Origin of the sequence: Neisseria flavescens, assembly GCF_005221285.1 — a bacterium.
Lineage (GTDB): Bacteria > Pseudomonadota > Gammaproteobacteria > Burkholderiales > Neisseriaceae > Neisseria > Neisseria flavescens.
This window is the reverse complement of the sequence record NZ_CP039886.1, coordinates 744121-801791: the sequence shown is the minus strand read 5'-3', so window position 1 is coordinate 801791 and position 57671 is coordinate 744121. Positions and strand designations below refer to the sequence as shown.

The following is a 57671-nucleotide window of genomic DNA, read 5'->3' as shown; positions in this document are numbered from 1 at the left end:
GTCCACCAATATTGGTGTCAGCCCATGTTATTGAAAATCCGATTACTTCATCTAAATTACTTTTTATTCTTAAAAAATCTAAAATTTCTTTTTCTGACATAGAAGCTGAATTCCAATCATAGTCTTCATCACCAAGTGGTAAGTAAACAAAATTTCCATCATCTAGAAAACTCCAACCTCCATACAATAAGCATTCTAGTATTTCATAACGAGAAAATTTTTTATTATTCATGGATAAATCAATATCTAAACTTACACTTCTTGACATTTTTAAATCTCCTATAACTTTCAATATTCAAAATATTTAATACCTTTTTTGTTTAAAAATTCTTTAACATCTTTGGGGATTGGTGTATTTGAATGTAATTCATATGTTGCTCCATTTTTTGTTGCAATTTTTAATCTATCACCCATATCTGATTTAAATTTTGCGAATTTTTGAGGTGTAGAAGTGTGATCTCTCCAGAAATTACCAGATTTGGCTTCATACCAACGATTGATTGTAATAGCACCATCAAACTCTCTCCCTCCCATTTTAAAGCTTCCATTTCCTCCATGAAATTTAACTAACCAATCTTCAAATTCTTTTCCGATTAGGCCCAGATGGACCTCTGCTTAATTTCTTAATTTCTTTTTCTATTTGATCATGTTGGTTAAAGTTGCTGTTTTTATTTCCGTTCCTTATTTCCTGAGCATTTTTCTCCACCTGCTCACGAATTGTCAATTTATTAAGCTTCCTATCAACCTCCCATCTCGGTTTCGCATCAAACACAGGCTTAGGCTTAGCCTTAGGCATGCCGGCCCCCGATTTACCCGCACTGAACAAATCTATAGAGAACTGAACATATTCCGCAGCCTGCTCCGACAGCCCCAACTGCTTCAAGGCCTGAACCGTAATCGTCGGTCGTTGCTCGCTGGCTTTTTTTCCGAAGTTTTTCGTCCCAGTAATGACATGATCGTAGGAAGACGTTACACCAACCAAAGCGGCGGCACAGCCTAAACCGAAAGTCTCGGCACAAGATCCGCCTCCGGCTACTCCTGAAAGAACAACCCCCAAACTACCCGAAACGATTTCAGCCCCAGGTGAGATGTAGCGGTGCAGAATACTTTTGTCTTCCCTATCCAGCTTTTCGTATTCAGCCTTAAGATAAGAGGCTACTAAATCAGGATGTTGATTTAGGTAATATAAGGATTCTTTTTTTAAGTCCTTAAACCTACTGTCAAAGCGTTTGTCTTGGGTAAACTCGATAATGCGTCCTATATTTTGACGACATTCGGTAATTCTTCCTTTGGAACTGCAGTCATGTTTGACTTGCTCTTTTATGACAGAATAAATTTTACGGGCTGTCTGTTCGTCCTTCTTTAAGGCTTCCGATGTCAGATAGAGGTTGTTTTCCACCGCATTCTGCCCAACCGTCCCTCCGGTTTGCGCGTCTACCGGCGTGCCTCCCATGGCAGCTCCCGTCAGCGATGCAATCACCCCGCTCTTCGATTAAAAATCGAACGATATAAAAAGGCCGTCTGAAACGTGAACTGGCCCCCAAATCTTGGACACTCATAAAAGCCTATTCAGGCACTCTGTGTAAGCCGGGTTCTGTATGCGACAGGACTCAGCTTTTTCAATTTCAAACTGCAACGCTCGCGGTTGTAGTAATCCATATAGTCATCTATCTGTTTCATCAATTCATCCACCGTCAATTCCCCTGCACGGTAGAAACACTCCGTCTTCAGCACCGCAAAGAAGCTTTCCATCGGTGCATTGTCCCAACAATTCGCCTTTCGCGACATGCTTTGAACCATGAAATACTCCGCAAGCAATTCCCTATACCCCGCCGTACGGTACAGCACACCTTGGTCGGAATGAAGCATCGTTCCTTTATCAGTCAGCCGGGGTGCCGCTTTTTCGAGCATTTCCTTCACCATTTCACTGTCGGCTCTGCGGCTCATGGCGTAGGCGATGATTTCGCGGTTGAACAGGTCCAAGATCGGCGAGAGGTACAGTTTGCCGTCCTTTCCTTTGAGTTCGGTCACGTCGGTCAGCCATTTTTCGTTGGGCTTTCGGGCTTTGAACCGGCGTTTGAGGAGGTGTTCCGATATTTCGCCCATGGCGGGATGGCGGTAGGCTTTTTTTGCCCGTATGAGGGCTTTCAGTCCTAGCTGCCTCATCAGCCGCGCCACTTTTTTGCGGTTCCAACCTAATGCTGCTGCAATGCGCCTTTGCCCGTAGCGTCCTTTATGCCGTTCGTAGATTTCGGCGATAAGGGCTTTGTCGGCTTCATTGGGGTCGGGTCGGTCCTGATGATGGTAGTAAAAGCTGCTTTTGGGCAGGTTTGCGATGTGCAGCAGGTATTTGAGCGGGTGTTGCGCCCTCAGTGTTTGGACGGTTTGGCTTTGTCCTTTTCGGTCTGTTTTTTGCTGAGGGCTTTTAACTCCTTTAGGTAGGCAACCTTTGCGCGCATATAGCACAACTCTTCGATAAGCTCTGCCTGTGTTTTTTCGTGGTCGGGTTTGTCGGCGATGAAGGGGTTTTTGCGGTGTTGGGGCATGGTTTTGGATTGGGGATGTTCGAGTGCGCCGATGCCGCCTTCTTGATAGGCGCGTATCCATCGTCGCAGGTTGGTTCGGGAAATGCCGTAGTGGTCTGCGGTACGCTGTTGACTGCGTATGTGCAGGTAGTGGAGTACGGCTTGGTATTTGAAGTGTAATGTATATTTGCTCATAAAAAAACTGCACCTTGTGAGTTGGAGGGGGGGGTGTCCAACTTTTGGGGTGCAGTTCAAAGCCGTATTGGGTTTTCAGACGGCCTGAGTCAGAACGCTATTATGACGCTTTAGGCTTGTTGCCGTCGATGATTTTCAAACCTGCGGAGACCAAGCTGCCGATGTCGGCAACATTGGCAGGCATAATCAGCGTGTTGCTTTCTTTAGCCAAATTGCTGAAGGCGGCAACGTATTGCTCGGCAACTTTCAGGTTAACGGCTTCTGCACCGCCCTCGGAGCGGACAGCCTCGGCGATTTTGCGGATGGCGTCGGCGTTGGCTTCGGCAACCAAGCGCAGGGCTTCGGCTTCACCTTGTGCGCGGTTGATGCGGGCGATTTTTTCACCGTTTGACGCGTTGATGGCGGCTTGCGCTTCACCTTCGGATTGTTGGATTTCTGCTTCGCGCTGACCGCTGGCAAGGTTGATCTGCTCGATTTTACGGCCTTCGGATTCGGCAATGCGCGCGCGTTTTTCACGTTCGGCGGTAATTTGCGCCTGCATTGAGCGGAGGATTTCTTGCGGCGGAACCAAGTCTTTGATTTCGTAACGCAATACTTTCACACCCCAAGCGCCTGCCGCTTCGTCCAAAGCAGCAACGACAATGCTGTTGATTTCGTCGCGTTCTTCAAAGGTTTTATCCAATTCCATGCGGCCGATGACAGAGCGCAAAGTTGTCTGCGCAAGCTGGGTAATCGCCATGATGTAGTTGCTGGAACCATATGAAGCGAGTTTAGGATCGGTAACTTGGAAGTAGATGATGCCATCCACGGTCAGCTGAGTGTTGTCGCGGGTAATACAGACTTGGCTGGGAACATCCAAAGGAACTTCTTTCAGCGAGTGACGATAGGCGACACGGTCGATAAATGGGATAAGGATGTTCAGACCTGCAGTCAGCGCTTTGTGAAAACGGCCCAATCGTTCGACCACATAAACTTCCTGCTGTGGTACAACGATAAAGGATTTGAAACCAAAAACAACAACGACGATGAGGATGAGGACGGGGAGGCTGAGCAGAAATTCCATAATGTTTCCTTATGATGATGGTTGGGAGAGTGTGCGGATAATCAGCAGATTGCCGTTTTTGGCAGTAATGACTGCGCTTGAGGCCGTCTGAAAAGTATCTTGAGGCCGTTCGGCTTGTGCCTGCCAGTGTGTACCGCGGTAGGCGACTTCGTAAATATTGTCATGCAGGTGGCGTAGGATGCGGACGTTTTGCCCAATATCCAAATCATCGTTGAGTGCTTGGGGAGCCAACCGGTTTTTCAGACGGCCGTGTACCAGCCAGATACCGAGTGCGCTGATGATGGCGGCGGTCAAAACGGCGGCAGAAAAGTGTCCGCTTAATCCGTACATGATGCCGGCGGCGGCCAGCGCTACGCTGACCACCAAAAGATAAACCGTTCCGATAAACAATTCGACAATCAGAACAACGGCGGCGGCAACAAACCATATCGTCATGCGGTATATCCTTTTAATAATCTTTTGATAATCCTTATCATAATGGCAATGGCTTAAAATGAAAAGGCTAAGGCTGAAAATTATTTCAGTTATAATTAAGCCCATTCAAATACGGAGCGGTAAATAATGCAGACTTGGCACGAGGCAATTGGTGCGGAAAAAGAAAAGGCGTATTTTCAAACGATTTTGGAGAAGGTACGCCATGAAAGGCAGGCGGGGATAACCGTTTATCCGCCTGAGCGCGATGTATTCAATGCCTTTCGGACGACTGAATTCGGAAATGTAAAAGTAGTGATATTGGGGCAAGACCCGTATCACGGTGCGGGTCAGGCGCATGGTTTGGCGTTTTCCGTCCAGCCTGAAATTGCGGTGCCGCCGTCGCTGGTCAATATTTATAAAGAGTTGGCGACGGATATTGAGGGCTTTCAGATTCCGCAACACGGCTATTTGCAGCATTGGGCGGAACAGGGCGTGTTGCTGTTGAACACGGTGTTGACTGTCCGTGCCGGTTTGGCGCATTCCCATGCAACTTTTGGTTGGGAGGCGTTTACCGATGAAGTCATCCGACAATTGGATAAGGAACGCGAGCATTTAGTCTTTATGCTGTGGGGCAGCCATGCGCAGAAGAAAGGTGCGTTTATCGACCGCAGCCGTCATTTGGTGCTGACCGCGCCGCATCCTTCGCCCTTGTCGGCATATCGAGGCTTTTTCGGCTGCAAACATTTTTCGCAGGCAAACGCTTATTTGCAGGCGCATGGTTTAGAACCGATTGATTGGCAGGTTTGAATAAGATGAAAGGCCGTCTGAAAGCAGATTTTCAGACGGCCTTATGATTTAGTCTCAAATCGAATATTCAATCAGTTCGTTTTGAGAAAAGACATAAACCTGTTTCGGAATCAGATTCAATTCTTTGCCTTCGGCAATTTGGTAACGCGCAGCATCGCTGCCTGCCAGCGTGATATGCACGTCCTGTTTGTCGTGTTTGACCAAAATATGCGTCAATGCGCCGACGGCGTGGATTTTTTCGATTTTGGCACGAATCATCGGGGTTTCGTTTTCAGCGGCAAGTTGCCATTCGTGTGGGCGGATATAGCCGATAGCGGTTTGCTCCTGCCATTTGTAGTGCGCGTCCAATTTCCACGCGAAGCCGTTGTAGTGCCAGATGCCTTTTTCGATGCGACCTTCAAAAGCGTCGGTTTCGCCTAAGAACTCGGTAACGAAGGCGTTTTCGGGTTTGCGGTAAATGGCTTCGGCGCTGCCGGTTTGTTCGATTTTGCCGTGGTTCATGACGACGATTTCGTCGGAAACTTCGAGGGCCTCTTCTTGGTCGTGTGTCACCAAAATGCTGGTTACGCCTAGGTTGTGATGGATGTCGCGCAACCAGGTGCGTAATTCTTTGCGCACTTTGGCATCCAGTGCGCCGAAGGGTTCGTCCAGAAGCAGGAGTTTCGGTTCGACCGCAAGCGCACGGGCAAGGGCGATGCGTTGGCGTTGGCCGCCGGAGAGTTGGTGCGGATAGGATTTGGCGAGGTGGGAGAGCTGCACGAGCTTGAGTAATTCTTCGACTTTGGCGCAGATTTGTCCTTTGGACGGGCGTTCGGACTTGGGCAATACGGTCAAACCGAAAGCGACGTTGTCAAACACGTTCATATGGCGGAAAAGGGCGTAGTGTTGGAACACGAAGCCGACTTTGCGCTCGCGGACGTGCTTGGCGGTTACGTCTTGTCCGTCAAACAGGATATTGCCGCTGTCGGCGTTTTCCAGTCCGGCGATAATGCGTAAAAGTGTGGTTTTACCGCAGCCGGACGGGCCGAGCAGGGAAACGAGTTTGCCGGTGGGGACGTTGAGGTTGATGTTTTTCAGCGCGTGAAAATTGCCGAAGTGTTTGTTTAAGTTTTGGATGGTGATACTCATACTGCGTTCCTTTCGGCGGCGGCGAGTTTTTTGTCTTGTAATTTGGTGATGATGTTCTGCACCGTCAGCGTCGCCAGTGCTAAAAGTGCCAATACGCCGGAGAGGGCGAATGCGCCGGTAAAGTTGTATTCGTTGTAGAAGATTTCGACCAAAAGCGGGACGGTGTTGGTTTCGCCGCGTATGTGTCCCGATACCACGCTGACCGCACCGAACTCGCCCATCGCGCGGGCGTTGGTAAGAATGATGCCGTAGAGTAACGCCCATTTGATGTTGGGCAGGGTAACGCGCCAAAACATCTGCCAGCCGCTTGCGCCGAGTATCAGCGCGGCCTGTTCTTCGCTGTCGCCCTGCGCCTGCATTAAAGGAATGATTTCGCGCGCGACAAAGGGGAAGGTAACGAACAGCGTCGCCAAAATAATGCCCGGGATGGCGAAGATAATCTGTATGCCTTGCGCTTCCAGCCAGCCGCCCAATGCCGTGTGCGCACTGAACAATAAGACGAACATCAAACCGGCGACCACGGGCGATACGGAAAACGGCAAATCGAGCAGGGTGGTCAGCAACTGCTTGCCGCGGAAGTCGAAACGGGTCAACAGCCACGCCATCGCCACGCCCAAGACGGCATTGACGGGGACGACAATCAGCGCGGTAATCAGCGTCAATTTGATGGCAGACCACGCTTCGGAATCGCTTAAGGATTTCAGGTACAAATCCCAACCGCCTTTTAAGGCCTCGTAGAATACGGCAACCAAAGGCACAACCAACATCAGCAACAGAAAGCCCAAGGCGGTAGCAGTCAGCAATACGCGCAGCCAACGCGGTTCGGTCAGGTTGGGATTGGCGGAATGGGTTTTCATGTTAGTGAAGTCTCTATTTATTCTTGTATCCGTTTGGGCCGTCTGAAAAATGTTTGCTTGATGTTTCAGACGGCCTGTTGTTTGTTAAACCTTCGCTTCGGCGCGGCGGCTCAAAGTCCATTGCATAATGTTCAAAATCAGCAGGATGACAAACGAAATCATCAGCATAAACAGAGCAACGGCTGATGCACCCTGAGCATCGTATTGCTCCAGTTTGCCGGTAATAATCAAGGGCAGGATTTCAGACACCATCGGAATATTGCCCGCGATAAAAATGACCGAGCCGTATTCGCCGGTAGAGCGGGCAAACATCATGCCTGCGCCGGTCAACAGTGCCGGTGTAATTTCAGGCAAGAGGACGCGGCGGAACGTAGTCCAGCGGCTTGCGCCCAAAGTCGCCGCCGCTTCTTCATATTCGCCCGACAATTCTTCCAATACCGGCTGCACGGCGCGGATGATAAAGGGCAGGCTGACGACAATCAGCGCAATCCAAATGCCGATGGGCGTAAAGGCGATTTTGATGCCCAAAGGCTCGAAAAAACGGCCTATCCAACCATTGGGCGCATACAGGGTTGCCAACGCAATGCCTGTTACCGCCGTCGGCAGCGCAAACGGCAAATCGACCAAAGCGTTTACCAACCCTTTGCCCGGAAATTCATAGCGCACCAATACCCAAGCGACCAACGTGCCGAACACGATATTGGTCAACATCGCATAAAACGACATCCGCAAACTCAGCCAGACGGCTGCCAAGACATTGGGTTCGGTAATCGTGTTCCAAAATCCGCTCCAGCCGATTTCCGCCGCTTTGACCGCCATCATTGCAAACGGCAAAACCACCAAAAGCGACAGGCACAAAACCGTCAAACCCAGGCTGAGCTTGAAACCCGGCAATACAGAAGGCGTTTTGAGTAACAACATAATGGCAATCGTCAGAATTTAATACATGCTTACTTTAACAAGGCCGTCTGAAAACTGGAAAGAATACTTTGTTTGGTATAAAGACGATTTTGTTATATTGAAAAGATGAAAAGGCCGTCTGAATATCAAATTTCAGACGGCCTTGCTGGTGTGGTAAGGATTAATAGGCAACAGGATCTTGAGATGCAGGCTGGTGTTGCGCCGCGTCATAGTTTTCCTGAGCCGAGTGGACAGCTTTTTCCAAACCCTTGATCCGTTCGAGATAGCGGGCATAGTTGCGTTCATTACCATAACGCACTTTTTTGCCTTCTTCCAAATTTTTCTTGGCAGTATCTAAAGCACGCTTGGCCGCGCCGACATCAGTCGGATTGATCGGGGCGACAGCTTCTTCCGTCTGCTCGGCTTTGCTTGGGGAAGTCGGCGTTGTCGCAGTTGAAACAGGCGCAGAAGTATATACGGACGGTTTGCCGATATTGCTGGCTTTGCAGTTTTTGCCGCCGGCTTGGGTATAGACTTTGCGGCCGGCAGAATCGGTACATTCAAAAATGGGCGCGGCGGAAACCGCAGTTGTCAAAGCGAGCAGTAATGTGCTGATCCAGATTTTGTTCATTTTTTATTTTTTCCTTAAAACCATTTCCACCAGACAAACAAAGCCGCAATCATGATGATGTTGGCGAAGAGGATGGGTTTCCACTGTCTGGGTGCGCGTCGCAATTCCGCGCCAGATCGCGTGCGGCGGATATAGAAAAACGGGCTGAGCAGCATGGAGGCGGCACATACCAAGATAATCACGGCGTAATAGATTTTGTGCGTTTCCATATCGTTTCTCCGTTTCAGACGGCCTGAAATGCTGCCTACAACGCATTTTTGCGTGAAGCGCTGCCTGTTTTCATCTTGTATCGAAATTGGGCGCATTTGCCATGGCCTCAATCCTGAGGTCTTTGCAAAAATATGCTACAATCGCGTCCGATTATAACATTCTATTTATAAAGGTTTTACGAATAATGATTTCTACCAACGGCATCACCATGCAGTTCGGCGCAAAGCCGCTGTTTGAAAACGTATCCGTCAAATTCGGCGAAGGCAACCGCTACGGTCTGATCGGCGCCAACGGCTCAGGCAAATCCACCTTCATGAAAATCCTCGGCGGCGATTTGGAACAGACTGCCGGCGAAGTCGCGATTGAAAACGGCGTGCGTTTGGGTAAATTGCGCCAAGACCAGTTTGCCTACGAAGACATGCGCGTGCTGGACGTGGTGATGATGGGTCACACTGAAATGTGGGCGGCGATGACCGAGCGTGATGCGATTTACGCCAATCCCGAAGCCACCGAAGACGACTACATGAAAGCCGCCGAACTGGAAGCCAAGTTCGCCGAATACGACGGCTACACCGCCGAAGCGCGTGCTGCCGAATTGTTGAGCGGCGTGGGCATTTCCGAAGATTTGCACAATGCGACCATGGCAGAAGTCGCCCCGGGCTTCAAACTGCGCGTATTGCTGGCGCAAGCCCTGTTCTCCAAACCAGACGTATTGCTTTTGGACGAACCGACCAATAACTTGGACATTAATACCATCCGCTGGTTGGAAGGCGTGTTGAACCAATACGACTCCACGATGATTATCATCTCGCACGACCGCCACTTCTTGAACGAAGTCTGCACCCACATGGCGGATTTGGACTACAACACCATCACCATCTATCCGGGCAACTACGACGACTATATGCTTGCTTCCGCCCAATCGCGTGAGCGCGCCCTGAAAGACAACGCCAAAGCCAAAGAGAAACTGCAAGAGCTGCAAGAGTTCGTCGCACGCTTCTCCGCCAACAAATCCAAAGCCCGTCAGGCAACCAGCCGTCTGAAACAGGCCGACAAAATCAAATCGGAGATGGTCGAGGTCAAACCGTCTACCCGTCAAAACCCGTATATCCGTTTTGAAGCCGACGAAAAAGCCAAGCTGCACCGTCAGGCTGTGGAAGTTGAAAAACTGGCGAAACGTTTTGAAACCCAGTTGTTTAAAAACCTGAACTTCATCCTCGAAGCGGGACAACGCCTCGCCATCATCGGTCCGAACGGCGCAGGCAAATCCACCCTACTGAAACTCCTCGCCGGCGCGTACAACCCCGAATATTCAGACGGCCTGCTGCCGGACGAAGGCAGCATCAAATGGGCGGAAAAAGCCAGCGTCGGCTACTATCCGCAAGACCATGAAAACGACTTCGACGTCGATATGGATCTGAGCGAATGGATGCGTCAATGGGGCCAGGAAGGCGATGACGAACAAGTCATCCGCGGCACTTTGGGCCGCTTGCTCTTCGGCAGCAACGATGTCGTGAAAAAAGTGAAGGTTCTCTCCGGCGGAGAAAAAGGCCGTATGCTTTACGGCAAACTGTTGCTGTTGAAACCCAATGTCTTGGTCATGGACGAACCGACCAACCACATGGATATGGAAAGTATCGAATCCTTGAACATGGCGCTGGAAAAATATAAGGGCACGCTGATTTTCGTCTCGCACGACCGTCAGTTTGTATCTTCATTGGCTACCCAAATCATCGAATTGGACGGTAAAGGCGGATATGAACACTACTTGGGCGATTACGAAAGCTATCTGGAGAAAAAAGGCTTAGTTTAAGCTCATACTGATAGCCTATTAAGGTATTGAAATGCCGTCTGAAAATCTTTATGTTTTCAGACGGCATTTTTTTGAAGCGTTTAATATTATCAATCACTGAAACTGCTAAGATTAAAATGGATAAATTTCTTGTTAGGAATTTTTATTAAAGCCATAAAACAGATATACAAAAGGCCGTCTGAAAATTTCAGACGGCCTTTATTTATGTTTTGATAGTAAGAGGATTAACTGAATAAACCTTTAAACCACAACACAATCGCGTCCCATATACGGCGCAACCAGCTGCCTTCTTCCACGCCGTTCAGGGCGACGACGTCTTTTTCGGCAATGATTTTACCGTCTTTCATGACTTTCAGCTTGCCCAATACTTGGCCTTTTTCAATCGGGGCAAGGACGGGCTGAAGCGTTTCTAAGATTGGTTTGACGTTTTTGCCGGTATCGTGGGGAATGGTAATGTAAACATCGTCCAAGAAACCGATATCTACGGCTTTGGTGCTGCCTTTGTAAACTTTGACTTGGGAAATCACTTCTCCGCCTTTGTAAAGTTTAGGCGTATCAAATGCCTGCAATGACCAGTTGAGCAGTTTGCTGCTTTCGCTGGCACGCGCTTCGGTGGATTCGGCACCGGCAAGAATGGAAACAATACGGCGGTTGTTGCGTTTGCTGGAAGCGGCGAGATGGTAGCCTGCGCCTTCGCTATAGCCGGTTTTCAAACCGTCGATACTGCTGTCGCGATAGAGTAGGAGATTGCGGTTGGGCTGCTCGATATTATTGTATTTGAAAGATTTGTTTGCAAATAAAGGATAATATTTCGGATAGTCATTGATGAGCGCGGCAGCCAAGATGGCAAGGTCGCCAACGGTTGAAACATGGCCGTTAGAAGAAATACCGGTCGGGTTGTTGAAGTGGGTATGCTTCATGCCCAAGCGTTTGGCTTCTTCGTTCATTTGTTTGACGAATTCGTCGACAGAGCCGTTGCCAAGGGCTTCGGCAAGGGTAATGGCGGCATCGTTGGCCGATTGGATGGTTGTACCCTTAATCAAGGAGCTGACGCTGACAGGAACTTTGGGGTTGAGAAACATGCGCGAACCTTCGACTTTCCAGCCGACGTTTGAAACTGTCAGCATTTGATCTGCTTGGAGCGTACCGTTTTCCAGTGCTTTAAAGGCAAGGTAGGCGGTCATCATTTGCGTCAACGCGGCAGGCTCGATAGGCGTGTCGGCATTGTTGGATGCCAAGGTTTGCTTGCTGTGCAGGTCGGTAACGATATAGGCAGTCGCCGCAATTTCCGGCGGCGTTGTCGGGCTGTTGATGCTGCGCAGCAGCGGCTGCGTTTGAGCCTCGCTTTGTACGGCAGGTCCGGATGCAACCGGGTCGGCAGCAAGGGCATGAGTATTCAGGAGGGCAGCAAAAATTAGGCTAAGTAGCGTTTTTTTCATCATTATGTGTGGATTTGAATATGAGTGGACACTGTTTCAAAGTAAACAGTTTGGCATACTAAATAGATTTTGAGCGGACATTATACCGTCCCATTTAGGCTTTGCTAAGATTTTTCTTGCCTTCAGACGGCCTCAGGGGTATGGTTTTAACTTTTTCCTCCGGTCGATTTGGCCGAATTGCAATTTATTTCCGAACACTAAAATACCATGAACCATTCCCTTCCTCTTTCTGATTATCTAACCCGTATTTTGACCGCTTCCGTTTATGATGTGGCCGTAGAAACGCCTTTGGATTTGGCGCGCAGTCTGTCAGGCCGTCTGAACAATCAGGTTTTGCTCAAGCGCGAAGATTTGCAGCCGGTGTTTTCGTTCAAAATTCGCGGCGCGTACAACAAAATGGCGAAGCTGCCGAAAGAAGCCTTGGATTGTGGCGTGATTGCTGCAAGCGCGGGTAACCATGCTCAGGGTGTGGCTTTATCGGCTCAATATTTGGGTTGCCGTGCGGTTATTGTAATGCCGGAAACTACGCCGAAAATCAAAATTGATGCAGTAAAGAGCCGTGGCGGCGAAGTGGTATTGAAAGGCGTTTCTTACAACGATGCCTATGATTATGCGATGGAGGTGGCAGAAAAGGAAAAACTGACTTATATCGCGCCTTTTGATGATCCTGATGTGATTGCCGGTCAGGGAACTGTCGGCATGGAAATCCTCCGCCAGCACCGCAATATCAATGCGATTTTTGTGCCGATTGGCGGTGGCGGTTTGGCAGCTGGCGTGGCAGCATTTATTAAACAGGTTTGTCCTGAAATCAAAGTCATTGGTGTGCAAACCGATGATTCTTGCTGTATGAAGCAATCGGTAGAGGCTGGGGAAATCGTACATTTGAAAGATGTCGGCCTGTTTTCAGACGGCACGGCGGTTAAAGTAGTGGGTGAGGAAACCTTCCGCCTGTGTAAAGAGCTGTTGGATGAAATTATTACGGTCAATACGGATATGTTGTGCGGCGCGATTAAAGATATTTTTGACGATACGCGCAGCATTACCGAGCCTGCGGGCGCATTGGCCCTTGCCGGCTTGAAGGCTTACGTTGCGAAAAACAATATCCAAGGTCAAAATCTGGTTGCTGTAACCAGTGGCGCCAATATGAACTTCCACCGCCTGCGCCATGTTTCAGAACGCAGTGAGCTGGGCGAGGGCAACGAAGGTATTTTTGCCGTTACCATTCCTGAAGAAAAAGGCAGCTTCCTTAAGTTTATCAATATCTTGGGTAGTCGGAACATTACCGAGTTCAACTATCGCTACGGCAATGACAACAATGCTCATATCTTTGTCGGTCTGCAAACTGCCGGTGCGCAAGACTTGGCCGTCATCAGCAAACAACTGGCTGACGCAGGCTTGCCGAATGTCGATCTGACCAATGACGAAATCGCCAAAATCCATATCCGTTACATGGTCGGCGGACGTACGGAAAAAGTATCCAGCGAACGCTTGGTCAGCTTTGAATTCCCTGAGCGCCCCGGCGCATTGTCCCGTTTCTTGAACCATATGCGTGCCGAATGGAATATTACCTTGTTCCATTATCGCAATCATGGTGCGGATTACGGCCGTATTTTGGTCGGTATCGATGTACCTGAAAGCGACAACAAAGCCTTTACCGACTTCTTGGAGAGCTTGGGTTATGTTTATAAAGAAGAAACCGATAATCCGGCTTATAAACTTTTCTTGGCTTAATCAGTAAGATAAAAGGCCGTCTGAAATTTTTCAGACGGCCTTGTGTTTTATAGTGGATTAAATTTAAATCAGGACAAGGCGACGAAGCCGCAGACAGTACAGATAGTACGGCAAGGCGAGGCAACGCCGTACTGGTTTAAAGTTAATCCACTATATGTTTGGCTTTATTTCTTACGGAACACCAAGTCCCAAACGCCATGACCCAATCGTTTGCCTCGGGCTTCAAATTTGGTTTCAGGGCGATAATCAGGCGTAGGGGCGTAATCGGTAGCCGTGTTTTGCAAAGCGTCAAAACTGCTCAAAACTTCCAGCATTTGCACGGCGTATTCTTCCCAGTCGGTCGCCATATGGACATAGCCGCCGCTTTTGAGTTTTGGCAGCAGCTTTTCAACAAATGGCACTTGTACCAAGCGGCGTTTGTTATGGCGTTTTTTGTGCCAAGGGTCAGGGAAGAAAATATGAATACCGTCTAAAGAACCGTCTTCCAGCATCTTTTCCACTACTTCCACTGCATCATGACGCATCACGCGGATATTGGAAATGTGTTCTTCCTCAATCAGCTTCAAGATATTGCCGACGCCCGGGCCGTGAACATCAATTGCTAAAAAGTCGGTATCGGGCAGACGTTTGGCGATTTCTACTGTCGCGACGCCCATACCGAAACCGATTTCCAATACTTTAGGATTGTCCCGTCCAAAAGCGCGGTTCAAATCCAAAGGAGCTTCTTGGAAGTCCACACCAAATTGCGGCCACATTGTATCGATGGCGCGCTGTTGGGCCGCGGTCATATGGCCTTGGCGCAAGACGAAACTGCGGATGCTGCGTTTGTGTTCTTCAGGAACGGTATTTTCGGGTGTATTTTCTGGAATGTTTTCGGACATATTGTTTTAAATCAGTGAGAAATCAAATAAAAAGGCCGTCTGAAAGAATCAGACAACCCTGCATATAAATCGGCGTGATTATAGCGAATAAACGCTTTTCCTGAAACCTTTTAAAAAGAAGGTTTCAGACGGCCTGATTAAGACAATACCGGTTGCGGTACTTTGTGTTGCACCGCATAAACCGCAGCTTGAACGCGGCTGCTTAGGTTTAACTTGCGCAACAGGTTTTGCACATGCACTTTGACGGTTGACTCTGCCAAGTTCAAATGGCGGGCAATGATTTTGTTGCTGTGTCCGGCGGCAAGATAGCCCAAGATTTCCATCTCGCGCGGGGTCAGTTGCTCCAGCAGATGGTCGGAGCGGGAGGGAGATGGAGAAATCAGCGATTGCACCAAGCGGCTGGTCATTTCTGGAGAAAAGACGTTGTCGCCATCGACAGCTTTGCGGATGCTTTCCAACAGGAAGTCGGCGTTGATGTTTTTCAGCAAAAAGCCTTTTGCACCCATACGCATACATTCGGTCAAATCGTCGCTGTCTTCGGAAACAGTCAGCATGATGACGGTCAGCTGCGGATTGATACTTAAAATTTGAGCCAATGCTTCGCGGCCGTTCATGACCGGCATATCCAAGTCCAGCAAGACCACATCAGGCTTGAGCTGCTCAACCATTTTCACGCCGGCCAGGCCGTCTGAAGCTTCGCCGACGACTTCAAAATCAGGCTGGCGCGAAAGCAAGGCCTTGATACCGCTGCGAAATAGGGTGTGGTCGTCAATAAGGGTAATTTTAATCGTCATGATGCTGTTCTCATTTGTTGCGGCAAAGTCAGCATAACCGCCGTACCTTGCCCAATCTGCGATGTAATGGCCAATTCTGCGTTAATCCGTTGGGCCCGTTCCTGCATAATGCCCAAGCCGACATGTTCGCCTGAAGGCCGGTTTGATAGGTGTTCTTTATTAAAGCCTGCGCCGTCGTCACGAATCGTCATGACAAAATCGCCGTGGTTGGCAATTTCGACGCTGACATGTTGCGCACGCGCGTGCTTCCGGATATTTGACAGGCTTTCCTGCAAGATGAAGATGATCTGCAAATGCTCATCATAATTCAAAGCCTGCCCGTCGTCCTGCCATTTTAAATCAACCGGAATACCGGTTTGTCGTTCAAAACGCGCCAGCAGCGATTCTACCGCTTCAGGAAAATCTTTATTACTGATTTTGGTGCGGAAATTCATCAAAAGTTCGCGTACGTCTTCGTAGCATTCCTGCACGCCGTCTTTGATGAAGCCGATATTTTCTTCTGCCTGCTCGCGTTGGTCTGAGGCAAACGCGCTTTCCAGCATTTGTACCTGCAAATTCAAAAAGGTCAAAGCTTGCGCGATGCTGTCATGCAAACCTTGTGCAATCAAGTTACGCTCCTGCAAGACTGCAAGCAGGCGGCGCTCTTGTTCCATGCGGTTGTTGGCGATGGAAATGCCCAGCTGTCCGCTTAAAGTATGCAGCAGTTTTTCGTCTTGCTCATCAGGCATATGGCCGTCTGAAAAATATAGGGTCAATACGCCAAGCTGTTCGTCATGATAAACGATCGGAAATTCTACACGATTTCCTTCTTCGGTTTCACCGACACTTGCCGCCAAATCAAAACGTTTCCGCTCCTCATCGGAAAGATATACAGTGCCGCCCAAAGCTGAAAACGCAGGCAGAATCTGAGTTAAAAATTCTTCTGCCGCCTGTTGCGGCGTAAAGGTTTGGTGCAGATTGCGCGTGGTTTGGTAGAGCAGGGTCAAATCACGGTTTTGCCGCGCCAAGTCTTGGGTTTGTTTGGCAACTTGTCCTTCCAAGTCTGTATAAAGCGTGTGCAGACGGCGACTCATTTGGTTGAAACCCTTGCTTACTTGGGCAAACTCACGGATCTGGTCTGTCTCGATTTGAACACCGAAATGCCCTTTGCTGATGGTCTCTACGCCATCGCGCAGTTTTTCCAAGGGTCGGATAATCCATGAATAATGCCAAACAATCATCAAGCCGGCAGCCACAACAATCATCAGCATCATGGCCATTTGAAAGCGGCGCAGCCACAAGGTATTTTGCTCGTTGGCATTTTCCATCGCCTGCAAAAACAGCTCGATGTTGCCGGCAAAACGGTACAGGCCAATTTGAGTCGGACGCTCGTAATGTTGCAAAGACGGCTTGATATTGGATTCCCAATCAATCAACAGCATTGACTGAATCAAGTCATAAGCCAGCGGTGTTTGAGACGGAATCAGCGGATGAATGGCATCGCTTTGTGTTACATTGGCCAGCGTACGCTCAAATTCTTTGATTTGGTTGTCAATTTGCGCATTGGGTGTACGGACGCTTGCCATATAGGCCAAACGATAAACCTGCATTTTCAAACTGCCCGCATCTTCAATTGTTTTGGCCGCGCTTTCCAAACGCCAAGAAAGCAGCAGGGTAAAGACAATCGACAAAAAAGCCGAACTGACCCATAAAAAAGTCAGCAGTTTTAAACGCGAAGACAGGCTCAGGCCGTCTGAAGATCCGGAGAATAAACGCATAAAGCACGCAGGGAAACTAATCCGATAATCTTATAAAAATATCATTCTTTTGGTCTATAAACAACCTGTCTAAAATAATTGTATGGATATGATAAGAAAAAACAGGGGTTTAATGTAAAATCATGTTATGATAAAATTCATCTCAAGTGAATTAAATCATAAAAATAAGGTTTCAGACGGCCTGAAACCTTGAAACTTATCCAATAAACACAACATCTTGAGCCACACTCCATACTCTGCTTCGCAAAGGACTACCAAAATGAAAATTTTCGCACTGATATTGGCCGGCGGGCAGGGAAGCCGGATGGGAGGTGTCGATAAGGGGTTGGTGCAATGGCACAACAAAGCCTTGATAGATCATGTTATCGAAAAAATCCGCCCCCAAGTCAGCCACATCGCCATCAGTGCCAACCGCAACCTCGAATCTTACGCCCAACGCACCGCGCACGTTTTCTCTGATGCGCGCCAATGGCAGCATTACGGCCCTTTAGCCGCTTTATGTACAGCCGCCAACGATTTGCAAATTGCTACTGCCGACTGGTTGCTTATCGTATCCTGTGATATGCCGCGTTTGCCGGAAAACTTGGTTTCCCAATTTGAAACCATCGCGCGGCGCACGCCATTGTGCAATGCGTTTTATGTGGAGACCCCTGCCAGACCGCATTACAGCGTGATGTTTATCCGGCCGCAAATCCTGCAAAGCACCGTGCCATACCTTTATTCAGGAATGCGCAGCATCCGCGGCTGGCTGCAGCAACAGCGCGCGAGGGTTGTCCATTTCCCTCATGAACAAGATTTTATCAGCTACAACACGGAAAACGATTTGGCCCAGCCTTTGTAGTTGGGTCAGTAAGGGGACTAATGTTTAGGTAGAGATATGCCAACTTGATGATTATTTAATATCTTTCAATAAGTAATAGCTATCTTGTAATGAGTTCCCTTAGAAATTCATCAATCCGTATATTTAAATAAAATATACGTTCTTCGTTAAAATAAACTTTGGCTTTTTCCCTATCGACTGTTTCTTTTAGGTCATTTAGTCTGCCTAAGTCCAAATTTTCGCCGGTATATTTTCTTGCCAACAGTGCACGTAGCAAATCTCCATCTAGCCCTAAATTTTTAATTATCTTTAGCACCTTATCATTGGCATCTTTTTGTTTATACGTAGTGATGTAATCACTTAATGCTAAATCTGAATCAAGTTTGATATCGCCGGATTGCACATCGTGTAAAAACAACTCAGCAAATTTTTGATCTTCTTTAGAAAGCGTAGCAAAAGAGTGGTGTAGCTCCTCAAGTGCCGCCGCTTCTTCTATGCCGCCGATGGTTTTAAGCCATTTTTCAAAACGGGCATTCATATAATTTTGATCAATTTTATCGGTTTCGATTTCGTTGATGTGCGAACGCAAATCAAATGGCACATCATCGCTACCGCCACCATTGCTTGGACTTTCTTTAAACAAATCTTTATAACGGGCCAGCAGTTTATCGTAGCTCTCTTGATCGAAATTGAGTGTGGCAGTGATCACGCTGTCGTCTTCCTGCACCACGTTATAGCTTGATTTTTCCCAAGAAAAGCCCAAGAGCCGGGCAGCTTGTAAGTGCTCATTGAGTTGATTGAATAGTTTGACAAACTTTGCGCATGAGGTTGTATCATTAGGGTTTTTTGAAAAATCCTCTAATCCTGCCCATTTAAAAATATCGGCAATATCGGCAAAGCAGACATTCATTTTGTCGATAACTTTATCTAAATTATCTACAAACAGCCCCATTGGACGGTCGCCCGAATAAAGTTTTACGGCCCGCTCAATATTGCGTTGCATCGTGTGCGGCTTGCGGTAATAGCGGATTAAACCAAAAGGCTTATCGGTTTTGTCGCATAAGCGGTTGGTGCGGGAAAATGCCTGAATCAAGTTGGCGTAATCCAAAATTTTGTCTAAATAGAGTGTATTGAGCCATTTACTGTCGAAGCCCGTCAGCATCTGATCAACCACAATCAACAAATCCAGCTGCTCGTCGGGCTTGATTCTCTTATACGCATTGATATGCGACAACCTGTCTGACAAATCTGTTTTAAATCGGGAATAAGTGGCGTAGCCGAAACTTGTGCCGAACTGGGCGTTGTAATCATTCAAAATTTCGGCAATCCATTCTTCCTTATCGTTGCCTTGCCCATCGTTAAGAATATTCGGATCGAAAAGTGCGGTCAGCTTCAGCCCGGAATTTTTGGCTTTAATCAGGCGGTAATAATTGACCGCTTCGGGAATAGAGCCGGTGGCAAAAATGGCATGATATTTTTTGCCTTGGCTGAGGCGTTGCCAATTTTCCAGCATGTCGTCGATCACTGCATTCACATGTTCCGGCGTTTGATATTGCACATTGGGTATATAATCTTCAATGCCTTTTTGATATTTGCCGTCTGAAGTATATTCTCCCGCCATCGGCACATTGTTCATAAATTGATTGTAGATTTTTTTCTTTTGGTCATCGGCAAATACTTCGCTTTCATCTGCCGCTTTAGCTTCTTGCAAAGCGACAGATCTGCGTAAATCGCTGTCTTTGAAGGTGCGGATATGGAAGGGGTGAAAACCCAGCACGTTCTCATCGCGAATGCCGTCTGCAATGGAATAGCGGTGCAATTCATTGCCGAAAACCGTAGCAGTGGTTGAACTTTTCTTAGCGTTTTCTTCTTCAATCGGCGTGCCGGTAAAGCCGAAGAAAAGCGCATTGGGGAAGGTGTGCTTAATGGTGAGCAACATATCGCCAAAGGTGGTGCGGTGGGCTTCATCAATAATAAACACCAGCCGCTTGCCGCTGATTTGCTCGATGTCCGCCTCATTGACTCCTTCTTCCGCCTTGATATTGCTCATTTTCTGGATGGACGTAACGATTAGGCGGTCGCGGTCTTGTTTACTTTTCAGCTTGGCGAGCAAAATGGCGGTGTTTTCCGTTGCCTGTACATCATCTTTACTGTCGGCAAAATTCTGATATTCCTCCAGCGATTGCTTGCCCAGCTCAATACGGTCGAGCAAGAAAATCACCTTATCCGCATCTTTGCGGCGGCTGATTAACTGCGCCGATTTAAAACTCGACATCGTTTTTCCCGAGCCTGTGGTATGCCAAATATAGCCGCCGCGCTGATTGCCCGCCGTCCAATCGGTTTTTGCCACCGTGTCGGCAATCTTGTTAACTGCATAATACTGATAGCTGCGCAACACTTTCAGCTGTTCGTCTTTCGCATCGGCAATGGTGTAATCCCCGATAAACTGGTGCGCCATCGGAATCGAGAGGAAATGCGTCGCCACCTTATCCCAATCGTTCATATACACATTATTGAAATCCGCCCAACGGAAGTAAAACGCCGGATTTAATCGACCGCCGGTATTGGCAAAATAGCGGCATTCTTCCGGCGTCATCGCCACAAACACCTGCACCAGACTAAAAATACCCGAAAACGCGCCTGCCTTATGGTATCGCTCAATTTGATTGGTTGCTTGGCTGATGGGCACGCCTGAGCGTTTCAACTCAATATGAAACATCGGCATACCGTTGATTAACAGCATCAAATCGCCGCGCTGCTTGGGGTATAAATCAGAACGAGGGGTGAAATGGGGCTGCTGGGCAATTTGATAGCGGCTTTTGCCGGCAGAAATTTCCTCACGGTCAAAAATATCCAGCGACACTTCCTTGCCAAAATGACGACTTGCCTCATTTTCACGCTTGATTGCCACCGTTTTGCCGTTGATAAAGCCGTTTAGCGCATAAGGCGTTTTCAATGCCTGCACCTGCTCCAAAATCCGGTTCATTTCCGAGCGAATCAACGGTACATCGAGCTTGTCGATGTGCTGATTAGTTTTATTCAAATGCGCCTGCCAGTTGGCAATCAAATCTTCTTCGGTAGGATGTCGCAACACTTCCTTTTCCCAGCTTTTGGTGGTCAGCAAGGCAATCAGTGCGTTTTCAAAATCAGCTTCTTTATTGAACATTCTTTTTCTCCGTAAGGGCGCTACCACAATTTTTCAGACGGCCTCAATCATGGGCAGGACGCTGCCTACACCAACATCGCTGCCAACAGCCCTTTTTTGAGCCGGTTTAATTTTTCGACCTCTGCCGACTGTAAAGCAATGGTTTCGTCTAGTTGGAGGAAGAAATTACCGATTGCGGTTTGTTCTTTGATGGTTGGAGGAATAAGTATAGGAATTTCAGCCATTACATTATTCATCAATTTAGGATTTCCAACATAGGATACATAGCTGTGTGTAACTAAATTGAGAATCTCAGCAATACATTGATTTGCAAAACCATCTTCATTAATTAGAACGCCACACACATTTGTGCAATAGAATTTCCCTGAACGAAAATTTACATCCCCAGCATTTGCTCCATCAGTTGTCCAAGTAATCGCATTTTCAAACAGGTAATGTTTCCAATATCCCATCAGACCTTTATTTTTCGTTTGTGAACTATAGACAGGATAACAATAATCTTCATTTTTATTATCTACTAAATTTGTCGTAGCTAAGACATTACCACGAGTAATTCTAAATAAATCACAAATTTGATATGTCTCCCACTCCCCTTCAAACCCTTTAAAGCGGATTTGCGGTATTTTTTCACCATTTGCGGGAAACATTTTTGCCAGCATTGCCTTTTTAAGCTGACGGCTTTTTTCCAACACCGCACGGCTCTCGGCGATTTGGCTGTCTAAGCGACGGAAAAACAAACCGAGGTGGGTTTGTTCAGGAAGGGAAGGTACAGTTATTTCTGCGGATAATAAATCACTGTTATATAACCGCTTGATTGTACTTCCTTCTAAACCCCATTTAATATTTTGGTATGTGATATTTAAAAATGTTGAAGTTATTTGGCTTTCATCAAAACGTAACCAAACTATGTTGCTATCTTGAAAATACGCATTCTCCCCTGTAAATTCAACCGTTCGGCCAATTGTACCCGCAGCAGAAATTAAAATATCTCCTTGTTTAGGATAAGGGTATTTCTGGCGATATTCCTCAAATAATTCACTACTGATAAATGCGTCTGGTTCTTGTCCAAATGTACCGATTTTAAAAAAGGGAATTTCACCACTTGGCTGGGTTTGCTCTTTAAAAATACGGCGACACATTTCTACTCTTCCTAAATCGCCTAAAGTTTTATTTTTCCACTCTTCTGTAAACCCTTTAAACCGCAAACGTGGCTCTTGTTGCTTATTCATTTTGCCCCCTTAGCCTTTCAAAATCGCCTGCCATGCGGCAATGCCCTGCAAATCAAATTCGCTGCCGGTGAGTTCGTCCATCATTTGCGCCAGTGCGGCGGCGCTTTCCTGTTTGCGCCCGCTGATATGCTGATAGGTGTCGGCATATTTGTCGCAAAGTGCGGTCAGTTTTTGGCTGAATTGCGCCAGCATGTTTTCAGGCAGCCTGCACATCGCCGCATTGAGCGGAACAAACCATTTTTGGCGGAGCAAATCGAGGGCTTCGGCATCATCCAGGGCTTCAATGGCGGCTTTGGTTTTGCTGTGCAGCTCGGCGGATAGGGTTTTGAGTTCCGCCTTGAGCGTTTTTTCTTCGGCAAGCAGCTTATAGGCAGCCTGCAATTTTGCGCCCAGGCTTTCTTCGGCAAATATGTGTTTGTCGATGGCTTTGCTTAAGTCGGCTTTTTTGGCGATTTCTACGCCGTCGGATTCCAATTCTTGTTGCAAGGCTTTGGGAATTTCGGCATTGATAAAGCCGTCGCCTTCTTCATTGACGGCAGGGCAGGCTTTTTCTTCTTCGCTCAGGTTTTCCAAAATGCTTTGCATCTCGGCAGTGATTTCTGCCAAGCGGGTTTCTTTGGCTTTTAGGTTTGCCAATTCCTGCGGCAGTTTGACGGCCTGCACCAATTCAAACGGCAGAATATGCCCCACCCAGCCGTCTTGTACTTCGGCTTCTTTTTTGGTTTTGCTGTCTTTTTTCAGCACCATAAATGGATCAACCTGCTTAATTGCCTGTTTGCCCTCGGTTTGAATCATCTCCAAATCGGCGGCAATGCCTGCCACATCGGCGCGCCATAGGTCATCGAGTTTTTGATAGGCGGTATAGAAATCCAATAAGGGCATTGCCTGCACTTTTTTCCGAATGAGTTCGGCAAGTTGTTGCTGAGTTTGGGATATGTTGAGCGTTTCCATCGGCCCAATTAGCAGGGTTTCCAAGCTGGCGGTAAAATCGGCAAAGTTTTGGGCAAATTGTGCTTGGTAATTCAGCACGCCGGCGTGGCTTTGCATGGCGGCTTTGAGATTGTCGGTTTTCGGCTGCACATAAGGTGTGCCGTTATCGGTAAATAAAGCCGTCTGTAAACCGTCAAAGGCTGCCCAGTAGTCTGTAAATTGTGCCAGCTCGGCTTTGGGTATGCCGCCGTGCATGGTGGCGAAAATATCCCATTGCTCCACCGGTTCGGCGGAATCGACGTAGCGCGGAATGTTGAGGTTGTAGCCGTTTGCCACAATTTCGGCTTTCGGCACAATGCGGGAGAATTTAGGCAATTCCCGGCGATGGGTCACGCAATCGACAATGCGCTTGATGTCGCTTGCCTGCAAATGGTTGTTTTTGCCTACTTTGATGAAATGCTTGGAGGCGTCAATCATCAATACGTCGTTACGTTCGCGCTCTTGGCGTAAAACGATGATGATGGTGGGAATGCCCGTACCAAAAAAGATATTGGCAGGCAGACCGATAATGGCATCGATATGATTGTATTCGATCAGATTTTTGCGGATTTTCTCTTCTTCGCCACCCCTAAAAAGCACGCCATGCGGCAAGACGATGGTCATGATACCGTCGGGTTTTAAGTGGAAGAGATCGTGCAATAGAAAGGCAAAATCGGCTTTTGCCTGCGGGGCGACGCCAAAACGTTTGTAGCGGATGTCGCCTTCTTTGTCTTTGGGATTCCACGGCTGGGAATAGGGCGGATTGGATACTACGGCATCCAGATACAGCGGCTCGCCTTCCAGCGGCCAGTCGTCTTCCAAGGTATCGGCATTGCGGGTGAAGATATTGCTCGGCAAAATGCCGCGCATAACCAAATTCATACGCGTGAGGTTGTAAGTGTTTTCTTTTAATTCTTGTGCGTAATATTTGATGCTGTCGGCGCTTTTAAGATGTTTGGCAACGCTATGGCCGATGTTGATCAGCAATGAACCTGATCCGCTGGTCGGGTCGTAAATGCTGATTTCTTCACGGTCTTTGAGATGGTCGGCAATGATTTCAGACATCAGCAAAGATACTTCGTGCGGCGTATAAAATTCGCCCGCTTTTTTACCTGCGTTGGCAGCAAACATACTAATCAGGTATTCATAAATAAAGCCCAATACGTCATAGCCCTGTTTGCCGTCCATCGGTATATCGGCAATCAGTACGAAAAGGTCTTTCACAGCATTGGTTTGGCTGACGGCGGTATCGCCCAATTTACTCAAACCGGATTCCAAGGTTTTGAAAATGCCGTCAAAAACAGCAGTGTAATTGTCGGCAATATTGCGACTGAAAGCGCTCATTGCCGTGCGAACATGGGCAATATTGAAATCCGAGCCTTGGGCTAACCAAGTCGAAAATAGATGTTCGTAGCTGATGAAATAGCCGAGGTTTCTTTTGACATGGTTGACAAGCTCCCCGTTAGATTCGGTAAGCTCATCGGCAAAATTTGATTTTTCTAAGCCTTGTTCAAGGGCAAATTTTTCTAATTTATCAGAAAGAAATTTGTAAAAAATAAAGCCTAAGATGTAGTCTTTGTATTCGTTCGCTTCAATTTTGGAACGCATTTTATTCGCAGATTGCCAAATTTTGGCTGCAAGTTGTTGTTTATTCATTTTTTCTCTTATTGGTTTTTGATTTTATACATATTGCGGTATTTATGATTGCTTGGTGCAGTCTTTGCTATGATAAACCATCAACACGGTGTTTACATAATTTACATCGTAGAGGGAGCATGATTCACCGATGCAATGCAAAATGGTAGGAAAGCCTGCATTACACAAAGGCCGTCTGAAACTCAACTTTCAGACGGCCTTTTGATTTTAATTTTTGGGGCTGCACTAGATTAGCCCTAAATTCCACACCAATCCCGCAAGATTTTAAGCTGTTGAGATGGTGGATTAACAAAAACCAGTACGGCGTTGCCTCGCCTTAGCTCAAAGAGAACGATTCTCTAAGGTGCTGAAGCACCAAGTGAATCGGTTCCGTACTATTTGTACTGTCTGCGGCTTCGTCGCCTTGTCCTGATTTTTGTTAATCCACTGTAAAAATGGAGGAGTTCCTTCTATTCGTTGATTTTAGCCCATTAGCTAAGTCCGTATCCCACTAGACTTGAAACTATAGGGTGTCCAGGGAGAAAAGAAGAGGGGTATTTTGCAAAGGTCTCTATCAGCCTTAACAATCACTATTAAAATGTGCTCCGATGTTCTGTCTCCGCCTGTATGCGGCTTGGGCGACGGCGAGGCTGCATTCAAGCAGGTTGCGGTTTTCGTATTCGGACGCGGTGTGCGGCTCGGCTTGGTTTTGCTTCCAAAGCCACAGTTGGGCGATGGCGCGGCGCAGGCCGGTATCGTTGCGGAGAATGCCCAGATGGCGTTGGTTGAACGCTTGCAGGGCGGGGCGGCTGAATGTGTTTTGGATGCCGTCTGAAAAGATGCCTGCTTCGGCGGTGGGGCTTTCAGACGGCCTTTGGGGCGGTGCGGTTTGGAACGCTTGTCCGTCCGCGATGGTTTGGGCGGCAAGCCTGGCGGTAACGACGCATTCGAGCAGGGAGTTACTGGCGAGGCGGTTGGCTCCGTGCAAGCCGGTGCAGGCGGTTTCGCCTAAGGAGTAGAGCTGCGGCAGGGAGGTTCTGCCGCTGGGGTCGGTTTGGATGCCGCCGCAGGTGTAGTGTTGCACGGGGCGGACGGGGATGGCTTGGCGCGTGATGTCCAAGCCGCATTGGGACAGGCAGTGCCGATGGATGGACGGGAAATGCCGGCGGACGAACGCTGCGGGTTGATGGCTGATATTGAGTGAGACGAAGTCTTGCGTTTGTTTGGCGATTTCGGCAGCGATGGTGCGGGCAACGATGTCGCGCGGCGCGAGTTCGGCGCGGCGGTCGTAATGCGGCATAAACCGTTCGCCCGATTGGTTGGTCAGAATGCCGCCTTCGCCGCGCACGGCTTCGGAAATCAGGAAGGTGCGTCCGTTTTCAGACAGCCTTGCCAAGCCTGTGGGGTGGAATTGGATAAATTCGAGGTTTTCGACTGCGCAGCCTGCGCGTATCGCCATGGCGATGGCGTCGCCCGTGCATTCGGGCGGCGTGGTGGTGGCGGTGTAAATCTGTCCCAAGCCGCCGCCTGCGAGTACGGTATGGCGGGCGCGGATGAGGTAGGTTTCTTGCGTTCGGCGGTCAAGGACGATCAGTCCGCACGCCACACCTGATTCGGTTTGAACGTCCAACGCCATCTGCCGCCCGCAAACGCGGATGTTCGGGCGGCAGCGTATTTGGGCAATCAGGCTCTGCATGACGGCTTCGCCCGTGTAGTCGGCAACGTGGGCGATTCGGCGGCAGGTATGCCCGCCTTCGCGCGTCAGGTGCAGGTCGTTATGATTCCGGTCAAACGCCACACCCTGCGCCAGCAGCCATTCGATTGCCGGTTTGCCCTGCGACAGGATGGCGCGGACGGCGGCTTCGTCGCATAAACCCGCGCCCGCTTCCAAAGTATCGGCGACGTGTTTTTCGATGTCGTCCTCTCCCGACCACGCCGCCGCAATCCCGCCTTGCGCATGACGGCTGGCGGTGTCGTCCAGCCGGTTTTTACACAAAATGACGATGCGGAACGATTCAGGCAGCGACAGGGCGAGCGTCAGTGCCGCCAGCCCGTTTCCGGCAATCAATACGTCGCAATCGGTTTGCATGGTGTTGTCCTTGTTTGAGAGATCGTCTGAAACGGCAATACGGACGGCAAATCAGGCGGGGCCCATGCCGTTGAACACATCTTTTTTCTTCAGCCCTGCCGCGAAGTCGAGCATACGCTGCAAAGGCAGTTTGGCGGCTTCGCCCAGCTTCCTGTCCAACAGGATTTCGTTGCGTCCGCTTGTCAGGGCGTATTTGATGCCGCCCAGCGAATTCATCGCCATCCACGGGCAGAACGCGCAGCTTTTGCAGCTTCCGCCGTTGCCTGCCGTCGGCGCGGCGATGAATTCTTTGACGGGTGCCTGCTTTTGCATTTCGTGCAGGATGCCCAAATCGGTCGCCACGATGAATTTTTTTTCAGGGCGCGATACGGCGGCTTTCAGCAGTTTGCTGGTCGAGCCGACCACGTCGCCCAGTTCGATGACGCTTTGCGGCGATTCTGGATGTACCAGCACCACCGCGTCGGGGTGTTCCGCCTTCAACGCCGCCAGTTCCTGCCCTTTGAATTCGTTATGGACGATGCACGAACCCTGCCACAACAGCATATCCGCGCCCGTTTCGCGGCGGATGTAGTCGCCGAGGTGGCGGTCGGGTCCCCAAATCAGTTTCTCGCCGCGCGATTTCAGATACGACACGATTTCCAACGCCACTGAAGACGTTACCACCCAGTCGGCACGCGCTTTCACGGCGGCGGAAGTGTTGGCGTACACCACCACCGTGCGGTCGGGGTGTTGGTCGCAAAACGTCGAAAACGCTTCTTCGGGACAACCCAAATCCAAAGAACATTCCGCCTCCAAATCAGGCATCAGCACCGTTTTTTCAGGGCAGAGGATTTTCGCGCTCTCGCCCATGAAACGCACGCCCGCTACCACCAGCGTACCGGCTTCGTGTTCCGCACCGAAGCGTGCCATTTCCAGCGAATCGCCCACGCATCCGCCCGTTTCCAAAGCCAAATCCTGAATCAGAGGATCAACATAATAATGCGCCACCAAGACCGCGTTTTTCTCCTTCAGCAAAGCCTTGATTTCATCTTTCAGACGGCCTGCCGTCTCGCGGTCTGGCGTATCGGCAACCTTCGCCCACGCCTGACGGATTTGGCAGGCGGAAGTCGGCGTTTGGATGAGGGGCATATCGTAATCGAACGAGCGGCGGGCGGCGGTTTGCATGATGTTTCCTTGTGGCTGGTTTTCAGACGGCATAAAGGTTTGCCGCCTGTTTTTTAAACTGTTTTATATTATGCTCAACTTGAGTATAATATGCAAGGTCGTCTGAAAACCGCTTTGGTTTACAATAAGGTTTTCTCTTGAATGAAAGCCACGCATGGATGCTTATCCTGAAACAGCAGCCAATCCGCAAAGTATCGTTGAGCTTGTTCCTGTACTGATTGCCATTACAAACGGCAGCTTGAGGGTTTTGACAGTTGCCAAAGGAGAGCTATTACCCAATGGCCTGCTTGCACCGCTTCGCCACTCTCTGCAAGCAGGGGTCAGGATGTGGGTCGCCAAACAGACATCACAGCCCATGGGCTATGTAGAACAGCTTTATACGTTTGTAGATACAAGCCGCCAAAATGAACAAGGCCTGCCTGTCTTATACGTCAGCTATTTGGGGCTGGTGCACGAGGCAGCCGACAGCATCCTGCATCCGGATGCGAAATGGCAGGACTGCTACGGCTATTTCCCGTGGGAAGATTTGCGTACCGACGGCGGGCAGCGCGACGCCATTGTCAGCCGCCTGCGCATTTGGGCAAACTCGGCGGACACGGAGGAAGTCCGCCAAAAGCGGCTCAAGCGCATTCATTTGTGTTGGGGGGTCGAACCGGAAAACTGGTCGGAAGAATACGTTTTGCAACGCTATGAAATGTTGTATGAAAGCGGCCTGATAGCGGAAGCCGCCGAGCCGCAGGCAAACTTCGACTTCGCGCTCACGGGGCAGCCCATGCGCCACGACCACCGCCGCGTGCTGGCAACCGCCCTGTCCCGCCTGCGCGCCAAAATCAAATACCGCCCCGTGATTTTTGAATTGATGCCGCCCGAATTCACGCTGCTGCAACTGCAAAACAGCGTCGAAGCCATCAGCGGCAGATTGCTGCACAAGCAAAACTTCCGCCGCCAGATTCAGCAGCAAAACCTCATCGAGCCGTCGGATACCGGCGTATCGGGCAGTAAAGGCCGTCCTGCGCAGCTTTACCGCTTCCGCGACGACGTTCTGCCCGATCAGCTGATTTCTGATATCGGACTGCCACTGGGCAGCCGTTAGCCCGTTTTCAGACGACCTATAGTGGATTAACAAAAATCAGGACAAGGCGACGAAGCCGCAGACAGTACAGATAGTACGGAACCGATTCACTTGGTGCTTGAACACCTTACCAGGAACTATGGAAGTTTTAAAAAAGATTGGCACCACAGGCAACTCAGCCACAGGCAAACTTTTTCCAGATTTACCTCGCACAAATAAGGGATGGACTGAAAAAACACAAGTACAATTTAAACTTGAAGGTCAAGGGAAGCCATATGTGAATAAAGGGAAAGGGGTAGTCAATACAGGACTGGGTAGGGCTGGCGGTAAAGAAACTTTTGAGAAACAGATTATTTATTTTGAAAAAATTGGAGACGTAAAATGAGTTATTTGATTTTGGATGATGATATGTATTTAATCTATGATTTTAAAAAAGTCATGAAAAGAGAAAAAGAATTTATTGAAAAGACAAGATTATTATCATTAAATGACGAAAGTATCTTTGGCATCAAAAAAGACAAAGGCTTATTTGCATCAGAGGAATGGTGGAGTAATATTGATTCCGGACAGATTATCACCAGAAGCGTTTCCGGAGTGATATCGTCAATATATGAAGCGGGAATGGAACGAAGAAATATACCGAATAGTTTTAGTTTTATAGATGGTGAAGGCATCGTAAGGAATGAAAGTATGTATATGATGAATAAATCCGACAGACATTTATTTTGTGAAGGGAAGAAAATCGTCATTTTTTATGCATATAATGAACTAAAAAAATCAAATCAAAGAAAAGGAGACGTAATTGATTTGGAAAACAACTATGTTGAGCAAGTCATTGAAATGGCAATTTCAAAATAATCAGATGACGCCGGAGAGAATTGTTCTCTTTGAGCTAAGGCGAGGCAACGCCGTACTGGTTTTTGTTAATCCACTATAAAATGAAGTTTTGCCCCATCGGTGCAACACCAATATTTTTCAACAAAGGAAACCCCATGCCGTCTGAAAACACCCTCTTCCCCCTGCCCGACACCCTGTTGCGCCCCATGGTCGAACAAGCCTTGAGCGAAGATTTGGGCAGGCGCGGCGACATTACGTCCGCCGCCGTCATCGCGCCTGACAAAACCGCCAAACTCTTCCTCGTCAGCCGCGAAAACGGCGTCATCGCCGGCATGGACTTGGCGCGCCTCGCCTTTCAGACGATGGATCCGTCCGTCCGCTTTCAAGCTGAAATCCAAGACGGGCAAACCGTCCGCGCAGGTCAGACGCTTGCCGCCGTCGAAGGCAACGCCCGCGCCCTGCTCGCCGCCGAACGCACCGCGCTCAACTACCTCACGCACTTAAGCGGCATCGCCACCGCCACCGCGCTTGCCGTTGCCGAAGTCGCCGAATACGGTACAGACATCGTGTGCAGCCGCAAAACCATCCCCCTGCTGCGCGTCCTGCAAAAATACGCCGTCAGGGCAGGCGGCGGCGTGAACCACCGCATGGGTTTGGACGACGCCGTACTCATCAAAGACAACCACCTCGCCTATTGCGGCAGCATCGCCCAAGCCGTTCGTCAGGCAAAACAGGCGGTCGGACCGTTGACCTGCGTGGAAGTCGAAGTGGACACGTTGGCACAACTGGACGAAGCCATCGCAGCGGGCGCGGAACGGATTTTGCTGGACAACATGGACGACGAAACCCTGAAAGAAGCGGCAAACCGCTGCCACACACAAACAACCCACACACACACCATCTATTGCGAAGCATCGGGCGGCATCGGCTTCGACCGACTGAAACGCGTAGCACAAACCGGCGTAGACGGCATCGCCCTTGGCTATCTGACCCACAGTAGCCGTTCGCTGGACATAGGGTTGGATTTCGTGGCTTAAATTTCGAGTTTGCTATAAAGCAAAGGCCGTCTGAAATATAGACGTTTCATTTTCAAACAGCCTTTTTAATTCCAAAGCAGAAGATATAAAAATTATGCAGGTTAGCTTCAACCTTCATATAACATGAAAGAGTAGGGCATGACTAAGCCATCATGTAAAAAGCCGTCTGAAACCCAATGTTCAGACGGCTTTTTACTCCCAAAATGATTAATTGGTCATTACCATTTTCCAGTTATCCCAATGCGTATCGTCCTGTCCAGTGCGGGCATATGGGTAGGATTGATTGGATCAAGATAATAGCGATTGCCCAAATTCGTTCCAACCAGTTCGGCGGTTAGCTTCTTGCCGATTTTGTAGCGCAGATAGGCATCCCATGTAGCGACAGGCTGTCATCTAATATAGTCGGGGTCTGCCTGTTTTCCATTACCTGCTTGGTCATAATATGCCTGAAAAATCACCCTGCGGTTTTGATAAACCCTCTGTGGAAATGGAAACGGACGCCGCTTTTCAGTTTGTTGCGAAAGAATCGCCCGCCCAAATCTGCATCGATAGACCAGCGGGGTTGAATTGCCGTAGCAAGATAACCGTCAGTGATGCTGCACACAAAGGCCGTCTGAAACTCAACTTTCAGACGGCCTTTTGATTTTTGAATTCTGTAAGTAATTGTAGAATTAAGAGAAATAGGAACTAGCAAACTAAAAAATATTAGACTTATAAATTTAACATAATATAAATTATGCGAATTTTAATTGGTATGATATTAAAGCCTATTTTACAAATTATGGCCACAACCAAGCCCATGTGTTTCGGCCTTCGCCTTGCAGTAAAACTAAAGTTCGGCAAGCTGAAGCCGTGTTCATGCATTCGAAGCCGATTCCGTAGGCTGATAAGGCTGCAGCAATTTTGGGATGCAGAAATTTTTGTTTTGCTCCTGTACCTATAATAATGACTTCTGGACGGTTTTCTGCTGTTTCAATTGCTGATATAAAAATTTGTTCGTTTAATTCTTCGATGGTTGTTTGAGGAATGATGCTCACTTTGCCATCTTGCCAGCAGATGGGTTCTGAATATGTTTGTTCGCCGATATGCAATATGCCTTGTGAGGATGAAAAAAATGATGTGGCTTCATCGATATGGTTTTCTGTGATTTTCATGGCAATTCCTGTTTTTATGGTAGAACGATTTTTCAGACGGCCTTGGGAAACCTTGCAAAAAAAGGTGCAAAATCAAGCAATATCAGGTAGGATTCAACGTTTGACCTTGTGCATTGATGCTTTGCTCTGAATTTACGATTGCAAGCGATTATAACAAGCCTTGGTTTTTCGTGATTATTTTAAAGTATCGGCTCAAAAGGAGACACAATGAAGCCAGTAAATATCGGTCTTTTAGGTTTGGGTACAGTCGGTGGCGGTACGGCTACTGTATTGCAGGACAACGCTGCGGAAATCAGCCGCCGCTTGGGACGTGAAGTCCGTATTTCTGCTGTTTGTGATTTGAGCGAAGAAAAAGCCAAACAAATTTGCCCGAATGCTGCTTTTATCAAAGATCCGTTTGAGCTGGTTCAACATCAAGATGTTGATGTTGTAGTTGAATTGTTTGGCGGTACCGGTATTGCCAAAGATGCGGTATTGAAAGCGATTGAGAACGGTAAACACATTGTTACTGCCAATAAAAAACTGCTGGCTGAATACGGCAATGAAATTTTCCCTTTGGCGGAAGAAAAAAATGTCATGGTGCAGTTTGAAGCTGCTGTTGCCGGCGGTATCCCTATTATCAAGGCTTTGCGTGAGGGCTTGGCTGCAAATCAAATCCGCAGTATCGCCGGTATTATTAATGGTACCAGCAACTTTATTCTTACTGAAATGCGTGAAAAAGGCAGCGCGTTTGCAGACGTATTGGAAGAAGCTCAGGCTTTGGGCTATGCAGAAGCTGACCCTACTTTTGATATCGAAGGTCATGATGCCGGCCATAAGATTACGATTATGAGCGCATTGGCATTCGGTACGCCGATGAACTTTTCTGCCTGCTATTTAGAAGGTATCAGCAAACTCGACAGCCGAGATATCAAATACGCTGAAGAGCTTGGCTACCGTATCAAATTGTTGGGTATTACCCGTAAAACCGACAAAGGCATCGAGTTGCGTGTACACCCTACTCTGATTCCTGAAAGCCGTCTGCTGGCTAACGTTAACGGCGTGATGAATGCTGTCCGTGTCAATGCCGATATGGTTGGTGAAACCTTGTATTATGGTGCAGGCGCTGGTGCATTGCCAACTGCCTCTGCCGTGGTTGCCGACATCATTGATATTGCCCGTCTGATTGAAGCGGAAACTGACCATCGTGTTCCTCACTTGGCATTCCAACCTTCACAAGTGCAAGCGCAAAATATTCTGCCTATGGATGAAATTACCAGCAGCTACTATCTGCGCGTTCAAGCAACTGACGAACCGGGCACTTTGGGTCAAATTGCCGCACTCTTGGCCAAAGAAAATGTTTCTATCGAGGCTCTGATTCAAAAAGGTGTGATTAATCAAAGTACTGCCGAAATTGTGATTCTGACCCACACAACAGTGGAACACAATGTTAAACGCGCTATCGCAGCGATTGAAGCACTGAGCTGCGTGGATGCTCCGATCACCATGATCCGCATGGAAAGCCTGCATGACTGAGCAACAAACGGAAAGGCCGTCTGAAGAGCAACTGGCGGCCAGAAAAAAAGCCAAGGCAAAAATCCGCACCATCCGCATTTGGGCATGGATTATTTTGTCTTTGCTGGCTCTGACCGCCCTGCTCTCACAATGCGCCATGAACAAGCCGCAGATGAAACAAAATGTGGTGGAGTCTTGCGTGAAAAACATTCCTTTTGCTGAAAAATGGCAAGCTGATTTGAAGGCAAAAGGTTTGGATACGCAAAACGAGAAATTGGCTCAAGACTATTGTGTCTGCATGTGGGATCAGCCTTTAAGCAAACTCTCTGACGAGCAAATCCGAAACTTCGGCAAAATCAGCCCTGAGGAGCAACTCAAGCTCTTGGGTGGCGCGGAAGCTTTTGAGGCACGCGATAAGCAATGCGTGGCTGATTTAAAGGCTGAGTAAACAATATCGGTTTAAACCAAAGCTACAAGGCCGTCTGAACAACAGAAGGCCTTTCTTATATTGAATAAATAGTAATAAGAATTGATTTCATTATAGTTTAAGTTTAAGATAGCTTGGTTAATTGCTTTTCTATGGTTGTTGCCATGCGCTACCACTTTCCTATTGCCGTTGATATTTATGATTTTTTGTATACCGGCCGATTTGACTATCTGGAAATCGGACAATCGGCAGAGTCTATTTTGCAGATGTTTCCTGCGCCTGATTGTGTCCCCAAAGGCTTGTTGGTGCAAAAAGGCTGGAATATTTGGCTTTATGGCGATATCGAACTGCATTTCTCCGACAATCGTTTAACACAGATTCGTGCTGATTTTCAGCCTGATGCTGCATTAAGCGGCGGCCGTTGGGTAAAGTTGAATCCGTGGTTTTTCGCAAATGGCTACCTTGATGTATATGCCGTCATTCAGCGCTTGGTGCAACGCAATATTGACTTTATTAAAACGGAAACGCATACCAATTTAATTTTGCATCTGCAAAGCGGGGTTGAATTAATTTTTGAAAAATGTCGGGGCATGCAACTTGCTTCGTTCCGCAAACAAAAAGCCTCCCTGCCCCATTGGGCGCGGGAACCAGCTTCTTAGAACCTGTATTCACAAACAACTATTTGATAAATTTTAATATTTGTGAAATATACCCTAGTTTGACAAAATTTTCAGCAGATAAATTCGTCTGCTCAAAATCTTTTGCCAAACGTCGAGACCAACCTAACCATGCAAACGTTCGTTCCACAATCCAACGTTTGGGCAGAATATGCCAAGAAATATCTTGAATTTTCTTTGAAATCTCAACAGTTAAACCCAATTGCTCCGATACTTCGCGCTCAAATGTATTCCGATAACCTGCGTCTGCACAGAAACCTTTTAAACCCGGATAGGTCTCAAACGCTTTTTTTGCTACAAAAATACCTGCTTTTGTGTCATGAATATTGGCTGCATGAACCACAACAGACAATAGGTTACCCAACGTATCAACAGCTATATGTCGCTTACGGCCTTTGATTTTTTTACCTCCGTCAAAACCTTTATCATGTGCGCCGGAAGCTGTTTTGACACTTTGCGAATCAATAATGGCATAAGTCGGCATCGCTTGTTTTTGATGGATTAAACGTTTTTTTGAACCAATGCCAAAAGAATCCTATCCCATAAGCCTGATTGGTTGGCTCTGCGATAGAAACTCCATACGGTTGGATAAGGTGGAAAATCATTGGGCAGCATACGCCATTGGCAACCTGTTTTGGTAATGTACAAAACGGCATTCACTAATTCACGTTTATCCCATTTGTAGTGGCGTAGCCGGTTAAAATGTGGCTCAATCGCTTGCCATTGGGCATCTGTTAAGTCTGTTGGGTAGGATTTTCTAGTCATAAAGATATTTTATCATTTTTGTGAATACAGGTTCTTAAATAAAACAATGCCGTCTGAAAACATCATTTCAGACGGCATTATCAGTTACAAACCATTTAATAATTGTCGGATTTTGGTCATTGTCATAGAAACCTGTTCGTTACAGCCTTCATTTCCTTTTCCATTATCAAAGCAATCAATGCTGCTGACGCTACAAAAGTGGGCATAGGCCATTTTCAACTCTCTAGCTAAAACGGCTTCGGGCATACCGGTCATACCGAGTACATCTACGCCGTCACGTCGATAACGGGCGATTTCTGCACGGGTTGGACGGCGTGGGCCTTGCAGGCAGCCATAAGTGGCGGAGTCGTAAATCGGCACATTGTGCGCTTTCGTGATATTCAACAATTCTTGTCGCAATTCATCACAATAAGGGTTGAAAAAATCGGTATGGACAACCGGACATTCTTGTCCTTCAAAAAAAGTATCTTTACGGCCATAGGTATAGTCGATCAAATCGTCCGGCAACACCAAACTGCCGTTTTCAAAATCAGGATTGATACCGACGACTGAGGAAATGGCAATAATGTTTTCAACGCCTAAAGAATGTAACGCCCAGATATTGGCGCGGTAGTTGATTTCATGCGGCGCGATGGTATGGCTGAAGCCATGTCGGGCGAGGAAAACAATATCCAAGCGCCCCAACCTGCCGAACAAAATAGGGCTGCTGGTTAATCCGTATGGAGTGCGTACGATTTTTCGTTCAGTAATTTCAAGTTCCGGCAGTTTGGTCAAACCGCTGCCGCCGATAATGGCTAACATATAGACTTCCTTTGTTATCAATGGCCGTCTGAAACTTGGATTTCAGACGGCCTTAATATTATTGATTTATTTATGTTTGTAGAAACGGCTGCCGAAATAGGCAGATGCGCCTTCACGCAATAAAACCAACGTCACGGCGGCAAGCGGCAGGCCGGCAAGCATACCGACAAAACCCATCAGTTGCCCGAAAGCCATCAATGAGAAAATCACCCAGAACGGAGACAAACCAATGCGATCGCCGACGATTTTGGGCGTAATGAAAAAGCTTTCCAAGAATTGTCCGACACCGAATACAGCCCAGACCATCAATAACCCCTGCCATGAGCCATATTGCAAAAGCGCGGCAACCGTTGCCAGCAAAAGGCCGGTAAATGCGCCCAAATACGGAATAAATACCAAAATACCGGCAATCATACCAATGGCAAAACCGGAATCCAAACCGACCAGCATCAAGCCCAATCCATAGACCAAGCCCATAATCATCATAACCATCAGCTGGCCACGCAGAAACTCGCCCAAGACTTCATCCATATTGCCGCTGATACGCGTGTAGGTCTCGATAAAACGGCGTGGAACCAATTTGCTGATTCCGGAAGACCAACGTTTCCAATCCAACAAGAAGTAATACAGCAGCAAAGGCAACAACACCAAATTGCTGACGCCACTGATGACGTTGCCGCTTTGACGCATCAAGGTCGGAATCCATGCTTTGAGCGTATTGCTCAACTCATCCGTATGCGACTGCAACCATGCGATGATTGATTCTTGATCGATTTGAATATAATCCCCACTGATGCTGTTGAGCCACGGTAGCAGTTTGTTTTGAACAAAGCCTACGATTTGTGGCAGGCGTTCGGCCAGATTGTTAAACTGGTTCAACAACATAGGCACGATAATCAATACTAACGACAGCAATATCAGCAAAGCCAGTGCCATAATAATCATAGAGGCCGGTGCGCGACGGATACGCTTCAATTGCAGCCACTCGACCAAGGGATTCAAAACATAGGCCAAAACGGCGGCCACAATAAACGGCGTCAAAACATCACCCAAAGCATATAAAAACCAAATAAAGGCTGCGACAACGCAAGCCATAATAATCCACGGTTTTACACTGCGCGTTTTCTTTTGATACATAAAAAGGTGGTCCCCAGTTGATGCTTAAGGTTTTCAAAATAAATAAGCAGTATAACAGATTCACAAAGGCCGTCTGAAAGCGGGACGGCTATTAAGATAAAATAAAATTGTTGACAATAATGCCAAAAAATTCAGCCTGAATCCTCCAATTTAAGATAAAATACGCTCCGACAATCTACCCATACCCGAATAAGGAAATCCAATGAGCACTTCTTTGAGCTATCGTGACGCAGGCGTGGATATCGACGCAGGCGATCAACTGGTCGAAAACATCAAACCTTTTGCCAAGCGTACTATTCGCCCTGAAGTGTTGGGTGATTTGGGCGGTTTCGGCGCTTTGGTCGAAATCGGCAAAAAATACAAAAATCCGGTATTGGTTTCCGGTACGGACGGCGTCGGCACCAAGCTGAAACTGGCATTCGACTGGGATAGACACGATACTGTCGGCATTGATTTGGTTGCCATGAGCGTCAACGACATTTTGGTTCAAGGTGCAGAACCTTTGTTCTTCTTGGACTATTTCGCTTGCGGCAAGCTGGACGTTGCCCGCGCGACTGATGTGATTAAAGGCATTGCCCAAGGTTGCGAAGAATCCGGTTGCGCTTTGATTGGCGGTGAAACTGCCGAAATGCCAGGCATGTATCCTGAAGGTGAATACGACTTGGCCGGTTTTGCCGTAGGCGTGGTTGAAAAAGAACGCGTCATCAACGGCCGTAGTATTCAGGCCGGAGACGTTGTTTTGGGCTTGGCTTCCAACGGCGCACACTCCAACGGCTACTCTTTGGTACGCAAAATCATAGAGCGCGACAATCCCGATTTGGACGCGGAATTTGACAACGGCAAAACCTTGCGCGAAACCATCATCGCCCCTACCCGCCTGTATGTGAAACCTATCCTTGCCGCTTTGGAAAAATTCACCATTAAAGGCATGGCCCATATTACCGGCGGCGGCATTACCGAAAACGTACCTCGCGTTTTGCCTGAAAATACCGTTGCACAAATCGATGCCAAAGCGTGGGAATTGCCTAAACTGTTCCAATGGCTACAAAAAGCAGGCAATGTGGAAACCCAAGAAATGTACCGTACATTTAACTGCGGTATCGGCATGGTCGTTATCATTGCCAAAGAAGATGCCGATGCGGTACAAGCATTCTTGAGCGAACAAGGCGAAACCGTTTACCGTTTGGGCGCAGTTCGTGAGCGTAACGGCGACGAACATCAAACCCAAGTGGCTTGATTGAGATGTAATTAAAAAAGTGCGGATGATAAATCCGCACTTTTTATTGTATCCTGCATAGGGAGAATACTCTCCCCTATTTTACTTCTTCCTAGAGACCTGCCAATTCAGCCGTATCGTTGGCAATCATCAATTCTTCATTGGTTGGCACCACCAAAACAGCCGGGGAAGAACCTGTTGGGCTGATAATGCCCGAATTGCCGTAGCGTTTTTCCATATTGGCTTTGGTGTCGATGTGCAGACCCAAGAAATCAAGATAGGAAACGGTTTTGGCACGGATGTTACGCGAGTTTTCGCCAATACCGCCGGTAAACACGAGCGCGTCAACGCCGCCACAAGCCACAGCCATCGAAGCAATATATTTGGCAAGGCGGTAAGTCATTACTTCCAGAGCCAAACGTGCGCCTTCATGGCCTTCATCCGCAGCGATTTCCAAAGAACGGCAGTCGTTGGAGAGTTCGGAAATACCGAGCAAGCCTGATTTTTTGTTCAGCATTTCATCCACTCGGGCAACATCCAAACCAGCCTGTGAAGTCAGATAGCTGTATACGCCCGGATCGATGTCGCCGCAACGTGTACCCATTACCAAACCTTCGATCGGCGTGAAGCCCATACTGGTGTCAACGGATTTGCCGTTTTTGATGGCGGTAATGGATGCGCCGTTGCCGAGGTGGGCGACAATCATACGGATGTCTTCCAAAGGTTTGCCCAGAATCCGCGCGGCTTCAGGGGCGACGTAACGCATACTGGTACCGTGGAAACCGTAGCGGCGGAAAGCGTATTTTTTACGCAATTCGCGCGGAACGGCATAAGTGTAGGCACGCTCCGGCATGGTTTGGTGGAACGAAGTATCCATCACGCCGACATTGGGCAGACCGGGGAAATGTTCCTGTGCGGCGAGGATGCCGCTGATGTTGGCGGGGTTGTGCAGCGGCGCAAGCGGAATGCAGGCATTGAGTTCGTCCATTACGACCTGGTCGATCAAAACAGACTCGCTGTATTTTTCGCCGCCGTGGACGATGCGGTGGCCGACGGCTTTGATGCGGTCGTGCAGTTCGTGTTTTTCCAGTTCGTTCAAAAGCATACCCACCGCGCCGGCGTGGCAGTTGCGACCGGTCAGGGGAACTTGGCGTTTGTTGCCGTCTTTGCTGAACGTCATGACGGCTTCGGGCGTGGTCAGGCGTTCGCCGAGGCAGCTCAAGGCGACGCTGCCGTTTTTACGGTCGATAACGGCACCTTTGAGTGAAGAGCTGCCGCAGTTCAGAACAAGAATGAGTTGGTTGGACATGGTGTTTCTCCTTTGAATTTTTGATTGTTTTTTTGCTTCAGGCCGTCTGAAAAGAGCAAAAACATTTGAGAGCTTTCCAGATTGCCTTTGGTTTGGTGTTTAGTCAGGCTTCATACCCAATCCTAATCTCCATTGCAGGTATCACTACCTGACTAAAATCTGCTTATTTGGTTTTCAGACGGCCTTGTTTAATGCTGCGGCCGTCTGAAAACTTAAAAGCAATCTTCCGGCACTCGGACTTGTCCTTCCATAATCACGCGTGCGCTACGGCTCATGACCGCTTTGGTGGCCGTCCATTGGCCGTCCTGACATTCGGCGGCGGCACCGACACGCAGCGTACCTGACGGATGGCCGAAACGGACTTCTTTACGCGCTCCGCCTCTGGCTGCAAGGTTGACCAGCGTTCCGGGCACGGCGGCGGCGGTAGCGATGGCAACTGAAGCAGTACCCATCATGGCGTGGTGCAATTTGCCCATGCTCAGTGCGCGTACCAATAAATCTATGTCGGCAGCTTGGACGGTTTTGCCGCTGGAGGCGGTGTAATCGGCCGCGGGGGCGACAAAAGCGACTTTCGGAGTATGGGCGCGGGTGGCGGCTTCGGAAACGTCGCTGATCAAACCCATTTTCAGCGCGCCATACGCGCGGATGGTTTCAAATTTTTCCAGAGCCGCGGCATCGTTGTTGATGTCGTCTTGCAACTCTTTGCCTGTGTAGCCCAAATCTACGGCATTCAGGAAAATGGTTGGAATACCGGCATTGATAAGCGTGGCTTTCAGACGGCCTATATTCGGCACATCAATTTCATCGACCAAATTGCCGGTTGGGAACATACTGCCTTCGCCGTCGGCGGGAGCAAGAAATTCGATTTGCACTTCGGCGGCCGGAAACGTTACGCCGTCAAGCTCAAAATCGCCCGTTTCCAAAACTGCGCCGTGTTGCATCGGAACATGGGCAATAATGGTTTTGCCAATGTTTTTCTGCCAGATTTTCACCGTGCAGATACCGTCTGAAGGGATTTTGGATTTATCGACCAAACCTTGTTCGATGGCAAATGCGCCTACGGCGGCGGTGAGGTTGCCGCAGTTGCCGCTCCAATCGACAAAAGGTTTGTCGATGGAAACTTGTCCGAACAAATAATCGACATCGTGATCGGCGCGTTCGGATTTGTCCAAAATCACGGCTTTGCTGGTGGACGAACTGGCATTGCCCAAACCGTCAATCTGTTTGCCGTAAGGGTCCGGGCTGCCGAGTACGCGCAACAGGATTTTGTCGCGTGCCTCGCCTGCTTTCTGAGCAGCGGCCGGCAGATCGGTACGTTTGAAGAAAATGCCTTTAGATGTACCGCCGCGGTAGTAAACGGCTGGAATTTTAATTTGCGGCATTTCGAGTTCTCCTTTGTATTTTTTAGTATGGTTTTTTCAGACGGCCTCTCAAACATTCGAGGCCGTCTGAAAACCTTTTTGAGCGTAGCCCGGACATTTTGACGATACCCGATTTACCTTACGCTGCATTTCCTTCTAAAAAGTCTTGTGCGAAACGTTGCAACACGCCACCGGCTTCATATACCAACACTTCTTCTGCGGTATCAAGGCGGCAGGTAACCGGAACTTCGACGGTTGCGCCGTTTTTACGGTGAATCACGAGGGTCAGGTCGCAGCGCGGCGTGCGTTTGCCGACAACGTCGTAGGTTTCCGTACCGTCCAGTTGCAGGGTATGGCGGTTGGTACCCGGTTTGAACTGCAGCGGCAACACGCCCATACCGATCAAATTGGTGCGGTGGATACGCTCGAAGCCTTCGGCAACAATCGCTTCCACGCCGGCGAGACGTACGCCTTTTGCAGCCCAGTCGCGGCTTGAGCCTTGACCGTAGTCCGCGCCGGCAATGATGATGAGCGGCTGTTTGCGGTTCATATAGGTTTCGATGGCTTCCCACATACGTATGGTTTTGCCTTCGGGTTCAACGCGTGCCAGCGAACCTTGGCGTACGCTGCCGTCTTCATTTCTCACCATTTCGTTAAACAGTTTTCGGATTGGCGAAGGTTGCACGTTGGGCGGTCAAGTGGTCGCCGCGGTGGGTTGCGTAAGAGTTAAAGTCTTCTTCAGGCAAACCCATTTTTGCCAAATATTCGCCTGCAGCACTGCCGGCCAAAATCGCATTGGATGGCGAGAGGTGGTCGGTGGTGATGTTGTCGGGCAAAATCGCCAGCGGACGCATACCGCTCAATGTGCGTTCCCCTGCCAATGCGCCTTCCCAGTAAGGTGGGCGGCGGATATAGGTGGACATTGGACGCCAGTCGTACAGCGGGCTTGGTGCTTTTTGCGCTGTGCCGGTGTCGAACATCGGGATATAAACGTCGCGGAATTGTTGCGGTTTCACATATTCGGCAACGATGGCATCGATTTCTTCATCGGTAGGCCAGATGTCTTTCAGGCGGATTTCTTTGCCGTCTGCAACGCCGAGTACGTCGTTTTCAATATCGAAACGGATGCTGCCCGCGATGGCGTATGCCACCACCAGCGGAGGCGAAGCGAGGAAAGCCTGTTTCGCATACGGATGGATGCGGCCGTCAAAGTTGCGGTTGCCTGACAATACGGCGGTGGCGTACAAATCGCGGTCGATGATTTCTTTTTGGATTTTCGGATCCAGCGCGCCGCTCATGCCGTTACAGGTGGTACATGCGAAGGCAACGATACCGAAGCCGAGTTTTTCCATTTCAGGCAGCAGGCCTGCTTCTTTCAAATAGATTTCGGCTACTTTTGAACCCGGGGCAAACGAAGATTTCACCCAAGGTTTGCGTTTCAAGCCAAGACGGTTTGCATTGCGTGCCAACAGCGCGGCGGCGACAACGTTACGCGGATTGGAAGTATTGGTACACGAAGTAATCGCGGCAATAATCACTGCTCCGTCAGGCATTTGCCCGTCTGAAGGCTCTTCATAAGATTTAGCCAAGCCTTTGCTGGCCAAATCGGCGGTCGCAAAACGGGCATGCGGGTTACTTGGGCCTGCCATGTTGCGTGTTACGCTGCTCAAATCAAATTTCAAAACACGAGGATAAACGGCGGTTTTCAAGGCATCTGCCCACAAGCCTGCGGTTTTGGCATAGTTTTCCACCAATTTCACTTGCGCGTCGTCGCGGCCGGTCAGTTTCAAATAATCAATGGTTTGCTCATCAATAGCGAACATCGCGGCAGTCGCGCCGAACTCAGGGGTCATGTTGGAAATGGTGGCACGGTCGCCGATAGACAGGCTTCTTGCGCCTTCGCCGAAGAATTCGACAAATGCGCCAACCACGCGCTCTTTACGCAAGAATTCGGTCAGCGCCAACACGATGTCGGTGGCAGTAATGCCCGGCTGACGTTTGCCGGTCAGCTCCACGCCGACAATATCAGGCAGACGCATCATGGATGCACGGCCCAACATTACGGTTTCGGCTTCCAAACCGCCCACGCCTACGGAAATCACGCCCAATGAATCGACGTGTGGCGTATGTGAGTCAGTACCCACACAAGTATCAGGGAATGCCACACCGTTTTTGACTTGGACAACCGGCGACATTTTTTCCAAGTTGATTTGGTGCATAATGCCGTTGCCCGCCGGAATCACGTCCACATTTTCAAATGCTGTTTTTGTCCAGTTGATGAAGTGGAAACGGTCTTCGTTACGTCTGTCTTCGATTTCGCGGTTTTTACGGAAGGCATCAGGATCGTATCCGCCGCATTCAACTGCCAAAGAGTGGTCGACGATAAGCTGGGTTTGCACCACCGGATTCACTTTGGAAGGATCGCCGCCTTTTTCTGCAATCGCATCACGCAGACCTGCCAAATCCACCAACGCTGTCTGACCCAGAATATCGTGACACACCACGCGTGCCGGATACCAAGGGAAGTCGATTTCCTGTTTTCCCTCAATCAGCTGGCCCAGCCAGCTTTGCAGCGTAGGCAGGTCGACTTTGTCTGCGCGGTTGACCAAGTTCTCAGCCAAGATACGGCTTGTGTACGGCAGCTTGTCGTAAGAGCCCGGTTTGATGTCTTCACACGCCTGACGCGCGTCGTAATATTCCAAATCCGTACCGGGTAAAGCTTTGCGGTAACGTTGGTTGGCAGTCATGTCGGTTCTCCTAAATCTATTATTTTTTTGATTTTGGGGTTTCAGACGGCGTTTTGAAAGAGTCGTCTGAAAAGGTTTAAAACATTGAAATAATCATCTGATACAGCGGATTTCTCTCATCTGTCAACAATTTCACAGCCATCAAAATGCTGATGACAATCAGCAGCGGCTTAATCAGCTTCGAGCCAAAACGGACGGCAAATCTCGCACCTAAATTCGCACCGACCGCCATCGTTGCCGCAATCGGGAAAATAATCGAACCGTGTAGCAGGAATACCGATAGCGAACCAAGATTGCAGGCAACGTTCGCCAATTTGGTGTAAGACATCGCGTTCAACAGCTTGCAGCCGAGCAAAACGATAAAGGCAATCAGAAAAAACGAGCCGACACCTGGTCCGAACACACCGTCGTAAAAACCCAAAAGCGGTGCAACCGTCAGCCCGAATAGAAAAAAAGACATTCTGGCTTTGCCTTCCTTACTGCCGTCGAGCTTGGGCGAAAACATAAAATACAGCGCGACAAATATCAACAAAACCGGCACGACCGCCAGCAGAATATCTTTGGAAACTAAGCTGACCGATAATGCACCGACCACGCCGCCTACAAACGATGCTGCGGCAATCGGGAGACCTTTCTTCCAATCAATCAAACCTTTGCGTGCAAAAGAAACCGTAGCTGAAAACGTAGCAGCGGCTGCTTGCAGCTTGTTGGTGGCAATTGCCGACACGGGAGGAATACCTGCCAACAAGAGTGCGGGCAGCGTAATCAAACCACCCCCGCCCGCAATCGCATCGATAAATCCGGCAACCATCGCAACCAAACCCAAAGCGAGTATTATGTATAAATCTTCCATGTTTCTTATCCTGTTACTTGCGCCAATACAGGATTATCTTCTTCTATTAAGTTAAATTTTTAAACTTATTTCAGACAACCTTTCCAATCAGGCAAGGTTGTCTGAAATCCTCAGCTTTGCATACCGAAATAAAGAACAAACTGCTATTGCATTCTTCAATTATCGTTCTTCAATCCCCACGAATGCCAAATCTTCAGAGCCTGTGTAGTTTGCGCTCGGACGGATGATTTTGCCGTCTTTGCGTTGCTCGAGAACGTGTGCGCTCCAACCGGTTGTACGGGAAATTACGAACAGCGGTGTGAACATAGCGGTCGGTACGCCCAATTTTTGGTAGGAAACGGCAGAGAACCAGTCCAGATTCGGGAACATTTTTTTCTCTTCCCACATCACGCTTTCCAAGCGTTCGGCAATGTCAAAGAGGCGCATATCGCCGGTTTCTTTGCTCAAACTGCGTGCCACTTCTTTAATGACAACGTTGCGAGGGTCGGAAATGGTGTACACCGGATGACCGAAACCGATCACGATTTCTTTGCGGCCGATGCGTTCGCGGATGTCTGCTTCGGCATCGTCGGCATTGCGGTAGCGTTTTTGAATATCGTAAGCCACTTCGTTCGCGCCGCCGTGTTTCGGACCTTTCAACGCGCCGATTGCACCGGTAATGCTGGAGTACATATCAGAGCCTGTACCGGCAATCACGCGGGCGGTAAAGGTAGAAGCATTGAACTCGTGTTCTGCATACAAAATCAGTGAAACGTGCATGGCTTTGATGTGTGATTCGCTTGGGCGTTTGCCGTGCAACAGGTGCAGGAAATGACCGCCGATAGTCTCTTCGTCGCTTTCAACTTCAATGCGTTTGCCGTTGTGCGAATATTGATACCAGTACAAGAGGATGCTGCCGAGGCTGGCGATCAGTTTGTCGGCGATGTCGCGCGCTTCACTTTCCGGATGGCCTTCACGTTCAGGATGAACGCAGCCCAGCATGGATACGCCGGTACGCATCACATCCATCGGATGGGTATGTGCAGGCAGGCTTTCCAAAACTTTAATCACACGGATAGGCAGGCCGCGCATGGATTTGAGCTTGGTTTTATAAGCGGCCAGCTCGAAGTTTGTTGGGCAGATGACCGTGAATCAGCAGGTGGGCGACTTCTTCAAACTCGCATTTTTGTGCCAAATCCAAGATGTCGTAACCGCGATAGCTCAAATCGTTGCCGGTACGGCCAACGGTACACAAAGCGGTATTACCGGCCGCAACGCCTGAAAGCGCAACGGATTTCTTAGGTTTGAAGGTCGGGGTTTGAGTAGTTTCAGTCATGGTATTTCTCCTTTGTGTTTTTATGGGTTTCGGGTTTTCAGACGACCGATGCGGATTTGTTGAAAGACCGTCTGAAAGCGGTAAATCATTTTTGAAACAATTTATCCAGTTTTTGCTCGAAGGCATGATAGTTCAGATGCTCGTACAACTCGGCACGGGTTTGCATAGTGTCAACCACTGCGGCCTGAGTGCCATCGCGCATAATCGCTTCATAAACATTCAGAGCGGCTTTACTTGCTGCACGGAACGATGACAGCGGATACAGCACCAGCGACACGCCGTTTTCAGCCAGTTCGCTTTGGGTATAAAGCGGAGTAGAACCAAACTCGGTAATGTTCGCCAACACGGGCACTTTCACTGCATCTGCAAATTGGCGGTACATGTTCAAATCGGTCATGGCTTCAGGGAAAATCATGTCTGCACCCGCTTCGACACAAGCTTGGGCGCGTTCGATAGCGGCATCCAAACCTTCTACCGCCAGCGCATCGGTACGCGCCATAATCACGAAGTTCTCATCAACGCGCGCATCTACGGCAGCTTTGATACGGTCGACCATTTCATCTTTAGAAACGATGGCTTTGTTTGGACGGTGGCCGCAGCGTTTTTGCGCTACCTGATCTTCGATGTGAACCGCTGCAACACCGGTGCGTTCAAAGTTGCGAATGGTACGGACAATATTGAATGCACCGCCCCAACCCACATCGATGTCCACCAGCAAAGGCGTATCTACGTTGTCTGTAATGCGTCGCGCATCGATCAGCACATCTTCCATTGTGGTAATGCCCAAATCAGGGATACCGCAAGAGCAGGCTGCCACGCCGCCGCCGGACAGATAAATTGCTTTGAAACCGCTTTGGGTCGCCAATCGTGCAAAATAAGCATTGACGCAACCGACCACGGCAAGAGGATTCGATTCTTTCACGGCTTGGCGGAAACGTGCTCCGGCAGAGTGTTGACTCATCATATTTCTCCTTTATAGACTTTTTTCAGTATTAATCGGACGGCTCGTTTTTTTCACAACTTGAAACGAACCGTTTAAAAAGAAACAATTATTCTAAAAACTGTTTTCAGATGGCCTGTAAAAGTTCAACCATCAACCATCTGAAAATTTAAAATCAATAAATACAAATAGTTATAAAAACCAATAAATACAATAAGGCTGAAGCGGAGGCGTGCGTTTTTTAATTTTTATTAATCAATATATGAATGGCTGTTGGGGATACAGATATTTTTAAACCCGAAGCGTTTGTAGGAATGCGGAAACTGGATTCGGGTTGAGAGCCTTCAGACCGTCGGGACTGCCAATAGGCTGGCGGCGACGGGAGCGGCAGAGACGGGAGAAAATCTATAACAAGAGAGAGTGGTTTGATACAGATTCATGATGATGTTCCTTTGTAGTGCGATGTAGTTTTTATTTATGGAAACAAATTTAAAAAATAAAACCGGTCTTGTCAAACACTTTTTTCAAAAAAATTATAAAAAATTCAGTTATTAATAAATGATTTTTTTGCAACAAATGTAAAAAACGGACAGGCTGTACCACATCAAACCCATATGTGGCCTAGCTTCTGTCCGTTTTGTACTTTTGGCTGATAGTCAGAATAATTGTAAACAATCTGTCTAAAAATAATTTATAATTGATTCATTTATAAAGAACTTTTAAATATGCCGTCTGAAAAAATTAAAATTTTTGCCTTTAAATTTTCAGACGGCCTTTGCATGATGACTACTCTGCACTAAATGCCGTCTGAAAAGTCTGTTTGCCAATGGTAATGTCGGCAGTGTAATCATGGCGGCCTTCGACGCAAAACGGCAAGCGGATTTGCGCAGCCTGCCAACTTTGCGGCGATTGTTGCGTCAGGTTGTAGCGGTTGAAGCCCATGTCCATGTTTTTCATACTGAAACTGATACTGACCGCGCCCGTATTCTTCGGCACATTTTCCACTACAATATCGAAAGGCTCGTGTGTATTGATGGAGGTCACTCGCACTTTTGAACCGTCAGGCAGGACGCAGCCTTGTGTTAGACTACATTCGACTACATTCGCTTTTGACTGTTGTCGCTGCCACCAATCCAGGAGCAACAGTTTGGCCGCCGCAAACACAATCAGTAAAACAGCAGCAATCAGTAGTTTTTGATTTTTACTCATTTCAGACGGCCTCAACGTCATTATCGGTCAAAACGGCATGCACACCCATGCTCAGCCACTGTTCGCGATAAATGGAAACCATACTTTCCGGAGCAGCTGCAATCAGCGGCATAGCCACGCCTTGCGCCAAAATATCGACAACTTGCTTGGCTGCCGCTTCATTCGCCACTTTCCAAACGACAGCATCGGCATTTTGCACCTGCTGCCATTGTTCGGAGTTTTCAATAATTGGCCACACGCTGGGCGCTTCTATCGGCTTGCCTTGTTGCCAATCGGCAAAATCCAGCAATACGGCAGAGGCGGTTTGATACTGAGCCGACAGATACGGCACAACATGATATTCGCCCATGCTGTTTTGACCGCTGAAGCCGCTTTTCAGACGGCCTTGAAGCTGACGCGGAATGGATAGGGAGCGTAATAATGCGCTATTGGCAGGCAACATCGGCGCAACGGTAAAATCCCCTGCCTTTTGCCATGCCCATTTTTGCCCTTCCCTCGATTGGATTTCGCCCATCCATTGGTCGGCTTCCACCCATAAAAAATGCAGGCGTACATGTGCGTGTTCGTAGGAATGGATTTTGGTTAACCACGGCGTAGCGGCAAGGATACGGATACCGAGTTCTTCTTCAAACTCGCGTTGCAAGGCTTGAAAATCGCTTTCACCTGCCTCAACCTTGCCTCCGGCAAATTCCCAATAACCGGCATACGGTTTGCCCTCTGGACGGGAGCTGAGCAGGTAGCGGCCGTTTTTGTCGAGCAAAATACCGGCAACCACTTGCACCAATGGACGTGTGTCTTCAGTCATCATGAGCTTATTCTTATATGCGGCAGGCAGTGACACCTGCCGATTTATGCGTAAAAAAAACGATGTCGGGCCTATACGCCCGACCTTCAACAAATACCTAACCCTTCAGGCCGTCTGAAAAGGATGCTCTATTTCAGAATACTTAAATCCGGCCTTATTTTTCCGCAATGACAAAAGCCATGACAGTATCCTCTTCATCGCTCATACTGAGATGACAGCTTCGGATACCCTGCTCTTCCAGCCATTTTGTCAAAGCCGGTGCAAAAAACAATTCAGGCTTGCCCAATGCGTCATGTCCGACACCGATATTGCGGAAAGAGACTACGCCGCGTATGCCCGTACCGACGGCTTTGGCAAAAGCCTCTTTGGCGGCAAAGCGTTTGGCAAGATAATTGACCGGTTTGCCTGCCTGCGGAAATTCCAACAGCTCTTCCGGGCTGAGAATGCGTTGAGCAAACGCCAGTCCGAATTTTTTGTTCAGGCGGATAATGCGTTTGAGGGAAACAATGTCTGTGCCGATGCCGTAAATCATATTTGCGCTCCTTCGCCCTTGGTTGTGGGTAGTGATGAATGTGGTGATGAATGCCGTCAATTTCTTGGGGCGTTAAAATGGCGTGAATGTCCGCTTTTGAGGTTTTGCGGGAACAATTTTCATAGCAACCTTTTGCATTTCAAATTCTAAAACAGTGTGCCAATTATTTAATAAGGAGTTAAGCTATTTAATAATGAATTAAAGTTTGATTAAACCTGAATACCCGATTTTTAGAGCCAATACCAATAAAACAATAAAAATTAACATTTTAAAAAAATTTGGGCTAATCTTAGTCCTTAACCGAATTCCAACATACAATCCAATAACAGACAATGCGGACAGTAAAAATATTAAACCGTATTCACTCTTATTTAATAACCAATACTGGTCTCTTAGCATATATATTTGAACAATTTTCGCCAAAAGATAGCATAGATTGCTTGATTTTGCGATACGATTTTTATTCTCTGTTTCGCTAAGCAAAAATATTAACAATATGGGAGACATGGCATTGGTTGAACCGCCGATGATGCCTGCCAAAAACCCAAAAAGAACCATATTCTTATTATTGGCAACTACTTGAATATTTTTTGCTTTTGCACATACATTTAAAATACCATTGACAGAATAATACAATGTAATGATTGCCATCAGTAAAAGCAGCCAAGACACTGGAAGTATCAAAAGCAACTTCACCCCCAAAATGCTGCCAACGACGCTGCCGATAGCAAGCAATTTATAGGTTTTTAAATAATAAACAATCTCTTGCCAAAAACCTTTTTTGTTATTGCTGCATAGAACCAACAAGCTCATTAACAGGCTTGGTAATGCCACCAAGGCAACAACCTTAGACAATGGCATGATAAAAGCCAATGCGGTTGTACCGAGCATCGGAAATCCCATGCCTGTAATTCCGTGCAGTATTGCGGCAGCAATAAAAACAATAGATTGTATTATTTCTTGCATAACCGTCCTTTATACAGTAATTCTTGCTCTAATATAATGCCTGTTTTTATCCGTATAATCAGTTCTGGCATGCAAACCATTGACATTGTCAATAATAATCAAATCATCATCTTGTGCAGAAAATTCTTGAATATCACTCGCATTTTTTATAACATTTACAAGATAATCAAGTGCAAGTACCATTTCCTTTGATACTTTATTTCTATTTTCTTCAATACCTTTATAGATACAATCACTTCTAAATCTAATCATTTGTGTATTGAGCGATAAGATATTACCCCATATCACACCTTGTTTTTTATCAAATGATGTTGGTGTTTTAAATGGATATAAATTGCCCGTTAATGTTTTTAAGTGTTTTTTACCGGTTTCTGTTTTAGATAACTGATTGACAATATCTGATGAACTTAAAAATAGGGAATTACCTCCATCATTGGCTGATTTTACTACATACATAACCAAATAACTTTCCGGGTTTTCACTAAAAGATGAATCACTATGAAGTGGACATTCTCCAACATCTTCCGAGAAAGTTATATCATTATTTATTACATAGTCATCGCCGCGATATTTAATATCCCAAAATATAGATTTAAAACCATCGTCTTTGTGGTTTGTCAGCATTCCTAATTGAGATAGAAAGTCAAATAATTTCTTGTTTCTCCGGCTGCCATCAAGATGGTTTAGATTAAGACCTCGAACAATACAATACCCAATACTCTGTACTGTATTGTGAATTTCTTCTATCAAACTATTATTGTTTGCAGATAAAATATACTTTTGATTCATAATATACTCCTGTCGTGAAATGCCGTCTGAAACGGTTTGCCTGCCCTTACGGCAGCAGCCTTGCTCTGAACATCGCCTCCTTCATTTGGCGCACGGCTTCGGGCAGTCCGAGGAAGAGGGCTTGGGCAATCAGCGAATGCCCGATGTTCAGTTCGCGGATGGCGAGGATTTGAGCGATCGGCGTAACGTTGTGAATGGTCAGGCCGTGTCCGGCATTGACGACCAAACCCAAATCGCTGGCATAATGCGCGCCGTTTTGAATACGCTCGAATTGTTTCATTTGCTCGGCGTGGCTGTGCGCATCGGCATATGCGCCGGTGTGCAACTCGATAACGGGTGCGCCGACATCATAAGCGGCTTGAATTTGCGCGTTGTCGGCATCGATAAACAAGGACACGCGGATGCCTGCGTCGGTCAGGATTTTGGTGAACTCTGCCACTTTATCCTGTTGCGCCAATACGTCCAAACCGCCTTCAGTGGTCACTTCTTGACGTTTTTCCGGCACGAGGCACACATCTTCAGGCATGACGTTGAGCGCGTTTTCCAGCATTTCTTCCGTCAGCGCCATTTCCAAATTCAGGCGCGTGCGGATGGCGTTTTTAACGGCGAACACGTCCGCATCTTTAATATGGCGGCGGTCTTCACGCAAGTGCATGGTAATCAAATCTGCGCCGTGGGTTTCCGCAATCAGCGCCGCTTCGACAGGGCTGGGATAAATCGTACCACGCGCATTGCGGACGGTGGCAATATGGTCGATGTTTACGCCTAACAACATAATAATGTCCTTTCTTTAAGGTTTCAGACGGCCTGAGTCATTACCTATCAAAGGCCGTCTGAAAAAATTCAACTGCCCAAACCAAACTGTTGCAACTGCTGCAAAACCTGCCGAGATTTGATGCCTTCAGGCAAAAGGTTGTCAATCAAAAGCCGTGTCACTTTCAAAGCCTGACCGAGGCTTTCCTGATGAACGAAACTGCCTTCCCTCAAATCGATTAACGTCGCGCCCAATACGGCAACGCCCTTATTGAGCGCATGGAAACGGTCGGCCTCGGCCAAGGGCACCACAGCCTCTTCAGGCGTAAGCCAATAAGTTTCTTCACCATTGATTTCATTGCCGTTGCCGTCATGAAACAAATCGGGGGCAAAACCCAAGCGTGTCAACAGTGACCATTCAAAACGGCGCAAAGCAGCAATGTGGTTGGCCTCGCAACAAATGGTTTTCATGGTTTCCGCCAAAACATCGTAAAGCTCGGGCAACGGATCTTCGCGGACGGTCAACTTCAGCATCAACTCGTTCACATACAATCCACTGAACAAAGCCCTGCCTTGCGGCTGCGGCCACCCGCCTATCCATTCGGCGCGATGCAGGGTCTTCAACTCTTGAGAACCATACCAAGACGCACTCACCGGCACAAACGGCACCAACACGCCGCGCAATTCGCTCTGCCGTTTGCGCGCGCTTCTGGCCAACAAAGCCACCCGCCCATAACGGCGGCTGAAAGCCTCCACCCACAAGCTGCTATCGCGCCACGGGGCGGAAGCAAGCAGAAAGATAGGTTCGTGGTTGATGCGGTTGGGTTGCGCCATAAGGGTTTGGAAAGATAAAGATTGTGTCGATTATAACGGAAAATCGACGCAAAAAGGCCGTCTGAAAGTCTGCATTCTATAAAGGCCGTCTGAAAACCTTTATAATCCGTTTTGAATGAACAACCGCCTTTCCTGTGTTTATGCCAAAATTCCCTTTTAAATCCGCCCTTTCCCTACTCTCCGCAGCCCTATTATCCTGCCTGCTCGCTGGTGAAATATCAGCCTGTTGCCGGTATTGATACGGTCGACCTGCAACGCGGCTACCGCTTTGAAACCAGCCGACTTCAGCACAACGACGAAGACGATACGCTTATTGTGTTGATGTTCTCCAGTGGCGGTACGCGTGCGGCGGCCTTTCCTACACCAAAACTTCCAACGCCAAGTCGTCAAACAAGCCTTTTCCATGTCCAACCTGCCCCGACTGGCCTTGCCTGAATACGGACGCGGCGATCTGTTGCAGGAGCAGTTTGAAAACTACCTTTTCGGCAAAACCACTTTCCGCGATTTGGAAAAAAATGCCAAAGGCCCGTTTGCCATCATTTCCGCCACCGATATGGGCATAGGCGAGCGTTTCAATTTTACGCAAGAATATTTCGACCCGATGTGTATCGACTTGGGCGACTTGCGACTTGCCCGCGCCGTTGCCGCGTCAAGCTCCGTGCCTATGGTGTTTGCACCGATTACGCTCAATAACAACGGCCCCTTCATACGGGCGAGGTTGGTGGTTCAAGTCAACCTGTTGCGACCAAAACAATTGCCGGTTAGCTCAGTGGGTAGAGCGTCGCCTTTAAAATGAAAATACGGCGAAGGTCGGTGGTTCAAATCCACCATTGGCAACCAAAATATAGGAAGATTGGCAGAGTCGGTTAATGCCCCGGTTTGCTAAACCGAGAGTGTGTGAAAAACGCAGCGGAGGTTCAAGTCCTCCATCTTCCGCCAAGAAAAACATGGGCTGGTCTGGTGACTCGGCGTGGACTATCGTGACATCATAAGGTTTCTTTTGGCGAAGGGGCTTAATTGAGTAGTGGCGACGATTTTCTAGGTAATATTGGTTCGATTCCAATAGAGTCCATTTTAAAAAGTGCAATCGTAGCTCAATTGGATAGAGCAACGAGCTTCTACCTCGTAGGTTGAGGGTTCGATTCCTTCCGGTTGCGCCATTCGGTGCTGTCATCCAGCGGTTAGGATGCCTCCCTGTCTGGGAGGTCACGCGAGTTCGATTCTCGCCGACATCGCCAAACAATATCCGCGTGTGGCGAAATTAGTAAACGTAGTGGACTCAAAATCTATTGGTGAAAACCTTGTCAGTTCAAGTCTGACCGCTCAGACCATTATGCGCTTGTGATGGAATTGGTATACAAGTTGGTCTTAGAAGCCGAATTTTGTGAGTTCGAATCTCGCCGGGCGCACCATTTTTAGGGGGTATAGCTCAGTCGGTAAGAGCAGCGGACTCATAATCCGTTGGTCATCGGTTCAAGTCCGTTTGCCCCCACCAATAAAAAAAAACTGACCTAGAACAGGTCAGCTTTTTGTTTTCACGAAAAATGGCAGATTGTTGGTGGAAGACAATTTCCAAACACTGCGCGAACGTGCAATTGAGGATATTGGGCAACACTGATTGATTTGATTTGGAAAGGAGACCTGTTTTAGGTCTGCTTTTTGTTTTTTAAACACTAAACGGAATCTTGTTTTTCAATACGGGAATATCCAGTGTGTCATAGCCAAGCAATTCAAAATCGTTGACATCACAACTGTTTAGGAAAAGTAAAGCACTGTCGACATCTTCAACACCCATTCTTACACGTCCGGTCATTCGGTCAACATGTTGAAATTTGATACTGCGCGGCAATAACGGATTGGCAATCATTTCGCGCACTGCATCGACCTGATTTTCATAAATATGTGCGTTGACAATGTTATGCCGTGCATGACCGAATTTCAAACCGGTTAAAGTGCAGACCAAGTACAGCAAAAACCAACACTGAATCATGTTAAACGTCAAACCAAGCGGTACATCACAGCTTCTTTGTGTGGAAGTCAGGTACAGCGTGCCATTCACAATGGAAAACTGATGGGAATACATGCAAGGTCTCAGACATCCTTTGTCAAACACATCAGGATTCCAAAATGACCAAATCAATCCACGATTGTCTTGCCGCGCATGAATGGCACGCATAATGTCTGTAAAGGATAAACCGGTAAAGCTGTTCCCGACCGCTCCATACACCAAGCCCATATCATCCACTCCCGCTCGGTGCGGATTGGCTAACCAAGCGGGATTCTGATTAGCGTTGGCATCCCATGTTTTTGTGCCCAATTCACGGAAATCTTTGGCAGATGTGTAGCCGCGAATATAGCCTAACATCTCTGCCACTGCGGACTTCCAGTAAGAACGACGGATGGTTAGGGCGGGAAAGTCATCTGCTGTATAGGTGAATGACTGAGGATTGATGATAGTATGGCAAGCCGTGCCGGTGCGCTCATTGCGTACCAGTGGTGCGTCCAATAAATCTTTGAGCAGTTGGACGTATTGCTGTTCGGTCTTGCCGATTTGCAAGATGTTTGCGTTGGTTGTGGTCGGGGAAATGTTTTGCATGCGACAAATATTGGAAATGAAAAACTGGAACAATTCTTGAATAAATAGAAATAAAGCCACGCATTATGCGAGGCTTTTATCAATTGCATTTCGTTTTACCTGTTACCTAATTCTTCACTTCTCGCCGATTTTAATTCTCCACTTCTCATCAGTGCCGATTTTTCGGTATTCGGCATCTGTCCACGGATGGACATGGTGATTGATTCCACCCGGCAATTCGCCGAGTTCATACCGTTTTTCAGGCACACAACCTTTTCCTTGTGTGCAATACATCCACTGCCCTTTTTTATAGACCACTGTGTTTTGCGGTTTGTTTTTTGTATGCCACTCTTTGTACAGTGGCGCAGGGCGATGCGATTTGGCAAGAACAGGCGTAACAGCTAATGCCAACGAAACAGCAAGAATGACTTTTTTCAACATGATAGAACTCCATTTCTTTATCAACTTTTGATGTTTCTATTATAGCCGTCTTTTTACACCGTGCACGTTTTTTCAAAATCAAACCGACAAAAATTTTATATGGAAGGGGACTTTGGCATGACTTTATTTTGCTCTTCCGTACCGGTCTGACTTGTTTGTGGCGTTTCCAATGCTGACGGATTAACCAAGGTTTGTTCAGGTTGATGCACGACATCATAATTTATCGGCAAGCCTTTTAGTCGGCGTTGAGCCTCATAACCCTGTTGTACCGATTCCGGTTTCATTGCCATTAGTGTGGCATAAGTGAGGCTTGCCTCGTTGGTTTTATAGTTTTTATGTGTTCGACCGACATGAGCACAACGTTCCAGTAATTCTTGGGTTTTGTCGAACCCCACAATACCATACATAACCGCACCAATGTCGGCATTAGGGTCTTTCGATATTGCTTGTTTTACTTTCCGGTAATCTTCCGGTGATAAAATTTCTTTCAAATGACTATCAATAAATTGTTTCCCTATTGGCGATTGATAAGCCGATTGCAGTGTCGCGCCGGTGATGGAAAACAACTGCTTCTGTTCTTCAGACAAATTTGGGTATAGAGCGAAAAATGGTTCATAGTTATCCCGAGCTGTCTGAATATCGCGTTCAAACCGTTGACGCTCTTCAGACGGCATTGACGCAATTATTTCGAGCTTCATAGCAAGCATGATTTTATCTTGTTCGGCATCAATATCCGCATTCTGTTCCTTATTGCTGAAATATTCGTGCACATTTTCACGGAACTCCTCGTTTGCCAACAGCAACAAGGTCAACACCTTTTGCAACTTGTGCTCCGCGCTCGCGTGTTTCAGCGTGTCTTCAATGACGTGTTTCAAGGTTTCCGCATTATTTTTTGTCACGCCTTCCGACATACGTTTTTCGGCTTTCTGTTTTTTCGCCTTGTCTTTCTCGTATTCTTCTTCAAAACGCTTCAGTACGTCTTTGTTTTCATTTTGATAGGTGGAGAACGGCTGCATACGGAAATGCGGGTTGTATTGCATTTCTGCTACTGCACTACTGAAATATCCTGACATCATTTTGGCAAACGGTGTAACCAGCATTTTGCGGCCGGACAAAGGTTCGCGGTAATCGTTCGGCTCGAACAAATGGGAAACACGGACAATGGTCGCGTCATCCCAGTTGCGTGCGATTTGTTGCACATTCAAACGGAACTCGGGATTGCTGTCCAGCATTTCCAGAAAACTTTTCGGGTTGCGGCGGATGTACTCCTCCAAACCGCGAGTATCGGTAAAACCTTGTTGAAGATTTGAGTAACGGTTTGCCATGTTATGTCGGTGAATTACAGTTATAATGGATATTCTAGCCAAACTCGGTTTCCGCGATGTCGTTTCCGCCATCGTAAATATCC

Annotated in this window: 50 protein-coding genes, 7 tRNA genes and 8 pseudogenes (2 of these 65 only partly in view); 22 read left to right on the top strand and 43 right to left on the bottom strand. The window is 48.0% G+C overall.

The features are described 5' to 3' along the window. The 7 genes and pseudogenes from FAH67_RS04165 to FAH67_RS04130 all read right to left on the bottom strand — a co-directional run. Positions 1–268 carry the 5' portion of a hypothetical protein gene (locus FAH67_RS04165; RefSeq protein WP_232500791.1) on the bottom strand. It extends 167 nt beyond the left edge of the window, so only the first 268 of its 435 coding nucleotides appear in the window; it begins with the start codon at positions 266–268; the stop codon falls past the left edge of the window. 20 nt (positions 269–288) lie between these two features. Beyond that, positions 289–534 (bottom strand): hypothetical protein, encoded by a 246-nt coding sequence (locus tag FAH67_RS04160; RefSeq protein WP_134982793.1) that lies wholly within the window; start codon positions 532–534, stop codon positions 289–291. 82 nt (positions 535–616) lie between these two features. Next, positions 617–1492 (bottom strand): annotated as a pseudogene (locus FAH67_RS04155) (VENN motif pre-toxin domain-containing protein); the annotation flags it as partial. A 77-nt stretch (positions 1493–1569) separates the two neighbouring features. Next, on the bottom strand, positions 1570–2466 hold the full coding sequence (locus FAH67_RS04150) for an IS3 family transposase (protein ID WP_112890689.1): 897 nt from the start codon (positions 2464–2466) through the stop codon (positions 1570–1572). Further along, a complete protein-coding gene (locus FAH67_RS04145) occupies positions 2370–2720 on the bottom strand; it encodes a helix-turn-helix domain-containing protein (protein ID WP_112890781.1) in 351 nt (116 codons plus the stop codon). The genes FAH67_RS04150 and FAH67_RS04145 overlap by 97 nt, the downstream gene beginning before the upstream one ends. Positions 2721–2820: 100 nt before the next feature. After that, positions 2821–3783, bottom strand: a complete 963-nt coding sequence (locus FAH67_RS04135) for an SPFH domain-containing protein (protein WP_039863787.1) — start codon at positions 3781–3783, stop codon at positions 2821–2823. Positions 3784–3792: 9 nt separating this feature from the next. Further along, the gene (locus FAH67_RS04130) at positions 3793–4218 is read right to left on the bottom strand and encodes an NfeD family protein (RefSeq protein ID WP_039863785.1); all 426 of its coding nucleotides are present in this window, start codon (positions 4216–4218) and stop codon (positions 3793–3795) included. Between the two features lie 126 nt (positions 4219–4344). Here FAH67_RS04130 and ung point away from each other — a divergent pair, with 126 nt between their 5' ends. After that, complete coding sequence (gene ung, locus FAH67_RS04125) at positions 4345–5004, top strand: uracil-DNA glycosylase (protein WP_003680220.1); 660 nt, start codon at positions 4345–4347, stop codon at positions 5002–5004. Positions 5005–5058: 54 nt separating this feature from the next. On the opposite strand, the gene FAH67_RS04120 is transcribed toward ung, so the two are convergent. The 5 genes from FAH67_RS04120 to FAH67_RS04100 form a co-directional block, all read right to left on the bottom strand. Then, positions 5059–6132, bottom strand: coding sequence for a sulfate/molybdate ABC transporter ATP-binding protein (locus tag FAH67_RS04120; protein ID WP_003680219.1), 1074 nt, complete (start codon positions 6130–6132; stop codon positions 5059–5061). Continuing rightward, complete coding sequence (cysW, locus tag FAH67_RS04115; protein WP_003680218.1) at positions 6129–6989, bottom strand: sulfate ABC transporter permease subunit CysW; 861 nt, start codon at positions 6987–6989, stop codon at positions 6129–6131. The genes FAH67_RS04120 and cysW overlap by 4 nt, the downstream gene beginning before the upstream one ends. Positions 6990–7073: 84 nt before the next feature. Beyond that, a complete protein-coding gene (gene cysT, locus FAH67_RS04110) occupies positions 7074–7910 on the bottom strand; it encodes a sulfate ABC transporter permease subunit CysT (protein ID WP_003680216.1) in 837 nt (278 codons plus the stop codon). Positions 7911–8070: 160 nt separating this feature from the next. Further along, a complete protein-coding gene (locus FAH67_RS04105; protein WP_003680214.1) occupies positions 8071–8520 on the bottom strand; it encodes a DUF4124 domain-containing protein in 450 nt (149 codons plus the stop codon). 14 nt (positions 8521–8534) lie between these two features. Continuing rightward, positions 8535–8729: a hypothetical protein gene (locus FAH67_RS04100; RefSeq protein ID WP_036491242.1), complete on the bottom strand. Its 195-nt coding sequence runs from the start codon at positions 8727–8729 to the stop codon at positions 8535–8537. Positions 8730–8914: 185 nt separating this feature from the next. On the opposite strand from FAH67_RS04100, the gene FAH67_RS04095 reads away from it, so the two are divergent. Next, complete coding sequence (locus FAH67_RS04095) at positions 8915–10543, top strand: ABC-F family ATPase (RefSeq protein ID WP_039863784.1); 1629 nt, start codon at positions 8915–8917, stop codon at positions 10541–10543. A 224-nt stretch (positions 10544–10767) separates the two neighbouring features. Here FAH67_RS04095 and FAH67_RS04090 read toward each other — a convergent pair whose 3' ends face one another. Beyond that, entirely contained in the window at positions 10768–11985 is a 1218-nt protein-coding gene (locus FAH67_RS04090; protein WP_003680206.1) for a D-alanyl-D-alanine carboxypeptidase family protein, read from the bottom strand. A 204-nt stretch (positions 11986–12189) separates the two neighbouring features. Here FAH67_RS04090 and ilvA point away from each other — a divergent pair, with 204 nt between their 5' ends. Next, complete coding sequence (ilvA, locus tag FAH67_RS04085) at positions 12190–13713, top strand: threonine ammonia-lyase, biosynthetic (protein ID WP_003680205.1); 1524 nt, start codon at positions 12190–12192, stop codon at positions 13711–13713. 48 nt (positions 13714–13761) lie between these two features. Next, positions 13762–13872, top strand: a pseudogene (locus FAH67_RS11765) (IS5/IS1182 family transposase); the annotation flags it as partial. Between the two features lie 5 nt (positions 13873–13877). Here the strand turns inward: FAH67_RS11765 and trmB are convergent. The 3 genes from trmB to FAH67_RS04070 all read right to left on the bottom strand — a co-directional run bounded on the left by trmB (position 13878) and on the right by FAH67_RS04070 (position 17145). Next, positions 13878–14594 (bottom strand): tRNA (guanosine(46)-N7)-methyltransferase TrmB, encoded by a 717-nt coding sequence (trmB, locus tag FAH67_RS04080; protein WP_039863783.1) that lies wholly within the window; start codon positions 14592–14594, stop codon positions 13878–13880. Between the two features lie 137 nt (positions 14595–14731). Beyond that, positions 14732–15388: a response regulator gene (locus FAH67_RS04075; protein WP_003680203.1), complete on the bottom strand. Its 657-nt coding sequence runs from the start codon at positions 15386–15388 to the stop codon at positions 14732–14734. Continuing rightward, positions 15385–17145, bottom strand: a complete 1761-nt coding sequence (locus tag FAH67_RS04070; RefSeq protein ID WP_003680202.1) for a histidine kinase — start codon at positions 17143–17145, stop codon at positions 15385–15387. Before FAH67_RS04070 ends, FAH67_RS04075 begins: the two co-directional genes overlap by 4 nt. A 259-nt stretch (positions 17146–17404) precedes the next feature. On the opposite strand from FAH67_RS04070, the gene mobA reads away from it, so the two are divergent. Further along, a complete protein-coding gene (mobA, locus tag FAH67_RS04065; protein ID WP_003680201.1) occupies positions 17405–17986 on the top strand; it encodes a molybdenum cofactor guanylyltransferase MobA in 582 nt (193 codons plus the stop codon). 79 nt (positions 17987–18065) lie between these two features. Here the strand turns inward: mobA and FAH67_RS04060 are convergent, their stop codons facing one another. From FAH67_RS04060 to nadA, 5 genes are all read right to left on the bottom strand, one after another. Beyond that, positions 18066–21131 (bottom strand): type I restriction endonuclease subunit R, encoded by a 3066-nt coding sequence (locus FAH67_RS04060; protein WP_003680200.1) that lies wholly within the window; start codon positions 21129–21131, stop codon positions 18066–18068. A gap of 65 nt (positions 21132–21196) precedes the next feature. Beyond that, complete coding sequence (locus FAH67_RS04055) at positions 21197–22360, bottom strand: restriction endonuclease subunit S (RefSeq protein WP_003680199.1); 1164 nt, start codon at positions 22358–22360, stop codon at positions 21197–21199. A gap of 9 nt (positions 22361–22369) precedes the next feature. Beyond that, entirely contained in the window at positions 22370–24985 is a 2616-nt protein-coding gene (locus FAH67_RS04050) for a type I restriction-modification system subunit M (RefSeq protein ID WP_003680197.1), read from the bottom strand. A gap of 559 nt (positions 24986–25544) precedes the next feature. After that, entirely contained in the window at positions 25545–27053 is a 1509-nt protein-coding gene (gene nadB / locus FAH67_RS04045) for an L-aspartate oxidase (protein WP_003680193.1), read from the bottom strand. Positions 27054–27104: 51 nt separating this feature from the next. Then, positions 27105–28217 (bottom strand): quinolinate synthase NadA, encoded by a 1113-nt coding sequence (nadA, locus tag FAH67_RS04040; RefSeq protein ID WP_039863780.1) that lies wholly within the window; start codon positions 28215–28217, stop codon positions 27105–27107. A 154-nt stretch (positions 28218–28371) separates the two neighbouring features. On the opposite strand from nadA, the gene FAH67_RS04035 reads away from it, so the two are divergent. The 4 genes from FAH67_RS04035 to nadC all read left to right on the top strand — a co-directional run bounded on the left by FAH67_RS04035 (position 28372) and on the right by nadC (position 31163). Next, positions 28372–29310: an NUDIX hydrolase gene (locus FAH67_RS04035; RefSeq protein WP_003680189.1), complete on the top strand. Its 939-nt coding sequence runs from the start codon at positions 28372–28374 to the stop codon at positions 29308–29310. 118 nt (positions 29311–29428) lie between these two features. Beyond that, positions 29429–29674: a hypothetical protein gene (locus FAH67_RS04030; RefSeq protein ID WP_003680187.1), complete on the top strand. Its 246-nt coding sequence runs from the start codon at positions 29429–29431 to the stop codon at positions 29672–29674. Beyond that, on the top strand, positions 29671–30147 hold the full coding sequence (locus FAH67_RS04025) for a hypothetical protein (protein WP_002258798.1): 477 nt from the start codon (positions 29671–29673) through the stop codon (positions 30145–30147). Before FAH67_RS04030 ends, FAH67_RS04025 begins: the two co-directional genes overlap by 4 nt. 134 nt (positions 30148–30281) lie before the next feature. Further along, positions 30282–31163, top strand: coding sequence for a carboxylating nicotinate-nucleotide diphosphorylase (gene nadC / locus FAH67_RS04020; protein ID WP_039863777.1), 882 nt, complete (start codon positions 30282–30284; stop codon positions 31161–31163). 218 nt (positions 31164–31381) lie between these two features. Here nadC and FAH67_RS12385 read toward each other — a convergent pair. Together FAH67_RS12385 and FAH67_RS04010 are read right to left on the bottom strand one after the other, a co-directional pair. Continuing rightward, positions 31382–31752, bottom strand: a pseudogene (locus FAH67_RS12385) (TonB-dependent receptor domain-containing protein); the annotation flags it as partial. 190 nt (positions 31753–31942) lie between these two features. After that, complete coding sequence (locus tag FAH67_RS04010; protein ID WP_003680183.1) at positions 31943–32317, bottom strand: Mth938-like domain-containing protein; 375 nt, start codon at positions 32315–32317, stop codon at positions 31943–31945. Positions 32318–32524: 207 nt separating this feature from the next. Here FAH67_RS04010 and FAH67_RS04005 point away from each other — a divergent pair, with 207 nt between their 5' ends. The 3 genes from FAH67_RS04005 to FAH67_RS03995 all read left to right on the top strand — a co-directional run bounded on the left by FAH67_RS04005 (position 32525) and on the right by FAH67_RS03995 (position 34897). Continuing rightward, positions 32525–33832 carry a homoserine dehydrogenase gene (locus FAH67_RS04005; RefSeq protein ID WP_003680182.1) on the top strand — a complete coding sequence of 436 codons (1308 nt, stop codon included), beginning with the start codon at positions 32525–32527 and terminating at the stop codon, positions 33830–33832. Continuing rightward, complete coding sequence (locus FAH67_RS04000; RefSeq protein ID WP_003680181.1) at positions 33825–34259, top strand: hypothetical protein; 435 nt, start codon at positions 33825–33827, stop codon at positions 34257–34259. Before FAH67_RS04005 ends, FAH67_RS04000 begins: the two co-directional genes overlap by 8 nt. Positions 34260–34390: 131 nt before the next feature. Continuing rightward, a complete protein-coding gene (locus FAH67_RS03995) occupies positions 34391–34897 on the top strand; it encodes a hypothetical protein (RefSeq protein WP_003680179.1) in 507 nt (168 codons plus the stop codon). A gap of 91 nt (positions 34898–34988) precedes the next feature. Here FAH67_RS03995 and FAH67_RS11760 read toward each other — a convergent pair. From FAH67_RS11760 to FAH67_RS03975, 4 genes and pseudogenes are all read right to left on the bottom strand, one after another. Beyond that, positions 34989–35399, bottom strand: a pseudogene (locus tag FAH67_RS11760) (transposase); the annotation flags it as partial. A gap of 17 nt (positions 35400–35416) precedes the next feature. Then, positions 35417–35680, bottom strand: coding sequence for a transposase (locus tag FAH67_RS11755; protein ID WP_081462562.1), 264 nt, complete (start codon positions 35678–35680; stop codon positions 35417–35419). A gap of 84 nt (positions 35681–35764) precedes the next feature. Continuing rightward, on the bottom strand, positions 35765–36481 hold the full coding sequence (locus FAH67_RS03980) for an S-methyl-5'-thioinosine phosphorylase (protein WP_004464321.1): 717 nt from the start codon (positions 36479–36481) through the stop codon (positions 35765–35767). Between the two features lie 66 nt (positions 36482–36547). Then, positions 36548–37618 (bottom strand): AI-2E family transporter, encoded by a 1071-nt coding sequence (locus FAH67_RS03975; RefSeq protein ID WP_004464322.1) that lies wholly within the window; start codon positions 37616–37618, stop codon positions 36548–36550. Between the two features lie 202 nt (positions 37619–37820). Here FAH67_RS03975 and purM point away from each other — a divergent pair, with 202 nt between their 5' ends. Continuing rightward, positions 37821–38855 (top strand): phosphoribosylformylglycinamidine cyclo-ligase, encoded by a 1035-nt coding sequence (purM, locus tag FAH67_RS03970; RefSeq protein ID WP_004464324.1) that lies wholly within the window; start codon positions 37821–37823, stop codon positions 38853–38855. Positions 38856–38946: 91 nt separating this feature from the next. Here the strand turns inward: purM and FAH67_RS03965 are convergent, their stop codons facing one another. From FAH67_RS03965 to recO, 13 genes and pseudogenes are all read right to left on the bottom strand, one after another. Next, positions 38947–40143 (bottom strand): acetate kinase, encoded by a 1197-nt coding sequence (locus FAH67_RS03965; RefSeq protein ID WP_039863691.1) that lies wholly within the window; start codon positions 40141–40143, stop codon positions 38947–38949. A 212-nt stretch (positions 40144–40355) separates the two neighbouring features. Then, complete coding sequence (gene prpF / locus FAH67_RS03960) at positions 40356–41525, bottom strand: 2-methylaconitate cis-trans isomerase PrpF (RefSeq protein WP_004464330.1); 1170 nt, start codon at positions 41523–41525, stop codon at positions 40356–40358. Positions 41526–41643: 118 nt separating this feature from the next. Continuing rightward, a pseudogene (gene acnD, locus FAH67_RS03955) lies at positions 41644–44251 on the bottom strand (Fe/S-dependent 2-methylisocitrate dehydratase AcnD). 76 nt (positions 44252–44327) lie between these two features. After that, entirely contained in the window at positions 44328–45104 is a 777-nt protein-coding gene (locus FAH67_RS03950) for a TSUP family transporter (RefSeq protein ID WP_115287626.1), read from the bottom strand. Positions 45105–45263: 159 nt separating this feature from the next. Then, a pseudogene (gene prpC / locus FAH67_RS03945) lies at positions 45264–46419 on the bottom strand (bifunctional 2-methylcitrate synthase/citrate synthase). 85 nt (positions 46420–46504) lie between these two features. Then, positions 46505–47380, bottom strand: a complete 876-nt coding sequence (prpB, locus tag FAH67_RS03940; protein ID WP_167480507.1) for a methylisocitrate lyase — start codon at positions 47378–47380, stop codon at positions 46505–46507. A gap of 765 nt (positions 47381–48145) precedes the next feature. Further along, positions 48146–48568: a hypothetical protein gene (locus FAH67_RS03935; protein WP_004464345.1), complete on the bottom strand. Its 423-nt coding sequence runs from the start codon at positions 48566–48568 to the stop codon at positions 48146–48148. 1 nt (position 48569) lies between these two features. Then, entirely contained in the window at positions 48570–49373 is an 804-nt protein-coding gene (locus tag FAH67_RS03930; protein WP_172459158.1) for an NUDIX domain-containing protein, read from the bottom strand. Positions 49374–49527: 154 nt separating this feature from the next. Continuing rightward, entirely contained in the window at positions 49528–49905 is a 378-nt protein-coding gene (gene acpS / locus FAH67_RS03925) for a holo-ACP synthase (RefSeq protein ID WP_003686416.1), read from the bottom strand. A 198-nt stretch (positions 49906–50103) separates the two neighbouring features. Then, positions 50104–50871: a sulfite exporter TauE/SafE family protein gene (locus tag FAH67_RS03915; RefSeq protein ID WP_004464352.1), complete on the bottom strand. Its 768-nt coding sequence runs from the start codon at positions 50869–50871 to the stop codon at positions 50104–50106. 9 nt (positions 50872–50880) lie between these two features. Next, positions 50881–51660 (bottom strand): TauD/TfdA family dioxygenase, encoded by a 780-nt coding sequence (locus tag FAH67_RS03910; protein WP_004464355.1) that lies wholly within the window; start codon positions 51658–51660, stop codon positions 50881–50883. Positions 51661–51706: 46 nt separating this feature from the next. Further along, positions 51707–52435: a pyridoxine 5'-phosphate synthase gene (gene pdxJ / locus FAH67_RS03905; RefSeq protein WP_004464357.1), complete on the bottom strand. Its 729-nt coding sequence runs from the start codon at positions 52433–52435 to the stop codon at positions 51707–51709. A 68-nt stretch (positions 52436–52503) separates the two neighbouring features. Continuing rightward, positions 52504–53247, bottom strand: a complete 744-nt coding sequence (gene recO / locus FAH67_RS03900) for a DNA repair protein RecO (protein ID WP_004464359.1) — start codon at positions 53245–53247, stop codon at positions 52504–52506. A gap of 140 nt (positions 53248–53387) precedes the next feature. Here recO and FAH67_RS03895 point away from each other — a divergent pair. The 8 genes and pseudogenes from FAH67_RS03895 to FAH67_RS03860 form a co-directional block, all read left to right on the top strand. After that, positions 53388–53947 (top strand): annotated as a pseudogene (locus FAH67_RS03895) (patatin-like phospholipase domain-containing protein); the annotation flags it as partial. Positions 53948–54002: 55 nt separating this feature from the next. Continuing rightward, a tRNA-OTHER gene (locus FAH67_RS03890) sits at positions 54003–54087 on the top strand. A gap of 7 nt (positions 54088–54094) precedes the next feature. After that, positions 54095–54186: transfer RNA gene (locus FAH67_RS03885), tRNA-Ser, on the top strand. Positions 54187–54330: 144 nt separating this feature from the next. Further along, positions 54331–54407, top strand: a tRNA-Arg gene (locus FAH67_RS03880). A 3-nt stretch (positions 54408–54410) separates the two neighbouring features. Further along, a tRNA-Asp gene (locus FAH67_RS03875) sits at positions 54411–54485 on the top strand. Positions 54486–54493: 8 nt separating this feature from the next. Further along, a tRNA-Leu gene (locus tag FAH67_RS03870) sits at positions 54494–54578 on the top strand. A gap of 4 nt (positions 54579–54582) precedes the next feature. Then, positions 54583–54659: transfer RNA gene (locus FAH67_RS03865), tRNA-Leu, on the top strand. Positions 54660–54665: 6 nt separating this feature from the next. Continuing rightward, a tRNA-Ile gene (locus FAH67_RS03860) sits at positions 54666–54742 on the top strand. Positions 54743–54913: 171 nt separating this feature from the next. Here FAH67_RS03860 and FAH67_RS03855 read toward each other — a convergent pair. The 3 genes from FAH67_RS03855 to FAH67_RS03845 all read right to left on the bottom strand — a co-directional run bounded on the left by FAH67_RS03855 (position 54914) and on the right by FAH67_RS03845 (position 57588). Further along, the gene (locus tag FAH67_RS03855) at positions 54914–55843 is read right to left on the bottom strand and encodes a thymidylate synthase (RefSeq protein WP_004464364.1); all 930 of its coding nucleotides are present in this window, start codon (positions 55841–55843) and stop codon (positions 54914–54916) included. Between the two features lie 114 nt (positions 55844–55957). Then, positions 55958–56263, bottom strand: a complete 306-nt coding sequence (locus FAH67_RS03850) for a hypothetical protein (RefSeq protein ID WP_004464366.1) — start codon at positions 56261–56263, stop codon at positions 55958–55960. Between the two features lie 95 nt (positions 56264–56358). Next, entirely contained in the window at positions 56359–57588 is a 1230-nt protein-coding gene (locus tag FAH67_RS03845) for a hypothetical protein (protein WP_004464368.1), read from the bottom strand. Between the two features lie 46 nt (positions 57589–57634). Here FAH67_RS03845 and FAH67_RS03840 point away from each other — a divergent pair. After that, positions 57635–57671 (top strand): annotated as a pseudogene (locus FAH67_RS03840) (patatin-like phospholipase family protein); its annotated part runs 368 nt beyond the window's last position; the annotation flags it as partial.

What these genes read in the sequence shown, in the direction of transcription:
- FAH67_RS03950 (WP_115287626.1), bottom strand. Translation starts at nt 45,104, where the DNA reads ATGGAAGATTTATACATAATACTCGCTTTGGGTTTGGTTGCGATGGTT.
- FAH67_RS03965 (WP_039863691.1), bottom strand. Translation starts at nt 40,143, where the DNA reads ATGTCCAACCAACTCATTCTTGTTCTGAACTGCGGCAGCTCTTCACTC.
- nadB (WP_003680193.1), bottom strand. Translation starts at nt 27,053, where the DNA reads ATGCAAACCGATTGCGACGTATTGATTGCCGGAAACGGGCTGGCGGCA.
- purM (WP_004464324.1), top strand. Translation starts at nt 37,821, where the DNA reads ATGAGCACTTCTTTGAGCTATCGTGACGCAGGCGTGGATATCGACGCA.
- FAH67_RS04100 (WP_036491242.1), bottom strand. Translation starts at nt 8,729, where the DNA reads ATGGAAACGCACAAAATCTATTACGCCGTGATTATCTTGGTATGTGCC.
- recO (WP_004464359.1), bottom strand. Translation starts at nt 53,247, where the DNA reads ATGGCGCAACCCAACCGCATCAACCACGAACCTATCTTTCTGCTTGCT.
- FAH67_RS11755 (WP_081462562.1), bottom strand. Translation starts at nt 35,680, where the DNA reads ATGACTAGAAAATCCTACCCAACAGACTTAACAGATGCCCAATGGCAA.
- FAH67_RS04005 (WP_003680182.1), top strand. Translation starts at nt 32,525, where the DNA reads ATGAAGCCAGTAAATATCGGTCTTTTAGGTTTGGGTACAGTCGGTGGC.
- FAH67_RS03850 (WP_004464366.1), bottom strand. Translation starts at nt 56,263, where the DNA reads ATGTTGAAAAAAGTCATTCTTGCTGTTTCGTTGGCATTAGCTGTTACG.
- FAH67_RS03915 (WP_004464352.1), bottom strand. Translation starts at nt 50,871, where the DNA reads ATGCAAGAAATAATACAATCTATTGTTTTTATTGCTGCCGCAATACTG.
- FAH67_RS03995 (WP_003680179.1), top strand. Translation starts at nt 34,391, where the DNA reads ATGGTTGTTGCCATGCGCTACCACTTTCCTATTGCCGTTGATATTTAT.
- FAH67_RS04105 (WP_003680214.1), bottom strand. Translation starts at nt 8,520, where the DNA reads ATGAACAAAATCTGGATCAGCACATTACTGCTCGCTTTGACAACTGCG.
- FAH67_RS03930 (WP_172459158.1), bottom strand. Translation starts at nt 49,373, where the DNA reads ATGACTGAAGACACACGTCCATTGGTGCAAGTGGTTGCCGGTATTTTG.
- FAH67_RS04095 (WP_039863784.1), top strand. Translation starts at nt 8,915, where the DNA reads ATGATTTCTACCAACGGCATCACCATGCAGTTCGGCGCAAAGCCGCTG.
- acpS (WP_003686416.1), bottom strand. Translation starts at nt 49,905, where the DNA reads ATGATTTACGGCATCGGCACAGACATTGTTTCCCTCAAACGCATTATC.
- FAH67_RS03980 (WP_004464321.1), bottom strand. Translation starts at nt 36,481, where the DNA reads ATGTTAGCCATTATCGGCGGCAGCGGTTTGACCAAACTGCCGGAACTT.
- FAH67_RS04060 (WP_003680200.1), bottom strand. Translation starts at nt 21,131, where the DNA reads ATGTTCAATAAAGAAGCTGATTTTGAAAACGCACTGATTGCCTTGCTG.
- FAH67_RS03855 (WP_004464364.1), bottom strand. Translation starts at nt 55,843, where the DNA reads ATGCAAAACATTTCCCCGACCACAACCAACGCAAACATCTTGCAAATC.
- cysW (WP_003680218.1), bottom strand. Translation starts at nt 6,989, where the DNA reads ATGAAAACCCATTCCGCCAATCCCAACCTGACCGAACCGCGTTGGCTG.
- FAH67_RS04025 (WP_002258798.1), top strand. Translation starts at nt 29,671, where the DNA reads ATGAGTTATTTGATTTTGGATGATGATATGTATTTAATCTATGATTTT.
- pdxJ (WP_004464357.1), bottom strand. Translation starts at nt 52,435, where the DNA reads ATGTTGTTAGGCGTAAACATCGACCATATTGCCACCGTCCGCAATGCG.
- prpB (WP_167480507.1), bottom strand. Translation starts at nt 47,380, where the DNA reads ATGAGTCAACACTCTGCCGGAGCACGTTTCCGCCAAGCCGTGAAAGAA.
- FAH67_RS04000 (WP_003680181.1), top strand. Translation starts at nt 33,825, where the DNA reads ATGACTGAGCAACAAACGGAAAGGCCGTCTGAAGAGCAACTGGCGGCC.
- FAH67_RS04030 (WP_003680187.1), top strand. Translation starts at nt 29,429, where the DNA reads ATGGAAGTTTTAAAAAAGATTGGCACCACAGGCAACTCAGCCACAGGC.
- FAH67_RS04075 (WP_003680203.1), bottom strand. Translation starts at nt 15,388, where the DNA reads ATGACGATTAAAATTACCCTTATTGACGACCACACCCTATTTCGCAGC.
- FAH67_RS04145 (WP_112890781.1), bottom strand. Translation starts at nt 2,720, where the DNA reads ATGAGCAAATATACATTACACTTCAAATACCAAGCCGTACTCCACTAC.
- FAH67_RS04130 (WP_039863785.1), bottom strand. Translation starts at nt 4,218, where the DNA reads ATGACGATATGGTTTGTTGCCGCCGCCGTTGTTCTGATTGTCGAATTG.
- FAH67_RS03975 (WP_004464322.1), bottom strand. Translation starts at nt 37,618, where the DNA reads ATGTATCAAAAGAAAACGCGCAGTGTAAAACCGTGGATTATTATGGCT.
- mobA (WP_003680201.1), top strand. Translation starts at nt 17,405, where the DNA reads ATGAAAATTTTCGCACTGATATTGGCCGGCGGGCAGGGAAGCCGGATG.
- trmB (WP_039863783.1), bottom strand. Translation starts at nt 14,594, where the DNA reads ATGTCCGAAAACATTCCAGAAAATACACCCGAAAATACCGTTCCTGAA.
- nadA (WP_039863780.1), bottom strand. Translation starts at nt 28,217, where the DNA reads ATGCAAACCGCCGCCCGCCGCTCGTTCGATTACGATATGCCCCTCATC.
- prpF (WP_004464330.1), bottom strand. Translation starts at nt 41,525, where the DNA reads ATGCCGCAAATTAAAATTCCAGCCGTTTACTACCGCGGCGGTACATCT.
- FAH67_RS03910 (WP_004464355.1), bottom strand. Translation starts at nt 51,660, where the DNA reads ATGAATCAAAAGTATATTTTATCTGCAAACAATAATAGTTTGATAGAA.
- FAH67_RS04090 (WP_003680206.1), bottom strand. Translation starts at nt 11,985, where the DNA reads ATGATGAAAAAAACGCTACTTAGCCTAATTTTTGCTGCCCTCCTGAAT.
- FAH67_RS04160 (WP_134982793.1), bottom strand. Translation starts at nt 534, where the DNA reads ATGGGAGGGAGAGAGTTTGATGGTGCTATTACAATCAATCGTTGGTAT.
- FAH67_RS03845 (WP_004464368.1), bottom strand. Translation starts at nt 57,588, where the DNA reads ATGGCAAACCGTTACTCAAATCTTCAACAAGGTTTTACCGATACTCGC.
- FAH67_RS04055 (WP_003680199.1), bottom strand. Translation starts at nt 22,360, where the DNA reads ATGAATAAGCAACAAGAGCCACGTTTGCGGTTTAAAGGGTTTACAGAA.
- cysT (WP_003680216.1), bottom strand. Translation starts at nt 7,910, where the DNA reads ATGTTGTTACTCAAAACGCCTTCTGTATTGCCGGGTTTCAAGCTCAGC.
- ilvA (WP_003680205.1), top strand. Translation starts at nt 12,190, where the DNA reads ATGAACCATTCCCTTCCTCTTTCTGATTATCTAACCCGTATTTTGACC.
- FAH67_RS04070 (WP_003680202.1), bottom strand. Translation starts at nt 17,145, where the DNA reads ATGCGTTTATTCTCCGGATCTTCAGACGGCCTGAGCCTGTCTTCGCGT.
- FAH67_RS04120 (WP_003680219.1), bottom strand. Translation starts at nt 6,132, where the DNA reads ATGAGTATCACCATCCAAAACTTAAACAAACACTTCGGCAATTTTCAC.
- FAH67_RS04035 (WP_003680189.1), top strand. Translation starts at nt 28,372, where the DNA reads ATGGATGCTTATCCTGAAACAGCAGCCAATCCGCAAAGTATCGTTGAG.
- FAH67_RS04135 (WP_039863787.1), bottom strand. Translation starts at nt 3,783, where the DNA reads ATGGAATTTCTGCTCAGCCTCCCCGTCCTCATCCTCATCGTCGTTGTT.
- FAH67_RS03935 (WP_004464345.1), bottom strand. Translation starts at nt 48,568, where the DNA reads ATGAGTAAAAATCAAAAACTACTGATTGCTGCTGTTTTACTGATTGTG.
- FAH67_RS04010 (WP_003680183.1), bottom strand. Translation starts at nt 32,317, where the DNA reads ATGAAAATCACAGAAAACCATATCGATGAAGCCACATCATTTTTTTCA.
- FAH67_RS04050 (WP_003680197.1), bottom strand. Translation starts at nt 24,985, where the DNA reads ATGAATAAACAACAACTTGCAGCCAAAATTTGGCAATCTGCGAATAAA.
- ung (WP_003680220.1), top strand. Translation starts at nt 4,345, where the DNA reads ATGCAGACTTGGCACGAGGCAATTGGTGCGGAAAAAGAAAAGGCGTAT.
- nadC (WP_039863777.1), top strand. Translation starts at nt 30,282, where the DNA reads ATGCCGTCTGAAAACACCCTCTTCCCCCTGCCCGACACCCTGTTGCGC.